At 65.0% G+C, this 56,977-nt stretch carries 48 protein-coding genes, 8 tRNA genes and 1 pseudogene (2 of these 57 cut by a window edge); 44 read left to right on the top strand and 13 right to left on the bottom strand.

All coding sequences use genetic code 11. From position 1 onward, the window contains the following. Both JVX91_RS24600 and JVX91_RS24595 read left to right on the top strand, forming a co-directional pair. A protein-coding gene (locus tag JVX91_RS24600; protein WP_205336685.1) for a nucleoside-diphosphate sugar epimerase/dehydratase crosses the window boundary here: on the top strand, positions 1-1,747 show its 3' portion. Its footprint begins 242 nt before the window's first position; the window shows 1,747 of its 1,989 coding nt (coding positions 243-1,989); the start codon falls outside the window, past its left edge; it ends in the stop codon at positions 1,745-1,747. Positions 1,748-1,937: 190 nt separating this feature from the next. Then, entirely contained in the window at positions 1,938-2,285 is a 348-nt protein-coding gene (locus tag JVX91_RS24595; RefSeq protein ID WP_205336684.1) for a ComEA family DNA-binding protein, read from the top strand. 139 nt (positions 2,286-2,424) lie between these two features. Here JVX91_RS24595 and JVX91_RS24590 read toward each other — a convergent pair. Together JVX91_RS24590 and JVX91_RS24585 are read right to left on the bottom strand one after the other, a co-directional pair. Beyond that, positions 2,425-2,500: transfer RNA gene (locus JVX91_RS24590), tRNA-Asn, on the bottom strand. A 70-nt stretch (positions 2,501-2,570) separates the two neighbouring features. Next, positions 2,571-3,767, bottom strand: coding sequence for an amino acid aminotransferase (locus JVX91_RS24585; protein WP_205336683.1), 1,197 nt, complete (start codon positions 3,765-3,767; stop codon positions 2,571-2,573). A gap of 242 nt (positions 3,768-4,009) precedes the next feature. Between JVX91_RS24585 and uvrB the strand changes: the two are divergent. Beyond that, positions 4,010-5,969 (top strand): annotated as a pseudogene (gene uvrB / locus JVX91_RS24580) (excinuclease ABC subunit UvrB). 187 nt (positions 5,970-6,156) lie between these two features. Here uvrB and JVX91_RS24575 read toward each other — a convergent pair. Both JVX91_RS24575 and JVX91_RS24570 read right to left on the bottom strand, forming a co-directional pair. Next, on the bottom strand, positions 6,157-7,656 hold the full coding sequence (locus JVX91_RS24575) for an MDR family MFS transporter (RefSeq protein WP_205340096.1): 1,500 nt from the start codon (positions 7,654-7,656) through the stop codon (positions 6,157-6,159). 49 nt (positions 7,657-7,705) lie between these two features. Beyond that, positions 7,706-8,740 (bottom strand): HlyD family secretion protein, encoded by a 1,035-nt coding sequence (locus JVX91_RS24570; protein WP_205336682.1) that lies wholly within the window; start codon positions 8,738-8,740, stop codon positions 7,706-7,708. A 110-nt stretch (positions 8,741-8,850) separates the two neighbouring features. Between JVX91_RS24570 and JVX91_RS24565 the strand changes: the two genes are divergently transcribed. The 11 genes from JVX91_RS24565 (at position 8,851) to JVX91_RS24515 (ending at position 15,925) form a co-directional block, all read left to right on the top strand. Continuing rightward, on the top strand, positions 8,851-9,771 hold the full coding sequence (locus JVX91_RS24565; RefSeq protein ID WP_205336681.1) for a LysR family transcriptional regulator: 921 nt from the start codon (positions 8,851-8,853) through the stop codon (positions 9,769-9,771). Between the two features lie 61 nt (positions 9,772-9,832). Then, the gene (gene gltX / locus JVX91_RS24560; protein WP_205336680.1) at positions 9,833-11,317 is read left to right on the top strand and encodes a glutamate--tRNA ligase; all 1,485 of its coding nucleotides are present in this window, start codon (positions 9,833-9,835) and stop codon (positions 11,315-11,317) included. Positions 11,318-11,598: 281 nt separating this feature from the next. Next, a tRNA-Ala gene (locus tag JVX91_RS24555) sits at positions 11,599-11,674 on the top strand. 52 nt (positions 11,675-11,726) lie between these two features. Continuing rightward, positions 11,727-11,802: transfer RNA gene (locus tag JVX91_RS24550), tRNA-Glu, on the top strand. 44 nt (positions 11,803-11,846) lie between these two features. Beyond that, a tRNA-Ala gene (locus JVX91_RS24545) sits at positions 11,847-11,922 on the top strand. 58 nt (positions 11,923-11,980) lie between these two features. After that, positions 11,981-12,056 (top strand) — tRNA-Glu (locus JVX91_RS24540). Between the two features lie 167 nt (positions 12,057-12,223). Beyond that, a complete protein-coding gene (locus tag JVX91_RS24535) occupies positions 12,224-12,763 on the top strand; it encodes a TetR/AcrR family transcriptional regulator (RefSeq protein WP_205336679.1) in 540 nt (179 codons plus the stop codon). A gap of 14 nt (positions 12,764-12,777) precedes the next feature. After that, a complete protein-coding gene (locus tag JVX91_RS24530) occupies positions 12,778-13,617 on the top strand; it encodes an alpha/beta fold hydrolase (RefSeq protein ID WP_205336678.1) in 840 nt (279 codons plus the stop codon). 167 nt (positions 13,618-13,784) lie between these two features. Then, the gene (locus JVX91_RS24525; RefSeq protein ID WP_205336677.1) at positions 13,785-14,435 is read left to right on the top strand and encodes a bifunctional 4-hydroxy-2-oxoglutarate aldolase/2-dehydro-3-deoxy-phosphogluconate aldolase; all 651 of its coding nucleotides are present in this window, start codon (positions 13,785-13,787) and stop codon (positions 14,433-14,435) included. Continuing rightward, positions 14,432-14,887, top strand: coding sequence for a thioesterase family protein (locus JVX91_RS24520; RefSeq protein WP_205336676.1), 456 nt, complete (start codon positions 14,432-14,434; stop codon positions 14,885-14,887). Before JVX91_RS24525 ends, JVX91_RS24520 begins: the two co-directional genes overlap by 4 nt. A gap of 78 nt (positions 14,888-14,965) precedes the next feature. Continuing rightward, positions 14,966-15,925 (top strand): tRNA-dihydrouridine synthase, encoded by a 960-nt coding sequence (locus JVX91_RS24515; RefSeq protein ID WP_205336675.1) that lies wholly within the window; start codon positions 14,966-14,968, stop codon positions 15,923-15,925. Positions 15,926-16,047: 122 nt separating this feature from the next. On the opposite strand, the gene JVX91_RS24510 is transcribed toward JVX91_RS24515, so the two are convergent. Then, on the bottom strand, positions 16,048-16,794 hold the full coding sequence (locus tag JVX91_RS24510) for an SDR family oxidoreductase (RefSeq protein ID WP_205336674.1): 747 nt from the start codon (positions 16,792-16,794) through the stop codon (positions 16,048-16,050). Positions 16,795-16,942: 148 nt separating this feature from the next. Between JVX91_RS24510 and JVX91_RS24505 the strand changes: the two genes are divergently transcribed. Further along, positions 16,943-17,389: an Hsp20 family protein gene (locus tag JVX91_RS24505; protein ID WP_152224675.1), complete on the top strand. Its 447-nt coding sequence runs from the start codon at positions 16,943-16,945 to the stop codon at positions 17,387-17,389. 84 nt (positions 17,390-17,473) lie between these two features. On the opposite strand, the gene JVX91_RS24500 is transcribed toward JVX91_RS24505, so the two are convergent. The 3 genes from JVX91_RS24500 to JVX91_RS24490 form a co-directional block, all read right to left on the bottom strand. Continuing rightward, positions 17,474-18,541 carry a hypothetical protein gene (locus JVX91_RS24500; protein WP_205336673.1) on the bottom strand — a complete coding sequence of 356 codons (1,068 nt, stop codon included), beginning with the start codon at positions 18,539-18,541 and terminating at the stop codon, positions 17,474-17,476. Between the two features lie 61 nt (positions 18,542-18,602). Beyond that, the gene (locus tag JVX91_RS24495; RefSeq protein WP_205336672.1) at positions 18,603-18,977 is read right to left on the bottom strand and encodes a RidA family protein; all 375 of its coding nucleotides are present in this window, start codon (positions 18,975-18,977) and stop codon (positions 18,603-18,605) included. A gap of 20 nt (positions 18,978-18,997) precedes the next feature. Beyond that, a complete protein-coding gene (locus tag JVX91_RS24490) occupies positions 18,998-20,110 on the bottom strand; it encodes an FAD-binding oxidoreductase (protein ID WP_205336671.1) in 1,113 nt (370 codons plus the stop codon). 111 nt (positions 20,111-20,221) lie between these two features. Here JVX91_RS24490 and JVX91_RS24485 point away from each other — a divergent pair, with 111 nt between their 5' ends. Further along, positions 20,222-20,845, top strand: a complete 624-nt coding sequence (locus JVX91_RS24485) for an XRE family transcriptional regulator (protein ID WP_205336670.1) — start codon at positions 20,222-20,224, stop codon at positions 20,843-20,845. 6 nt (positions 20,846-20,851) lie between these two features. Here the strand turns inward: JVX91_RS24485 and JVX91_RS24480 are convergent, their stop codons facing one another. Then, a complete protein-coding gene (locus JVX91_RS24480) occupies positions 20,852-23,728 on the bottom strand; it encodes a GGDEF domain-containing phosphodiesterase (RefSeq protein WP_205336669.1) in 2,877 nt (958 codons plus the stop codon). A 112-nt stretch (positions 23,729-23,840) separates the two neighbouring features. Next, positions 23,841-24,734: a LysR family transcriptional regulator gene (locus tag JVX91_RS24475; RefSeq protein WP_205336668.1), complete on the bottom strand. Its 894-nt coding sequence runs from the start codon at positions 24,732-24,734 to the stop codon at positions 23,841-23,843. Between the two features lie 166 nt (positions 24,735-24,900). Between JVX91_RS24475 and leuC the strand changes: the two genes are divergently transcribed. The 20 genes from leuC (at position 24,901) to JVX91_RS24375 (ending at position 45,263) form a co-directional block, all read left to right on the top strand. Next, on the top strand, positions 24,901-26,328 hold the full coding sequence (leuC, locus tag JVX91_RS24470) for a 3-isopropylmalate dehydratase large subunit (protein WP_205336667.1): 1,428 nt from the start codon (positions 24,901-24,903) through the stop codon (positions 26,326-26,328). Positions 26,329-26,340: 12 nt separating this feature from the next. After that, complete coding sequence (gene leuD, locus JVX91_RS24465; RefSeq protein ID WP_205336666.1) at positions 26,341-26,985, top strand: 3-isopropylmalate dehydratase small subunit; 645 nt, start codon at positions 26,341-26,343, stop codon at positions 26,983-26,985. Between the two features lie 34 nt (positions 26,986-27,019). Beyond that, entirely contained in the window at positions 27,020-27,784 is a 765-nt protein-coding gene (locus tag JVX91_RS24460; RefSeq protein ID WP_205336665.1) for a class I SAM-dependent methyltransferase, read from the top strand. A gap of 86 nt (positions 27,785-27,870) precedes the next feature. After that, entirely contained in the window at positions 27,871-28,953 is a 1,083-nt protein-coding gene (gene leuB, locus JVX91_RS24455) for a 3-isopropylmalate dehydrogenase (protein WP_024766915.1), read from the top strand. Positions 28,954-29,033: 80 nt separating this feature from the next. Continuing rightward, complete coding sequence (gene asd, locus JVX91_RS24450; RefSeq protein ID WP_205336664.1) at positions 29,034-30,146, top strand: aspartate-semialdehyde dehydrogenase; 1,113 nt, start codon at positions 29,034-29,036, stop codon at positions 30,144-30,146. A 312-nt stretch (positions 30,147-30,458) separates the two neighbouring features. Continuing rightward, complete coding sequence (locus tag JVX91_RS24445) at positions 30,459-31,583, top strand: FimV/HubP family polar landmark protein (RefSeq protein ID WP_240201661.1); 1,125 nt, start codon at positions 30,459-30,461, stop codon at positions 31,581-31,583. A gap of 95 nt (positions 31,584-31,678) precedes the next feature. Continuing rightward, entirely contained in the window at positions 31,679-32,689 is a 1,011-nt protein-coding gene (locus JVX91_RS24440; RefSeq protein WP_205336663.1) for an aspartate-semialdehyde dehydrogenase, read from the top strand. Positions 32,690-32,857: 168 nt separating this feature from the next. Beyond that, the gene (locus tag JVX91_RS24435) at positions 32,858-35,752 is read left to right on the top strand and encodes a FimV family protein (RefSeq protein WP_205336662.1); all 2,895 of its coding nucleotides are present in this window, start codon (positions 32,858-32,860) and stop codon (positions 35,750-35,752) included. Positions 35,753-35,771: 19 nt separating this feature from the next. Beyond that, on the top strand, positions 35,772-36,629 hold the full coding sequence (gene truA, locus JVX91_RS24430; RefSeq protein ID WP_205336661.1) for a tRNA pseudouridine(38-40) synthase TruA: 858 nt from the start codon (positions 35,772-35,774) through the stop codon (positions 36,627-36,629). A 57-nt stretch (positions 36,630-36,686) separates the two neighbouring features. Next, the gene (locus tag JVX91_RS24425) at positions 36,687-37,310 is read left to right on the top strand and encodes a phosphoribosylanthranilate isomerase (protein ID WP_205336660.1); all 624 of its coding nucleotides are present in this window, start codon (positions 36,687-36,689) and stop codon (positions 37,308-37,310) included. Between the two features lie 245 nt (positions 37,311-37,555). Further along, positions 37,556-38,431, top strand: coding sequence for an acetyl-CoA carboxylase, carboxyltransferase subunit beta (gene accD, locus JVX91_RS24420; RefSeq protein ID WP_205336659.1), 876 nt, complete (start codon positions 37,556-37,558; stop codon positions 38,429-38,431). Beyond that, positions 38,428-39,708 carry a bifunctional tetrahydrofolate synthase/dihydrofolate synthase gene (gene folC, locus JVX91_RS24415; protein ID WP_205336658.1) on the top strand — a complete coding sequence of 427 codons (1,281 nt, stop codon included), beginning with the start codon at positions 38,428-38,430 and terminating at the stop codon, positions 39,706-39,708. The genes accD and folC overlap by 4 nt, the downstream gene beginning before the upstream one ends. A gap of 22 nt (positions 39,709-39,730) precedes the next feature. Then, positions 39,731-40,387, top strand: a complete 657-nt coding sequence (locus tag JVX91_RS24410; RefSeq protein WP_205336657.1) for an SPOR domain-containing protein — start codon at positions 39,731-39,733, stop codon at positions 40,385-40,387. A gap of 104 nt (positions 40,388-40,491) precedes the next feature. Further along, positions 40,492-41,034 carry a CvpA family protein gene (locus JVX91_RS24405; RefSeq protein WP_205336656.1) on the top strand — a complete coding sequence of 181 codons (543 nt, stop codon included), beginning with the start codon at positions 40,492-40,494 and terminating at the stop codon, positions 41,032-41,034. 106 nt (positions 41,035-41,140) lie between these two features. Further along, a complete protein-coding gene (gene purF / locus JVX91_RS24400) occupies positions 41,141-42,646 on the top strand; it encodes an amidophosphoribosyltransferase (protein WP_205336655.1) in 1,506 nt (501 codons plus the stop codon). A 27-nt stretch (positions 42,647-42,673) separates the two neighbouring features. Further along, entirely contained in the window at positions 42,674-43,885 is a 1,212-nt protein-coding gene (locus JVX91_RS24395; RefSeq protein WP_205336654.1) for an O-succinylhomoserine sulfhydrylase, read from the top strand. Positions 43,886-43,887: 2 nt separating this feature from the next. Next, positions 43,888-44,649, top strand: coding sequence for an SDR family oxidoreductase (locus JVX91_RS24390; protein WP_205336653.1), 762 nt, complete (start codon positions 43,888-43,890; stop codon positions 44,647-44,649). Positions 44,650-44,921: 272 nt separating this feature from the next. After that, positions 44,922-44,997: transfer RNA gene (locus JVX91_RS24385), tRNA-Val, on the top strand. Between the two features lie 15 nt (positions 44,998-45,012). Beyond that, positions 45,013-45,089, top strand: a tRNA-Asp gene (locus JVX91_RS24380). A 97-nt stretch (positions 45,090-45,186) separates the two neighbouring features. Beyond that, positions 45,187-45,263: transfer RNA gene (locus tag JVX91_RS24375), tRNA-Asp, on the top strand. Positions 45,264-45,514: 251 nt separating this feature from the next. Here the strand turns inward: JVX91_RS24375 and JVX91_RS24370 are convergent. Next, entirely contained in the window at positions 45,515-46,552 is a 1,038-nt protein-coding gene (locus tag JVX91_RS24370; protein WP_205336652.1) for an AraC family transcriptional regulator, read from the bottom strand. Then, positions 46,549-47,667, bottom strand: coding sequence for a carbon-nitrogen hydrolase family protein (locus tag JVX91_RS24365; protein ID WP_205336651.1), 1,119 nt, complete (start codon positions 47,665-47,667; stop codon positions 46,549-46,551). The genes JVX91_RS24370 and JVX91_RS24365 overlap by 4 nt, the downstream gene beginning before the upstream one ends. A 216-nt stretch (positions 47,668-47,883) precedes the next feature. Here JVX91_RS24365 and JVX91_RS24360 point away from each other — a divergent pair, with 216 nt between their 5' ends. The 3 genes from JVX91_RS24360 (at position 47,884) to JVX91_RS24350 (ending at position 52,581) form a co-directional block, all read left to right on the top strand. Then, positions 47,884-49,917 (top strand): NADPH-dependent 2,4-dienoyl-CoA reductase, encoded by a 2,034-nt coding sequence (locus tag JVX91_RS24360; RefSeq protein ID WP_205336650.1) that lies wholly within the window; start codon positions 47,884-47,886, stop codon positions 49,915-49,917. Between the two features lie 249 nt (positions 49,918-50,166). Next, entirely contained in the window at positions 50,167-51,627 is a 1,461-nt protein-coding gene (locus JVX91_RS24355; RefSeq protein ID WP_205336649.1) for a chromosome partitioning protein ParA, read from the top strand. A 9-nt stretch (positions 51,628-51,636) separates the two neighbouring features. Beyond that, positions 51,637-52,581 carry a pyridoxal-phosphate dependent enzyme gene (locus tag JVX91_RS24350; protein ID WP_205336648.1) on the top strand — a complete coding sequence of 315 codons (945 nt, stop codon included), beginning with the start codon at positions 51,637-51,639 and terminating at the stop codon, positions 52,579-52,581. Here the strand turns inward: JVX91_RS24350 and JVX91_RS24345 are convergent. After that, positions 52,569-53,513 (bottom strand): DUF1853 family protein, encoded by a 945-nt coding sequence (locus tag JVX91_RS24345; protein ID WP_205336647.1) that lies wholly within the window; start codon positions 53,511-53,513, stop codon positions 52,569-52,571. The two genes, JVX91_RS24350 and JVX91_RS24345, sit on opposite strands and share 13 nt — an antisense overlap. A 112-nt stretch (positions 53,514-53,625) precedes the next feature. On the opposite strand from JVX91_RS24345, the gene JVX91_RS24340 reads away from it, so the two are divergent. From JVX91_RS24340 to JVX91_RS24320, 5 genes are all read left to right on the top strand, one after another. After that, positions 53,626-54,513: an NAD(+) kinase gene (locus JVX91_RS24340; RefSeq protein ID WP_205336646.1), complete on the top strand. Its 888-nt coding sequence runs from the start codon at positions 53,626-53,628 to the stop codon at positions 54,511-54,513. Further along, positions 54,513-55,493, top strand: coding sequence for a metallophosphoesterase (locus JVX91_RS24335; RefSeq protein WP_205340094.1), 981 nt, complete (start codon positions 54,513-54,515; stop codon positions 55,491-55,493). Before JVX91_RS24340 ends, JVX91_RS24335 begins: the two co-directional genes overlap by 1 nt. Next, entirely contained in the window at positions 55,490-56,356 is an 867-nt protein-coding gene (locus tag JVX91_RS24330) for a rhomboid family intramembrane serine protease (RefSeq protein WP_205336645.1), read from the top strand. Before JVX91_RS24335 ends, JVX91_RS24330 begins: the two co-directional genes overlap by 4 nt. Positions 56,357-56,655: 299 nt before the next feature. Beyond that, entirely contained in the window at positions 56,656-56,916 is a 261-nt protein-coding gene (locus tag JVX91_RS24325) for a DUF1315 family protein (RefSeq protein ID WP_205336644.1), read from the top strand. Continuing rightward, positions 56,916-56,977: the beginning of a DUF2797 domain-containing protein gene (locus JVX91_RS24320; protein ID WP_205336643.1), read on the top strand. It continues 766 nt past the right edge of the window; the window shows 62 of its 828 coding nt (coding positions 1-62); it begins with the start codon at positions 56,916-56,918; its stop codon lies beyond the right edge, outside the window. Before JVX91_RS24325 ends, JVX91_RS24320 begins: the two co-directional genes overlap by 1 nt.

Below are 56,977 nucleotides of genomic sequence, written 5' to 3'. Positions count from 1 at the left end.
CGCGCTGATCGCGATCTGGAAGGCCGTCACGGTCTCGGCGTTGCTGCTGTCGCTGGTGGTCTACTGGAATCGCTCGGTCACCGAGGCGGTTCCCCGTTCGCTGGTGCTGAACTACTGGTGGCTCAGCCTGCTGATGATCGGTGGGCTGCGTCTGGCCATGCGGCAATATTTCATGGGCGGCTGGTACAGCGCCGTCCAGGCGATGCCTTTCCTCAAGCAGCAGGACGGCCTGCCGAAGGTGGCTGTCTACGGCGCCGGCTCCGCCGGTAACCAGCTGGTCGCCGCGCTGCGCCTGGGGCGGGCGATGCGTCCGGTCGCATTCATCGATGACGATGACGAGATCGCCAACCGGGTGATCGCCGGCCTGCGAGTGTTCAAGCCCAAGCACCTGCAGCAGATGATCGACGAAACCGGTGCGCAGGAAGTGCTGCTGGCGGTTCCGTCCGCCACCCGCTCGCGCCGTCGCGAGATTCTCGGTCTGCTCGAACCCTATCCGGTCCATGTGCGAAGCGTTCCGGGCTTCATCGACCTAGCCAACGGCCGGGTGCGCGTGGATGACATCCAGGAAGTCGACATCGCCGACCTGCTCGGCCGCGACCCTGTGGAGCCGCGCAAGGAACTGATCGAGCACTGCATCCGCGGTGAAGTGGTGATGGTGACGGGAGCGGGCGGTTCCATTGGCTCGGAGCTCTGTCGCCAGATCCTCGGCTCGACGCCGACCGTCGTGGTCCTGTTCGAACACAGCGAATACAACCTGTACCGCGTGCATCAGGAGCTGGAGAACCGCATCAAGCGTGAATCCCTGCCGGTGCAACTGGTGCCCATCCTCGGGTCGGTGCGCGATCCGGAGCGCCTGCTGGATGTCATGCGTACCTGGAAGGTTGCCACCGTCTACCACGCGGCCGCCTACAAGCATGTGCCCATCGTCGAGCACAACATCTCCGAAGGCGTCCTGAACAACGTCATCGGCACCCTGCACACCGCGCAGGTAGCGGTACAGGCTGGTGTGCAGCATTTCGTGCTGATTTCCACTGACAAGGCGGTGCGTCCGACCAATGTGATGGGCAGCACCAAGCGGCTGGCGGAGATGATCCTGCAAGCGCTGAGCCAGGAGTCCGCGCCGGTGCTGTTTGGCGACAAGTCGGGAGTCCATCAGGTCAACAAGACCCGCTTCACCATGGTGCGCTTCGGCAATGTGCTTGGTTCTTCCGGCTCGGTGATCCCGTTGTTCCGCGAGCAGATCAAGCGCGGCGGACCGGTGACAGTGACCCATCCGGGCATCACTCGTTACTTCATGACCATTCCCGAGGCGGCCCAACTGGTTATCCAGGCGGGCTCCATGGGGCGCGGCGGCGATGTGTTCGTGCTGGACATGGGGCAGCCGGTGAAGATTCTCGAACTGGCCGAGCGGATGATCCACCTCTCGGGCCTGAGCGTTCGCTCCGACCGCACGCCGCATGGCGATATTTCCATCGAGTTCAGTGGCCTGCGTCCGGGCGAGAAGCTGTACGAAGAGCTGCTCATCGGCGACAACGTCAGTGCCACCGAGCACCCGATGATCATGAAGGCCAATGAAGAGCTGATGCCCTGGGAGGGGTTCAAGCTGGTACTGGCCGACCTGCTGAAGGCGGTGGACCAGGGCAATTACGCACGGGTGCGCCAGCTGCTGCGCGAAACGGTCAGTGGCTATTGCCCGGAAGGCGAAATCGTCGACCTGATACACCAGCAGCGGCGGATGGAGCCCTGACGGCCGGCTCCTAGCAGGCGCCGCAATTGCTGCATCTGCAAGCGTTGTAAGTCCTTTCCGGGCACTTTGTCGGCGGCAGCGGAAATTGCCGCCGACTCGTTAAACTCCCATTTTCATGGACTCTCCTGACGATATGTTTCCCAGGCGGCGCAATCGCGACCGCCCAGAAACCCAAATCAAGGACTGATTCATGAAAAAAAGCCTGCTTTCCATTGCAAGCATGATCCTGCTGGCGAGCCTCTCGTTCGGAGGTATCGCTCAGGCGGCTACCAACACCGAGCCGGCTGTGAAGCCTGCAGCCGAGGCGTCCGCTCCGACCGCGAAAGCGTCTTCCTCGCAGGAGGAGGCGGTGAACATCAACACTGCGTCCGTCGAAGAGTTGCAGAAATCGTTGAAGGGGATCGGCAAGGTCAAGGCCCAGGCGATCGTCGATTACCGCGCGGCCAATGGCCCCTTCGCCACGATCGATCAACTGCTGGAAGTGAAGGGCATCGGCAAGGCCACCCTGGAGAAGAACCGCGACCGGATTACGCTCTAAGGGTGCTTCTGGTAATCAGAGAAGCCGGTCATTGACCGGCTTTTTCTTTTGCGCTGGATGGCGCGCCTGGCCTTTGCGGCCTGTGGGATTTCGGCGGCGCAAAGAAAAAGCCCCCGGCATATGCCGAGGGCTTTGAATTTGGCTCCGCGACCTGGACTCGAACCAGGGACCCAATGATTAACAGTCATTTGCTCTACCGACTGAGCTATCGCGGAACAACGGTGCGTATCTTACTGATTAAAAAGGGGAAGTCAACATTCTGAAATGCGACCTCCCGCTTATTTTTTACAACACCTGGACGATGGCGCGAGTGACGGTGTCCAGGTTGCCGTTGTTCAGCGCGGCGACGCAGATACGGCCGGTGCCTACAGCATAGATACCGAACTCGTTCTTCAGGCGCTCAACCTGCTCGGCGGTCAGGCCGGAGTAGGAGAACATGCCGCGCTGCTGGGCTACGAAGCCGAAATCGCGCTTGGCGCCCTGGGCAGCCAGTTGTTCGACCATGGCCACGCGCATGGCGCGGATGCGGGTGCGCATTTCGCCCAGTTCTTCTTCCCAGACCGAGCGCAGTTCCGGGCTGTTCAGCACGGATGCAACGACGCTGGCGCCGTGGGTCGGCGGGTTGGAGTAGTTGGTGCGGATCACGCGCTTGACCTGGGACAGGACGCGGGCCGACTCTTCGCGGCTGTCGGTCACGACCGACAGGGCGCCAACGCGCTCGCCGTACAGCGAGAACGACTTGGAGAAGGAGCTGGAGACGAAGAAGTTCAGGCCGGACTGGGCGAACAGGCGCACAGCGGAGGCGTCTTCGTCGATGCCGTCGCCGAAGCCCTGGTAGGCGATGTCCAGGAACGGCACGTGGCCCTTGGCTTTCAGCACGTCCAGAACCTGTTTCCAGTCGTCCATGGTCAGGTCGACGCCGGTCGGGTTGTGGCAGCAGGCGTGCAGCACCACGATGGACTGCGAGGGCAGGGCGTTGAGGTCTTCCAGCAGGCCGGCACGGTTCACGCCGTGGGTGGCGGCGTCGTAGTAGCGGTAGTTCTGCACCGGGAAGCCGGCAGCTTCGAACAGCGCGCGGTGGTTTTCCCAGCTCGGGTCGCTGATGGCGACGGTGGCGTTGGGCAGCAGGCGCTTGAGGAAGTCGGCGCCGGTTTTCAGCGCGCCGGTGCCGCCGACGGCCTGGGTGGTCACGACGCGGCCTTCGGCCAGCAGCTCGGAATCAGCACCGAACAGCAGTTTCTGTACGCCCGAATCGTAGGCGGCGATGCCTTCGATCGGCAGGTAGCCGCGCGGGGCGTGAGCCTCGATGCGGGCCTTCTCCGCGGCCTGTACGGCGCGCAGCAACGGGAGGCGACCTTCCTCGTTGTAGTACACGCCCACGCCCAGGTTGATCTTGCCCGGACGGGTATCGGCGTTGAAAGCTTCGTTCAGGCCCAGGATCGGGTCGCGAGGGGCCATTTCGACAGCGGAGAACAGACTCATTTTGGCAGCAGCTCTAAGGCGGGAGTGAAGTGCAATTGCATACCCCCCCGCACACGGCGCTGGGGGATGCGTCGACGGGCCGGTATTATATAGGCCTCTATGGCAGGCGGCGAGTTGATCGCGCATGCTTTCGACTGGTAAGACGCTTTAGCGACCGAAGCGTCACACGCCAACGCGAGGTTCCCATGTCGTTATTCCAGCTGGATTCGCGCTTCAAGCCCGCCGGTGATCAGCCAGAAGCCATCCGACAGATGGTTGAAGGGCTGGAAGCGGGCCTGTCGCATCAGACGCTGTTGGGGGGTGACCGGCTCCGGCAAGACCTTCAGCATCGCCAACGTCATTTCCCAGGTGCAGCGCCCGACCATGGTGCTGGCGCCGAACAAGACGCTGGCCGCGCAGCTTTATGGCGAGTTCAAGACGTTCTTCCCGAACAACGCTGTGGAGTATTTCGTTTCCTACTACGACTACTACCAGCCCGAGGCCTATGTGCCGTCCTCGGACACCTACATCGAGAAAGATTCCTCGATCAACGACCACATCGAGCAGATGCGGCTGTCTGCGACCAAGGCGTTGCTGGAGCGCGAGGACGCGATCATCGTCTGCACCGTGTCGTCGATCTACGGCCTGGGCGACCCGGCGTCCTACCTGAAGATGGTTCTGCACCTGGACCGCGGCGACAAGATGGACCAGCGCGAACTGCTGCGCCGGCTGACCAGCCTGCAGTACACCCGCAATGACATGGACTTCGCCCGCGCCACCTTCCGCGTGCGCGGCGACGTGATCGATATCTTCCCGGCGGAATCGGACCTTGAGGCCATCCGCGTCGAGCTGTTCGACGACGAGGTGGAGAACATCGCCGCCTTCGATCCGCTGACCGGCGAGGTGCTCACCAAGCTGCCGCGCTTCACCTTCTATCCCAAGAGCCACTACGTGACCCCGCGTGAAACGCTGCTCGAAGCGGTGGAGCACATCAAGGCGGAGCTGAAGGTGCGCCTGGAGTACCTGCGCAACAACAACAAGCTGGTGGAAGCCCAGCGCCTGGAGCAGCGCACCCGCTTCGACCTGGAGATGATCCTCGAACTGGGTTACTGCAACGGCATCGAGAACTACTCGCGCTACCTCTCCGGGCGTGGCCCCGGCGAGCCGCCGCCGACGCTCTACGACTACCTGCCGGCCAACTCGCTGCTGGTGATCGACGAGTCCCACGTCAGCGTTCCCCAGGTCGGCGCCATGTACAAGGGCGACCGTTCGCGCAAGGAAACCCTCGTGGAATACGGCTTCCGTCTGCCCTCGGCGCTGGACAACCGCCCGCTGCGCTTCGAGGAATGGGAGGCGATCAGTCCGCAGACCATCTTCGTTTCCGCGACTCCCGGCCCTTATGAGGACCAGCATGCCGGCCGAGTGATCGAGCAGGTGGTGCGTCCCACCGGCCTGGTCGACCCGGAAGTGGAAATCCGCCCGGCGACCACCCAGGTGGATGACCTGCTCTCGGAAATCCGCAAGCGCGTGGCGGTCGATCAGCGCGTGCTGGTCACCACCCTGACCAAGCGCATGGCCGAGGACCTCACCGACTATCTGGGTGACCACGACGTGCGCGTGCGCTACCTGCACTCGGACATCGACACCGTGGAGCGGGTGGAAATCATCCGCGACCTGCGCCTGGGCAAGTTCGATGTGCTGGTGGGGATCAACCTGCTGCGCGAAGGCCTGGACATGCCCGAAGTGGCGCTGGTGGCGATCCTCGATGCGGACAAGGAAGGCTTCCTGCGCTCCGAGCGCTCGTTGATCCAGACCATCGGCCGCGCCGCGCGGAACCTGCACGGCAAGGCGATCCTCTACGCCGACAACATGACCGGCTCGATGCAGCGGGCGATCAACGAGACCGAGCGCCGCCGCACCAAGCAGATGGCCTTCAACGAAGCGAACGGCATCGTGCCCAAGGGCGTTACCAAGGACATCAAGGACATCCTTGAAGGCGCCGTGGTGCCGGGCGCCAAGGGCAAGCGCCGCAGCCTGGCGAAAGTGGCGGAGGAGAGCGGCCGCTACGACAACGAGCCGCGTACGCCGGACGAGATCGGCAAGCGCATCAAGCAGCTGGAGGAGCGCATGTACCAGTTGGCCCGCGACCTGGAGTTCGAGGCCGCAGCGGGTGTGCGCGACGAGATCGGCAAGTTGCGCGACCGCATCGTATCGATGGGCTGATCGGTCAAGGAGCGCCCTCTCCCTTCAGGGAGAGGGGACTGTCTCGAGTGCTCTTGGATTTCGGTGCTCGCCGGCTTGGTTTGCATTAACCGAAACGCCGAGCAGCTCCCTCTCCCTTCGGAGCGGGGCTCGCAGCCAGGGCGGGGGAGAGGTGCTTTGAGATGGCAGGGGACTTGTGCTCCTGCTCTTAGTGCGCCCCGGCTCCCGCGCCAGCCCCCATGCCCGCCGGCAGCGGGCGCGTCAGCAGTACCGCCACCATGCTGACTGCCAGCACGATGCCGATGGCATGGAAGGCGTCGTTGTAGGCCATGATTGCCGCCTGCTGGTGGACGATCTCGCTGATCTTGCCCAGCGCGGCCTGCTGCGTTCCCAGCTGCGAAGTCAGCTGTGCCAGGCGCTCATCCACGGCGCCGTTCACCGGCACCACCGCTTCGCGCAGGTAGTCGTAGTAGACCTTGGCGCGGCTATCCAGCAACGTCGCCAGCAGCGCAATGCCAATGGCGCCGCCCAGGTTGCGCAGGATGTTGAACAGGCTGGAAGCCGAGCCCGCATCCTGCGGCTGCAGGTAGACCGTGGCGATGAGAGAGATGGTGACCATCACCATCGGCTGGCCGAGGGCGCGCAGCAGCTGGATCTGGTTGAACTGCGGTCCGGCGAAGTCCGGGTTGAGCACGCCGGAGAAGAAGCTCGCCATGCCGAACAGGCCGAAGCCCACGGCGCAGAGGAGGCGCGGCTCGATGATCTTCATCAACTTGGGAATCAGCGGAATGAGGAACAGCTGCGGCACGCCCATCCACATGATCACTTCGCCGATCTGCATGGCGTTGTAGCCCTGGATCTGCGCGAGATAGAGCGGCAGCACGTAGATCGAACCGTACAGTCCCATCCCCAGGCCGATGCTGGAAATGCTCGACAGCCCGAAGTTGCGGTTGCGCAGGATGCCCAGGTTGATCAGCGGATTCGGCCGTGACGTCTGCAGGATCACGAAGAGGATCAGGCTGACTAGAGCAATGCTGCCCAGGCTGACGATCAGGTTCGATTCCAGCCAGTCCTTGCGGTGGCCCTCTTCCAGGAATACCTGCAGGCAGCCCAGGCCGATGGCCATGGTGACGATGCCGGCGTAGTCGGTGCTTTTCAGCAGTTCCCAGTGCGGCGGCTTCTTCTCCAGGCCGTAGAGCAGCCCGGCGATCATCAACAGGCCTGGTGGGATGTTGATGTAGAAGATGTATTCCCAGCCGAAGTTCTCGGTCAGCCAGCCGCCCAGCGTCGGGCCGATGGAGGGCGCGAAGGTGGCGGTGATGGCGAACAGCGCCATGCCCTTGGGGCGGTGGTGTTCCGGCAGCTTGATCAGCGCCAGGGTGAAGGCCAGCGGAATCAGCGCACCGCCGGTGAAGCCCTGCATGGCGCGGAACACGATCATGCTCTCCAGGTTCCAGGCGAACGAGCAGAGCAGCGAGGAAAACAGAAACCCGACCGAGATCATCCACGCCAGCCGGCGTGCCGAGAGCAGCTGCACCAGCCAGGCGGTGAGCGGGATCATGATGATTTCTGCCACCAGGTAGGAGGTGGAGATCCACGAGCCTTCCTCCAGAGTCGCGGCCAGTGCGCCCTGGATGTCCTTCAGCGAGGAGTTGGTGATCTGGATGTCGAGGACCGCCATGAAGGCGCCGAGCATGGCGCTGAACACGGCGATCCAGTCGCGGCGGGTCGGTTCCCCGACCGGCCGCACCAGGGCATCAGCGGACACGCAGCTCGACCTCGGCCTCGACGGACATGCCCGGGCGGATCAGGCCCTTGAGCGGGTTGTCGTCGGCGAAGGTGATCTTGACCGGAATACGCTGCACGACCTTGGTGAAGTTGCCGGTGGCGTTGTCTGGCGGCAACAGGCTGAACTGTGCGCCGGAGGCGGCGAACAAGCTCTGTAGCTGGCCCTCGATGGGCTGGTCGGGGAAGGAGTCGAACACTAGCTTGGCGGTCTGGCCGGGGCGCATCTTGCCGATCTGGGTTTCCTTGAAGTTGGCCTGGACCCAGATGCCGTCGTCCGGCACCAGCGACAGCAATGGGCTGCCGACCTGCACGTATTGGCCGACGCGGGCGCCGCGCTGGCCGACCAGGCCGCTGACCGGCGCGTGAATCTCGGTGCGGGCGAGATTGATCTCGGCCTGGGCGATATCGGCGCGGGCGCTCTCGATCTGTGCTTGCAGGCGCTGGACGTCGGTGCCCAGGGTTTCGCGCTGTACGCGCTGGGCCTGCAGATCAGCCTGGGCCTTGGCGACCTGGGAGCGCGCGACGTTGGAGTCGGCGGCCAGGGTGGTGACGCGTTCTTCCGACACATAGCCGGGCTTGCGCAGTGCCTGGGCGCGACCGAGATCGACTTCGGTGCGGCCAAGGGTGGCCTGGCTGGCATTCACGTCGGCCGCGCTGGCCGCGATCATGCTGGTCTGGCCCTTGAGCTTGCTGCGCGCCTGCTCCAATTCCGCCTCGCGGGTGGCCAGGGTGGCCTTGGCGCGGTCCAGGGCGAGCTGGAAGTCAGCGGCTTCCAGTTTCACCAGCAACTGGCCTTTCTCCACGTGCTGGTTGTCCTGCACCAGAACCTCGTCGACGCGGGCGCCGAGCTGGCTGGCGATGCGGGTGATCTCGCCCTGCACGTAGGCATTGTCGGTGGTCTCGACGAAGCGGCCGATGAAGTACCAGCGCGCCAGGAAGGCGAGGGCGACCACGGCGAGGATGACGAAGAACACGGTCAGGCGGCGTTGTAATTGTGCGGGCATAGGTAAACGAGCGTTTGGTTGGCCAAAAAAATGTTTGCCAATGTAACAGTGTTCCGTGGCGGCACGTAGCCGCTACACTTCGGAAACTTTGTTGCTTATAGGGAACAATCATGGGGCTGGATGATGCGCTGATCTTCACTCGCGTCGTGGAGCTGCACAGTTTTACCCAGGCGGCGCAAAGCCTGGGCATGCAGAAATCGACGGTGAGCCGGCGTATCGCCCTGCTGGAAGAGCGCCTGGGCGTGCGGCTGATCAACCGCACGACGCGCAAGCTGCGCCTGACCGAGGTGGGCCAGGCGTATTACGACCGCTGCCGGCAGATCATGCATGACTTCGCCGAGGCCGAGCAGGCGGTGATGCAGCTGCAGCAGGCGCCGTCGGGATTGTTGCGGATCACCGCGCCCATCGAGTTCGGCCAGATGTACCTGGCCAAGGTGCTGGGCGACTTCATGAACCTTTATCCGCAGATCACTGCCGAGGTTGAACTCACTTCGCGCAACGTCGATCCGCTGGAGGAAGGCGTGGATATCGTCATCATGGTCGGCCAGCCGGAGGACTCGACCCTGATCGCCCGACGCATGCTGACCACCAATCGCTGCCTGTGCGCCAGCCCGGACTACCTGGCGCTGCATGGCCGCCCGGAAACCGTCGAGGAACTGACCGGTCACCGTGCCGTGCTGTTACAGGCCGATTCCCAACGCTACTGGCCGCTGCGTGGGGAAACCGTGCCATGCCACCGGGTGCTGTCGTGCAATAACATCACCTTCGCCCGTGAAGCCGTGCTGGCAGGGGCGGGGATCGCCTCACTGCCGGAGCTGATCGTTGACGAGCAATTGGCCAGCGGCCGACTGGTGCGGGTGCTGCCGGAGACCCAGTTGCCGGTCGGCGAACTCTACGCGGTCTATCCGTCGCGGCGCTTCCAGGCGATGAAGGTGAAGGCTTTCCTCGATTTCCTGATCAACAACCTGCCCATCGATCCCGGTCGTTGGCTGGAGCCGAAGGCGGCCCGCCTGATACCATCGCATCCATGAGCGCGCGCGCCGTCGCGCGCTGTCCGCTTCACACGAAGAATTGCTGCACACGAGAGCCTTCATGACCACAGTCCGCACCCGTATCGCGCCGTCTCCCACCGGCGACCCGCACGTCGGCACCGCGTATATCGCGCTGTTCAACCTCTGCTTCGCCCGCCAGCATGGCGGTCAGTTCATTCTGCGCATCGAGGACACCGACCAGGTGCGTTCGACCCGCGAATCGGAACAGCAGATCTTCGACGCGCTGCGCTGGTTGGGCATCGAGTGGGACGAAGGCCCGGACGTCGGCGGCCCGCATGGCCCGTATCGCCAAAGCGAGCGTGGTGCCATCTATAAGCAGTACAGCGAAGAGTTGGTCGAGAAAGGCCACGCCTTCCCCTGCTTCTGCTCCTCCGAGCGCCTCGACGCGCTGCGTGCCGAGCAACAGGCGCGCAAGGAAACCCCGCGCTACGACGGCCATTGCATGCACCTCCCGAAGGAAGAGTCGGCCAAGCGCATCGCCGCCGGCGAATCCCACGTGGTGCGTATGAAGGTGCCGACCGAGGGTGTCTGCGTGGTGCCGGACATGCTCCGTGGTGACGTCGAAATCCCGTGGGACCGCATGGACATGCAGGTGCTGATGAAGGCTGACGGCCTGCCCACCTACTTCCTCGCCAACGTGGTCGACGACCACCTGATGGGCATCACCCACGTCCTGCGTGGCGAAGAGTGGCTGCCCTCGGCGCCCAAGCTGATCAAGCTGTACGAGTACTTCGGCTGGGAACAGCCGGTGCTCTGCTACATGCCGCTGCTGCGTAACCCGGACAAGAGCAAGCTGTCCAAGCGCAAGAACCCCACCTCCATCACCTTCTACGAGCGCATGGGCCTGCTGCCCCAGGCGCTGCTGAACTACCTCGGCCGCATGGGCTGGTCCATGCCCGACGAGCGCGAGAAGTTCAGCCTGGCGGAGATGATCGAGCACTTCGACCTGTCCCGCGTGTCCCTGGGCGGGCCGATCTTCGACATCGAGAAGCTCTCCTGGCTGAACGGCCAGTGGATTCGCGAGCTGTCCGTCGAGGACTTCGCGAAGGAAGTGCAGAAGTGGGCGCTCAACCCCGAGTACCTGATGAAGATCGCCCCGCACGTGCAAGGCCGCGTGGAAAACTTCAGCCAGATCGCTCCGCTGGCCGGCTTCTTCTTCAGCGGCGGCGTGCAGCTGGACGCCAAGCTGTTCGAACACAAGAAGCTCGATGCCACCCAGGTTCGCCAGGTGCTGCAACTGGTGCTGTGGAAGCTCGAAGCGCTGCGCCAGTGGGAAAAGGACCGCATCACCGCGACCATCCAGGCGGTGGCTGAGCATCTGGGTCTCAAGCTGCGTGACGTGATGCCGCTGATGTTCCCGGCCATCACCGGGCAGGCCAGCTCGGTATCGGTGCTCGACGCCATGGAAATCCTCGGCGCCGACCTGTCGCGCTATCGCCTGCGCCAGGCCCTGGAGCTGCTGGGCGGCGCGTCGAAGAAAGAAGCCAAGGAGTGGGAAAAGATCCGCGACGCCATTGGCTCGTGAGTTCTTTCCTACACTGAAAAAGGCCGGCCGCTGTGAAGCGTCCGGCCTTTTGCATGCCGGTGCCGGCCGCGCGGCGTGTGCCGGAGGAGGGCGGGGACGCTGCGGATTTTGCCGGGCGGAAACCAGGCCGGTCACATAAGTGATTGTTCTGTGGGAGAAAAAAATAATAAATCTGAAAAAATGTTGTTGACAGGGGTTCGCCTCACCCCTAAGATGCGCCCCGTTCCAGCGACGAACTGAATTGACAGAGCGAAGCGGAACGATAGATCCAGCGGTACTTTGGGGCTATAGCTCAGCTGGGAGAGCGCTTGCATGGCATGCAAGAGGTCGACGGTTCGATCCCGTCTAGCTCCACCAAATTACCAGTAAGACTTGCCTGTCCTGGCAAGTCCGAAATCGAAGGTTTTGCGTCCCCTTCGTCTAGTGGCCTAGGACACCGCCCTTTCACGGCGGTAACAGGGGTTCGAGTCCCCTAGGGGACGCCACTATTCCAGCGACGATGCGTTCGCGTCGTCAGCCAGAGTCATCTGGGGCTATAGCTCAGCTGGGAGAGCGCTTGCATGGCATGCAAGAGGTCGACGGTTCGATCCCGTCTAGCTCCACCAAATTCCCAATCGGGATGAAGCCAGAATCCACCGACCGGTGGGTTTCTTCGAAGGATATGTCCCCTTCGTCTAGTGGCCTAGGACACCGCCCTTTCACGGCGGTAACAGGGGTTCGAGTCCCCTAGGGGACGCCATTTTTATCGCTCTGCGATGCCTATAGGGCCACTGAGTTTTTCAGTGGCCCTTTTGTTTTTCTCCCTCCGAATAAATTCCCACCCGATCAACGGTCGCGCTTTTCGCTTGCTGATTTTTATTATGAGAATAATATTCTCTCCATAATATTTTTAGCGAGAGGCCCGTCATGAGCGACAAGAAAGCCCAGACCCGTGAACGCATCCTGTCTGCCGCCACCAGCGCATTGCTCCAGCGCGGGCCGGTGGGGCCCAGCGTGGGCGAGGTGATGTCGGCCGCAGGGCTGACTGTCGGTGGTTTCTACGCGCACTTCGAGAGCAAGGACGCGCTGATGCTGGAGGCGTTCCGCCAGTTGCTCGCCAAGCGCCGGGAAGGACTCAAGCGCTTCGATCCGCAATTGAGCTTCGCCGAGCGCCGTGCGCTCACCGCGCAGTTCTACCTGTCGCGCAAGCACCGCGACAGCGAGGACGAAGGCTGCCCGATCCCCAGCTCGCTGAACGAGGTGGCTAACCTGCCGGAGGCCTTCCGGCAGACCCTGGAAGAACATGTGGAGTTGATGGTCGCGGCATTGGCCGGGCGCCCGGAGGAGATCGACACGGTGCTCAGCGACATGGCCCTGATGATTGGTGGATTGGCGCTGGCCCGGGCTCTGGGTGATGGCGACCTGTCCGATCGTGTCTTGCGTGCCGCGAAGAAAGCGGTGATCTGAGGAGGGTGCGGAAAATGGGCAGTCTGAGCTGGATTCGTGGAATCAATGCCACCCTGGGGCGCGTTGCGCCGAAGTGGGCGGCGGAGCGCATGCGTCAGCTGTTCGTGACGCCGAATGAGTACGCGCCGCGCGATTGGGAACTGCCGTTGCTGGCCAGTTCCGAGCGTGTCACCTTGCGTTTCGGCCTTTCCGCGCTGCGCTGGGGGGAAGGTCCGGCGGTGCTGCTGATGCACGGCTGGGAAGGGCGGCCGACTCAGTTCGCCACCTTGATCGAGAAACTGGTGGGCGCCGGTTACGGCGTGATTGCCCTCGACGGACCCGGGCACGGTCGGTCGCCCGGCCAGGAGGCAGACATCGTGCTGTTCGCTCGCGCGCTGCTGGAGGCCGCTGGCGAGCTGCCGCCGCTGCGCGCAGTGATTGGCCATTCCATGGGCGGGGCCAGTGCGCTGTTGGCCACACAGATGGGCTTGCGCACCGAGACGTTGGTGACTGTCGGCGCCCCGAGCAACGTGCTCGGCGTCCTGCGAGGCTTCTCCAGGATGGTCGGGTTGCCGCCGGTGGCGCGCTCGCGGTTCATCCGCATGATCGAAAGGCGTGCGGGCATAGCGGCCAAGCAGTTGGACGTCGCGCACTACCAACTGGACTTTCCCGGCCTGGTGGTCCACGCCGAGGACGACAGGTACGTGCGGGTGAGCGAGTCCGCCGCCATTCACGAGGCCTGGCCGCGTAGTCGCCTTCTGCGCCTGCCTGCGGGCGGACATCATCGCGTGCTGGCGGACGCAGCGGTTACCGACGCAATCCTGCAACTGCTGGAAGAGGTCGAGGGGCCGTTCCCCCTGGCGCTGGCCTCCTGAGCCATTCACCAACCTGATAACGGCGGCTAAAAGCCGCCGTTATCGTTCCATGATGGCCCGTTGCGGGTCGTCAGGCCTGGCGGCCTGGCGTAGACTTTTGAGCATTTCCGGCCGCCCCGGCCTGGGCGCGAGGTCTTGCGCACGCGGGTGGCCGTTTGGGGGAACGCATGAGTCTGTCGATGGATTGGGTGTTGCAGCAGGCGCGCCCGGTCATGCCTGTGCTGGTGATCGATGATGTGGCGCTGGCGGGCGACCTTGCCCGCGCGCTCTACGATGGCGGCGTGAGGGTGCTGGAAGTCACGCTGCGCACGCCCCAGGCCCTGGATGCCGTCGCGGCGATCCGTCGCGAGCTGCCGGAGATGATCCTCGGCGCCGGCACCTTGATTCACACCGAGCAATTCCAGGAAGCCCGCGATGCCGGCGCGCAGTTCGCCGTCAGTCCCGGTTGCACACCGCGCCTGGTGGCTGCCGCGGAAGATGCGAAGATGCCCTTCCTGCCGGGCGTGATGACGCCTTCCGAAGTGCTGGTCGCGCTGGAGTATGGCTACCGCTCGCTGAAGCTCTTCCCTGCCGACGGCAACGCCGCGATCAAGATGCTCAAGAGCCTGAAGGCGCCGTTCGCCGGCATCCGCTTCTGCCCAACCGGCGGCATTACCCAGGAAAACCTGCTCAACGTCCTGCGCTTGCCCAATGTCGCCTGCGTTGGCGGCACCTGGATCGCACCGCCCAGCCTGGTACGCGCCCGCGCCTGGGATCAGATCACTCAACTGGCCAGCGAAGCACGCACGCTGGCCGCAAGCCTGGAGCATGCTTCATGAGTTGGCAGTTGCCCGACCCGTTCGTCATCGACATCGAGGTCAAGCCCGACGACATCGATGGCCTCGGCCACGCCAATAACGCGGTCTACGTCAGCTGGCTGGAGCGTTGCGCCTGGCGGCATTCGCAGAAACTCGGGCTGGACCTGGCCGAGTACCGCCGGCTGGACCGCGCCATGGCCGTGGTTCGTCACGAAGTGGACTACCTCGCCGCCGCCTACGAGGGCGACCAGTTGCAGCTGGCGACCTGGATCGTCGAGTCCGATCAGCGCCTGAAAATGACCCGTCACTTCCAGTTGGTGCGCCCCGCCGACGCCCTGACGCTGCTGCGCGCACAGACCACTTTCGTCTGCATCGAGCTTTCCACGGGCAAGCCCAAGCGCATGCCGGTGGAGTTCATCGAAGGCTATGGTCGTGCGCTGCTGCCCCCGGGCACCGTGGCCGCCGGCGCGTGATCCGTCGCGCCGCGCTTTTCCCGGCGCGGCGCATTCCCTACAATCCGCGGCCCCGCAATTGCCCGAGGCTCACTCGTCGTGCAGATCGCCCTGGCCCCGATGGAGGGGCTGGTAGATGACATCCTCCGCGATGTGCTGACCCGCGTCGGCGGCATCGACTGGTGCGTCACCGAATTCATCCGCATCAATGACCGGCTGCTGCCGCCATCGTCTTTCCTGGCGCTCGCCCCGGAACTGGCCCATGGCAGTCGCACCCGCGCCGGCGTGCCGATGCGCGTCCAACTGCTGGGCTCCGATCCGCAACTGCTGGCCGAGAACGCCGTGCAGGCCTGCGAGCTGGGCGCGCCGGTGATCGACCTCAACTTCGGTTGCCCGGCCAAGACGGTGAACCGGTCCCGTGGCGGCGCCGTGCTGCTGAAAGAGCCCGAGCTGATGTTCAGCATCATTGAAGCTGTGCGCCGCGCCGTTCCTGCGCACATCCCGGTGACCTCGAAGATGCGCCTGGGCTACGACAGCCCGGATGGTGCCATCGATTGCGCCCGCGCCCTGGCCGACGCCGGCTCTGCCCACGTGGTGGTGCACGCGCGGACCAAGGCGGACGGCTATAAGCCGCCGGCACATTGGGAGTGGGTGGCGAAAGTCGCCGAGGCAGTGAAGGTGCCGGTATTCGCCAATGGCGAAGTCTGGACTCTGGAGGATTACCATCGCTGCCGTTCCATCAGCGGCGTGGCGGACATCATGCTCGGTCGCGGGCTGGTTTCACGCCCCGATCTCGCCCGGCAGATCGCCGCTTGGCGCGACGGTCGCGAAGTGGTGCCGATGCCCTGGTCGGAAGTGCGCGTGCTGCTCGATGACTTCTGGCGCCAGGCCCGGCGCAAGCTGGCGCCGCGTTATGCGCCGGGCCGCCTGAAACAGTGGCTGGGTATGCTCACCCGCAGTTATCCCGAGGCCGTGGAGCTGTTCGCCCAGGTGCGCCGTGAGCATGACTGCGAAGTGCTGGATCGGATGCTGCAGGTCGAGATCAACGAAGCTGCTTGAGTCGAGACTGCTGATCTTTGTAGGAGCGGAGCTTCTCCGCGAAATCCCGGCGCAGCCGGGACGGATCATCAGCCGGCCTGGCGGCCGGATCGCGGATAAGATCCGCTCCTACAAAAATGCGGCTAGCGGCCGCCGCTGACGTCGACGAAACTGCCGGTGGAATAACTGGACTCGTCCGAGGCGAGGAACAGGATCGCCCGCGCCACTTCCTCCGCCTCGCCGCCCCGGCCCATCGGAATCGCCGATTGCAGGCGTTCCACGCGGCCTGGCTCGCCGCCGCTGGCGTGGATCTCGGTGTTGATCAGACCGGGGCGCACGGCGTTGACGCGGATACCTTCGCTCGCCACTTCCTTGGCCAGGCCGATGGTCAGGCTATCCACGGCGCCCTTGGCTGCTGCGTAGTCGATGTACTCGTTGGGCGAACCCAGGCGCGAGGCCATGGACGAGACGTTGACGATGCTCCCACCGTTGCCACCGTGCTTGCGCGCCATGCGTTTGATCGCCGCGCGGCAGCAGAGGAAGGTGCCGGTGACGTTCACCGCGAACACCCGCTGCAGGCGCCCCACGTCCATGTCTTCCAGGCGCATCTGGCGCTCGAGGATGCCGGCGTTGTTCACCAGCACGTCGAGTCGGCCGAAGGCATTGTCTACTTCACGGAAAAGTCGAAGCACATCTTCCTCGTCCGCCACATCGGCGGCGAAGGCGCGTGCCTTGCCGCCGGCCGCTGTAATTTGTGCGGCAAGCGATTGGGCGGCCTCGCGCTCGCGGCGGTAGTTGATCGCCACGGCGAAACCGCGCTCGGCGGCGAGCAGTGCGGTGGCGGCGCCGATGCCGCGACTCGCACCGGTGATCAGCATGACCTTGTCCATGGAAAATCGTCCTGTGGCGAACGGGGGCTTGAAATGGATTCGGGCAGCCCAATCTATGTCCCTGCGGGAGGCCGAAGACGGGTCCCGCACCGGAGTTCTGAAGTCAGGCTCCAGATCATACCTTGCTGAAAATATTCAGGAGATTCGCATGAGCAACGTCCTTTCCCTCGCCCCGCTGTTCCGCCAGTCCATCGGTTTCGATCGTTTCAACGATCTGTTCGAATCCGCCCTGCGCAGTGAAAGCGGCAGCTCCTATCCGCCCTACAACGTCGAGAAGCATGGTGACGACCAGTACCGCATCGTCATCGCCGCCGCCGGCCTGCAGGAGGAAGACCTGGAGCTGCAAGTGGAGCGCGGCGTGCTGACCGTCAATGGCGGCAAGCGCGAGAAGGCTTCCGAGAGCGTCACCTACCTGCACCAGGGCATCGCCCAGCGCGCCTTCAAGCTGTCGTTCCGCCTCGCCGATCACATCGAGGTCCAGGGTGCATCGCTGAAGAACGGCCTGTTGAGCGTCGAGCTGGTGCGTATCGTTCCGGAAGAAGCCAAGCCCAAGCGGATCGCCATCAACGGCCAGCGTCCGGCCATCGAAGGCTGAGCAGCCCCCCGGCGCTAGCCGGGTCGTAGCGGCAAAGCAAAACGCCCGTCTCGAAAGAGACGGGCGTTTTCGTTTATGCCTCGATCAGACCTTCTGCTGGTCCGGCAGCGGCGCGGAGCGGTTGCGCCACCAGGCGATGACGATGGCCGCCATCAGCACGAAGCCCAGGTAACCCATGGCCGGGTAGACCAGGCCCACCAGTTTGACGAAGCCCACCTGGCTGGCGATGAAGGCGAGCACCACCGCGACGACGGTGGCCACGCGGAAGGGCGCGCCGTAGGCGGCGCAGCGCGCGGCCAGGGTGTAGGCGAAACCGCTGGTGGTGCAGTACAGCTTCACCAGCAGCAGGGCGAGCATCACGTCGCCGAACCAGGGAGCGATGTTGTTGCTCAGCAGCAGGGTGGGGATGGCGCTGCCGCCGATCACGTCGATCTGCACCAGCATCACCAGGGCCATGGCGAGGATCAGCACGCCGACGCCGATACCACCGAACACCCCGCCCATCGCGGCGGTGCGCAGGTTCTTCACGCTGCCGCCCATCACCACCACGGCAGCCGCGGTGGCGGCGACGTTATAGGAAACATAGAGCAGCGCGCCGAGCAGCCAGTTGGGCGCCGGGTGCGGCACGGCCAGGGCGATCTGCTCCAGCTCCGCCAGCGGCTTCTGGATATGCGTCAGCGCGTAGACGGCGATGATCGCCACGATGATCATCAGCACCGGGGTGATCAGGCTCATCAGGGTGATGACGCGCTTCAGTCCCAGGCACACGGTGATGATGGTCATCACGCCAAGCACGATGCCGCCGATGGAGTGGCCGATGCCCAGTTGCTGCTCGAAGGACGAGTTGGCGCCGGCGAACATGACCACCATGGTGCCGAACAGGAAGAAGGTCAGCATCAGGTCGACGACTCGGCCCAGCGGCTTGCCACAGATGTACTCCATGGCTTCCTTGTGCGACTGGGTCTGCAGGCGGCTGCCGATCTGGTACAGGTTCATCAGCAGGAAGGCGAACAGCGCCAGCGCCACCAGGCCTCCGGCAAGACCCATGATGCCGAAGCCGCCGAAGAACTGGAGGATCTCCTGGCCCGAGGCAAAGCCGACGCCCACCACCAGGCCGATGTACGCGCCGCCGAGCTTGAGACTGGTTTTCATGATCGAGACTCTAGTTGTTGTTATGAGAGCGGCCCCGCTCAGGGCAAGACCGCAAAAGGGATCACGCCTGGCCGATGTAGGCCTGGACTTCTACCTCGACGTCCACGCCCAGCGCCAGGGCCGAAGCCACGCAGGAACGCACCGGCAGGCCCTGGTCGAAATAGCGCTTGTACACTTCGTTGAAGCCGGCGAAGTGGGACATGTCGGACAGCCATACAGTGGCCTTCACCACCTGGGAGTAGTCGGCGCCACAGGCTTCCAGGCTCTCGGCGATGCGGGTCATCACCGCCTCGGTCTGGGTCTGGATGTCGCCTTTCACGACTTGGCCGTCGGCGGTCATCGGGATCTGTCCGGAGAGGAACAGGAAGCCGCCGGCCTTCACCGCACGGGAGAAGGGGAAGGGCAGGGTGCTGGGGTAACGCTGGATATCGCTCATGGGTAGGTCTCCGGGGGAATTCAACGCAGGCGCGCCGGGTCCAGGCGCTGGGGATCGACGCCTTCCTGGCGCAGGGATTCGGGGAGCGGCTGGCCGAGCAGTAGCGACTGGGCCAGGCGTGACACGCCGTCGGCGGACTGGATGCCGTATCCACCCTGGGCGGCCAGCCAGAAGAACGCCGGGTTCTGCGCGTCGGCGCCGATGACCAGGTCGCCGTCACTGACGAATGAGCGCAGACCGGCCCAGCTGTGGTTCGGCCGGCGGATCGCCAGGGTGGTGTGCTCTTCGATGTGGTGCACGCCGATGGCGATGTCCAATTCTTCGGGTTGCACGTCCTGGGCTTCCACCGGGTCGGCGTTGGCGGGCGAGCCGAGCAGTTGGCCGGCGTCCGGCTTGAAGTAGAAGCTTTCGTCGATGCCGATCACCGTCGGCCACTGGCTGATGTCCACGCCATCGGGCGCGGGGAAGGTAAAGGCGGTACGGCGGCAGGGTTGCAGGCCGATCGGGCGGATGCCGCAGCGCTTGGCCAGGTGATCGGCCCAGGCACCGGCGGCGTTGACCAGTTGCGCGGCCTGTATGACTTCGCCATGGCTGAGTTCCAGCGTCCAGCGGCCATTGGCGTATCGAGCCGAGAGTAGCTCGCGGTTGCAGCGCAGCTCGCCGCCGCGCTGGCGCAGCGCACGCAGGTAGCCCTGGTGCAGGGCATGTACGTCGAGGTCGCGGGCGTCGGGTTCGTAGAGCGCGCCGATGATGGCGTCGGCGCGCAGGCTAGGGAGGAGCTCCAGCGCCTGTTCGGTGCTGATGCGCTCCACACCCGGCGTGGCTTCGGCCTCTTTCAGCAACGCGATGTGTTCCGGGCCGCCAACATACAGGCAACCGCGCGGAGTAAGGATCGGGTGCTCGCTGAATCCGGCCGGCGGGTTTTCGTAGAAGGTGCGGCTGGCGCGGGTCAGTGCCTGGATCTGCGGGGTGCCGTAGGCCTCCATGAACATGGCGGCCGAACGCCCGGTGGAGTGGTAGCCGGGCTGCTCTTCGCGTTCCAGTACCAGCACCTTGTGCGTCTCGCTCAGGCGGTAGGCGAGGGAGGCGCCGGCAATGCCGGCGCCGATGATGACGAAATCGAAATGGCTCACTGCAAGGGCCTTCTGGAGAATTTCTCTTATGTGAGAAATCTAAGATATGAGAATTTTTGCGACAAAGGCAAGGCCCGGTAAACTTTCGTCGGCCCCCTCACGAGAAGTCCCATGAGCGAAACCGCCCAAGCACTACCCAAGCCCCAGCAGCTGGATCGAGACGAAGTCGGAGCGCGCCTGCGGGCGGTTCGCAAGCAGCAGAAGCTGACCCTGAAACAGCTCTCCGACCTGTCTGGCGTGGCGGTTTCCACGTTGTCGAAGATGGAGCTGGCGCAGGTCGCAGTGAGCTACGACAAGCTGGCCGCCGCCGCCCGTGCTCTGCAGGTGGATATCGCCCAGTTGTTCCGCCCGCTGCCGCCCGTCGGCGTCCTGGCGGGTCTTAAGACTTTCGTGAAGACTCGCGTCGACGATGCTGCCGGCTACGACACTGGGGGTTACGAGTACTACCCGATTGCCGGTGATTTCCCGCAACGCAATATGACGCCGCTGTACGCGCGCATCTTTGCCCGCGAGGTCGGCGAGTTCGACGACTACGTTCGCCACCCCGGTCAGGAGTTCGCCATGGTGGTGGCCGGTCGCGTGCGCATCCAGTTCGAGACGGGGGAGTCAGTGAGCATCGGGCCGCGCGAGACGGCGTATTTCGACAGTAGCGTCGGCCACCTCTACCTCAATGATGGTGATGCCGACGAGGCGCAGGTGATGGTGGTGATGTCGGAGCTGCGGCCCGCGCAGTAGCGGGCCTCAGGTTGCCTGCTGCGTGTCGCGGCAGGGCAGCAGGGCGATGAAGTCGTCCAGTGGTACCGGCCGGCTGAACAGGTAGCCCTGGTACAGGTGGCAGCCCTGTTCGGCCAGCAGCGCCAGCTGTTCCGGGGTTTCCACGCCTTCGGCCACCAGTTCCAGCCCGAGGCTGTGCCCCATGGCGACGATGGCGCGGACGATTTCCGCGTCGTTGCTGTCGTTGGGTGCATCGCGCACGAAGCTCTGGTCGATCTTCAGGCTGTCCACCGGCAGGCGCTTGAGGTAGGTCAGCGATGAATAGCCGGTACCGAAGTCATCCATGGCGAAGCGCACACCGGCTTCGCGCAGGCGCTCCATGCGCGCGATAGTGTCGTCCAGTTGCTGGATCACGATGCCTTCGGTGATCTCCAGCTTGAGCAGGCTGGGTGGCAGCTTGGCCTTGTGCAGCACGGCAAGCAGGCGCTCGACGAAATCGCTCTGGCGGAACTGCCGCGGGCTGATGTTCACGCTCAGGCTGAAGTTCTCGGCGTCGATGCGGCCCTCGGCCAGCAGTCGCGCGCCGGTGTGGCAGGCCTCCTCGATGACCCACTGGCCGACCTCGACGATCAGCCCGCTGTCTTCCAGCACACGGATGAAACTGGCCGGTGACTGCGCGCCGCGCGTTGGGTGGTACCAGCGCAGCAGCGCTTCGGCGCCGACGATGAGCGAGCCGCGGGCATCCACCTGCGGTTGATAGTGCAGGGTGAATTCACGCCGGCTGAGCGCCATGCGCAGGCCGTTCTCCAGGCGCAGGCGCTCACTGGCGGCTTGCTGCATGGATTCGTGGAACAGTTGCACGGTATTGCGCCCTGCATCCTTGGCGCGGTACATGGCGATGTCGGCGCGCTTGAGCAGGTCGTCCGGGGTAGCCCCGTCGTCGGGGATCAGCGCGATGCCGATGCTCGGTGTGATCTGCAGGCGGTGGCCATCCAGCAGCATCGGCTCGGCCAGCAGGTCGCGCAGTTTTTCCGCCAGTTGGCGCACCTGCTGGGCGGTGTCCAGGCGACTGCCTTCGATGCCGGTGATCAGCACCACGAACTCGTCGCCGCCCAGGCGCGCCACGGTGTCTTCCTGGCGCACGCTGGCCTCCAGGCGCGCGGTGACCATCTGCAGGATCGAATCGCCGACGGAGTGGCCGAGGGAATCGTTGATGTGCTTGAAGTGGTCGAGGTCGAGGAACAGCAGCGCGCCGCGCAGGCTGTGGCGTTGCAGCAGGGAAATCTGCTGCTTGAGACGGTCCATCAGCAGCGCGCGGTTGGGCAGGTCGGTCAGCGCATCGTGGTAAGCCAGGTGCTGGATGCGCGCCTCGGCTTCACGCAGCTCGCTGGTGTCGCGCGCGGTGAGCAACAGGCAGTTTACGCCGCCCAATTCGATGGGCTCGACGGAGACATCCACCGTCTTGATCGTCCCGTCGCGGTGGCGACCGCGCATTTCCAGGTGATGGACGAAGCCGTCGCGGTTCAGCGCGGCGATCATGTTCAGTCGTTCGTCCGGATCGGCCCAGATATTGATGCTCAGGGCGGTCTGGCCGAGCACTTCGTCGGTGCGGTAGCCGGTGAGGCGGTGGAAGCCTTCGTTGACCTCGATGTAGCGGCCTGTTTCGCGCTCGGTGATGGTGATCGCATCGGGACTCGAGTGGAACGCCTTGGCGAATTTCTCCTGGCTGGCCTTCAGCGCCGCCTCGGCCTGCAGGCGCCGAGTGACGTCACGGAAGGTGGACAGGATGCACAGCTGGCGGTCGACCCAGATCAGTCGGCTGGCCACCATGCAGGTGATCGTCTGGCCGCCCTGCGTGAGGAACTGCACCTCCACGTTCTGTAGCGAATGGTCGCGCATCAGTTGTTCGAACAGGCGCGAGCGCTGGTGATGATCGGCCCAGAAGGTCACCTGGTGCGAGGAGCGGCCGATGATGTCCTCGGCGGTCCAGCCGAAGGTGCTGCAGAAGCTTGGGTTGACCTCGATGAATTCGCCGTCGCGCACCCTTGAGACGCAGATCGGGTCGGGACTGCCCTGGAACAGGCTGGCGAATTTCTCTTCCGAGGCCTGCAGGCTGCGCTCGCGCAGTACACGCTCGGTGATGTCGAGCAGGGTGCCGGCCATGCGTAGCGGCTTGCCCTCGGCATTGCGGTAAAGCCGGGCGCGGCTCTCCAGGTAGCGTACTTCGCCGGAGTCGAGCTGGGCGCGGTAGGTGAACTGGTAGTCGTTCTCCGGCCCGCGGGCCAGCCTGGCGTAGGCCTGGCGCATGCGCTGGCGGTCGGTTTTGTCGACGCAGGCGAAGAACTCGCCGAAGGGTCCGTGGAAATCCCGGTCCGGCAATTCGTGCAGAACGGCGGCGCGCGCCGAGCCGTAGAGCAGGCCGCTGGGAATGTGCCAGTCCCAGATGCCCAGTTGCGCGGAATCCAGAGCCAGGTCGAGGCGCTCCTGGCTGTCGCGCAGGGCCTGTTCCTGAGCGCGCACATGGGTGATGTCGCGGACCGTCAGGACGAGGCACGGGTGGTCGTCCAGTTCGATCTGGCAGCCGTAGACGCGAGCGCTGCGGATTTCGCCGGTGCGGGTCAGCAGGGTGACTTCGAAGCCGTCGATCTGCCGCTCGGTGGTGATCTTGTCGAGCATCCGCTGGCGTTCGTCGAGGCTGCGCCAGAGTCCGAGTTGCACGGAGGTGCGGCCGAGGGCCTCTTCGCGGCTCCAGCCGAAGCGGTCGACGAAACTGGCATTGAGTTCGAGGAATTTTCCGCTGTCCCGGTCGGTGATGACCATCGCATCGGGAGCGGTGTGGAAGGCTTTGGCGAACTGATCCTGGCCGTCGGGGGCGGATGGGGGCGAGTGCGGATCGCGGCTCATGCGTCGCTCCCACTGTGTCTGTCGGCGTCGGCCAAGCAGGGCCGGCTATCGCGATGTGACGTGCGGACGGGCATTCGGGCCCCTTCTTCTAGTTCTGTCAGAACAATAGAGGTTAGGCCGCGACAGGCGCAAGTTCGGCCGCCTGGGCATCGAGCAGGCGCATGAAGGCCCGTGCGGCGTTGGACAGGGTGCGCTCGGTGTGCAGGATGTAGCCCAGCTGGCGGCTGAGCTGGATGTCCTGTAGCGGCAGGCGTACGACGCTGTCATCCAGCATGGTGCGAGGCAGTACGCTCCAGGCCAGGCCGATGGAGACCATCATCTTGATGGTTTCCATGTAGTTGGTGCTCATGCCGATGTTCGGCGTCAGGCCCTCGGCCTCGAACATGCGCCGCACGATGTGGTGGGTGAAGGTGTTGCCACCGGGGAACACCGCCGGGTGCCGCGCCACGTCGGCGAGGAACACCGGGCCCTGCACCGACAGCGGATGCTCGGGGGCGGCGACGAAGTCCAGCGGGTCATCCCACACCGGCACGGCGCGTACGGGCTCGGCGGTTTCCGGGGCGAGGGTGATCACGGCCAGCTCGGCACGGCCGTGGAGAATCTCCTCGTAGGCCACTTCCGAGTCGCAGAACTGGATATCCAGCGCCACCTGCGGGTGGGCCTTGGTGAAGGCGCGCAGCAGCGGCGGCAGACGATGCAGGCCGATGTGGTGGCTGGTGGCCAGGACCAGTCGGCCGCTCACCTCGCCGTTCAAGTTGGTCAGGGCGCGGCGGGTGTCGTCCAGCACGTTGAGGATCTGGTAGGCGCGCGGCAGCAGGGCACGGCCGGATTCAGTCAGGGTCACTTCGCGGCCGACGCGGTCGAACAGGCGCACCCCCAGCTGGTTCTCCAGGGCGGCGATGCGCTTGCTGATGGCCGGTTGCGTCAGGTGCAGACGCTCGCCGGCTTCGGAGAAGCTGCCCGACTCGGCGATGGCGAGGAAGGTGTTGAGGCTGGTCAGGTCCATGTCGACTCCCTGCGCTCTGAAGGCGGCGCCAGACTTTTATAACGCACCGTATTCCTCGTGGGAATCCTTTGGATAAAAAATATGAATTTGAGTTATTCGATGACAACCCATAGCATCATCCCCACAAGCCCTAGGGGCATAGAAAGACGCTGATGAGGACTCTCTGATGGCCGGCAAGACGCTCTACGACAAACTCTGGGAAATGCACGAGGTGAAGCGCCGTGACGATGGTTCGTCGCTCATCTACATCGACCGCCACATCCTTCACGAAGTGACTTCCCCGCAGGCCTTCGAAGGCCTGCGCCTGGCCGGCCGCAAGCCGTGGCGCATCGATGCGAACATCGCGACCCCGGACCACAACGTGCCGACCACCCAGGCCGAGCGCAAGGGTGGCCTCCAGGCCATCGCCGACGAAGTGTCGCGCATCCAGGTCCAGACCCTGGACGAGAACTGCGATGACTTCGGCATCCTCGAGTTCAAGATGAACGACGTCCGCCAGGGCATCGTCCACGTGGTCGGCCCGGAGCAGGGCGCGACCCTGCCGGGCATGACCGTGGTTTGCGGCGACTCGCACACCTCGACCCACGGCGCCTTCGGTGCGCTGGCCCACGGCATCGGCACCTCCGAGGTGGAGCACGTGCTCGCCACCCAGTGCCTGGTCGCCAAGAAGATGAAGAACATGCAGGTCCGCGTGGAAGGCAAATTGCCCTTCGGCGTGACTGCCAAGGACATCGTCCTCGCGGTGATCGGCAAGATCGGCACCGCGGGCGGCAACGGCCATGCCCTGGAATTCGCCGGCAGCGCCATCCGCGACCTGTCCATGGAAGGCCGCATGACCATCTGCAACATGTCCATCGAAGCGGGTGCCCGCGTCGGCATGGTGGCGTGCGACGAGAAGACCATCGAGTACGTGAAGGGTCGTCCGTTCTCGCCCCAGGGCGGTGACTGGGCCAAGGCCGTGGAAGCCTGGAGCGACCTGGTGTCCGACGCCGATGCGCACTTCGACACCATCGTCGAGCTGCGTGCCGAGGACATCAAACCGCAGGTCAGCTGGGGTACTTCCCCGGAGATGGTCCTCGCGGTGGACCAGAACGTGCCGGACCCGGCCGCCGAAGCTGATGCGGTCAAGCGCGACTCCATCGTCCGTGCACTCAAGTACATGGGCCTGAACGCCAACCAGGCGATCACCGATATCCAGCTGGACCGCGTGTTCATCGGCTCCTGCACCAACTCGCGCATCGAAGACCTGCGCGCCGCCGCCGCCGTGGCCAAGGGTCGCAAGGTCGCTGCCACTGTGAAACAGGCGCTGGTCGTGCCGGGCTCGGGCCTGGTCAAGGCGCAAGCCGAACAGGAAGGCCTGGACAAGATCTTCATCGAAGCCGGCTTCGAATGGCGTGAACCGGGCTGCTCCATGTGCCTGGCGATGAACCCGGACCGCCTGGAAAGTGGCGAGCATTGCGCTTCCACCTCCAACCGCAACTTCGAAGGCCGCCAGGGCGCCGGTGGTCGTACTCACCTGGTGAGCCCGGCGATGGCCGCCGCCGCCGCGGTGACCGGTCGTTTCATCGACGTACGTGAATTGATGCAGGCCTGAGGAGACCCATAGATGAAAGCCTTTACCCAGCACACCGGTCTCGTCGCGCCGCTCGACCGCGCCAACGTCGACACCGACCAGATCATCCCCAAGCAATTCCTCAAGTCGATCAAGCGCACCGGCTTTGGCCCGAACCTGTTCGACGAGTGGCGTTACCTGGACGTTGGCCAGCCGAACCAGGACAACTCCAAGCGCCCGATCAACAAGGACTTCGTCCTCAACTTCCCGCGCTTCCAGGGCGCCAGTGTGCTGCTCGCCCGTGAGAACTTCGGTTGCGGCTCCTCCCGCGAGCACGCGCCGTGGGCGCTGGACGAGTACGGCTTCCGCACCGTGATCGCGCCGAGCTTCGCCGACATCTTCTTCAACAACAGCTTCAAGAACGGCCTGCTGCCGATCATTTTGAAGGACGAAGAAGTGGACGAGCTGTTCGCCCAGTGCGAAGCCACCGAGGGCTACCAACTGACCGTCGACCTGGCCGCGCAGACCGTGACCCGTCCGGACGGCAAGCAGTACAGCTTCGAAGTGGACGCGTTCCGCAAGCACTGCCTGCTCAACGGCCTGGACGACATCGGCCTGACCCTGCAGGACGCCGACGCCATTCGCAACTTCGAAACCGGTTACAAACAGCAGCAACCCTGGTTGTTCCGCGACGCCTGAGGGCGCCGCAGCAGCCAACACCAAGGAGAAAGCCATGACCCAGAGTCGCCATGAGCAAGTGGTACAGCGCCAGTTCGGTGCCCAGGCCAACGCTTACCTGACCAGCGCTGTCCACGCCCAGGGTGAGGAATTCGCCCAGCTGCGCGAGCGACTGTCGGCGACCACTGGCGCGCGTGTGCTGGACCTCGGCTGCGGGGCGGGGCATGTGAGTTTCAACGTCGCGCCGCTGGCCGGCGAGGTGGTGGCCTACGATCTGTCGCAACAGATGCTCGATGTGGTGGCTTCGGCAGCCGCGGAGCGCGGGCTGGGCAACATCTCCACCCGCTGCGGCGCCGCCGAGCAGCTGCCGTTCGAGGATGGCGAGTTCGACTTCGTCTTCAGCCGCTATTCCGCGCACCACTGGCGGGATGTCGGCCAGGCGCTGCGCGACGTGCGCCGGGTGCTCAAGCCGGGCGGCGTGGCCTGCTTCATCGACGTGACGGCACCTGGCCTGCCGCTGCTGGATACGCATTTACAGGCAGTCGAAGTGCTGCGCGACACCAGCCATGTGCGCGATTATTCGCCGTCCGAGTGGGCGCGCCTGGTGGGTGAGGCGGGGCTTGCCGTCACGGGCTGCAGCCGCCAACGCCTGCGCCTGGAGTTCACCTCCTGGGTCGAGCGGATGCGCACTCCGGAAGTGATGCGCCAGGCCATTCGTGCCCTGCAGCTTTCGGTGGGCGACGAGGTGCGCGAGTATTTCGAGATCGACGCCGAGGGTTCCTTCAGCACCGACGTGCTGGTGCTCTGGGCCGAGCGCTGATTTCAGCTTTTGACCGCTCCGGGTGGCGTGGGCCGCCCGGGGCGTTACGTTTTTTGCCAAGCGACTTTTAAAAAGTGAGCAGAGAGATGAGCAAACAGATTCTGGTTCTCCCCGGCGACGGTATCGGTCCGGAAATCATGGCCGAAGCGGTCAAGGTGCTGGAGCTGGCCAACGACAAGTTCGCCCTGGGCTTCGAACTGACCGAAGACGTGATCGGTGGCGCCGCCATCGACAAGCATGGCGTACCGCTGGCCGACGAGACCCTGGAGCGCGCGCGCAACTCCGACGCCGTCCTGCTGGGCGCCGTGGGCGGCCCGAAATGGGACAAGATCGAGCGTGACATCCGCCCTGAGCGCGGCCTGCTGAAGATCCGCTCGCAACTGGGCCTGTTCGGCAACCTGCGTCCGGCCATCCTCTACCCGCAACTGGCCGATGCCTCCAGCCTGAAGCCCGAAGTGGTCGCCGGCCTCGACATCCTCATCGTCCGTGAGCTGACCGGTGGCATCTACTTCGGCCAACCGCGCGAGCAGCGCGTACTGGAGAACGGCGAGCGCCAGGCGTACGACACCCTGCCGTACAGCGAAAGCGAAATCCGCCGCATCGCCCGTGTCGGCTTCGACATGGCCCGTGTGCGCAACAAGAAGCTGTGCTCGGTGGACAAGGCCAACGTCCTGGCTTCCAGCCAGCTGTGGCGCGAAGTGGTCGAGGAAGTCGCCAAGGACTATCCGGACATCGAGCTGTCGCACATGTACGTCGACAACGCCGCCATGCAACTGGTCCGCGCGCCGAAGCAGTTCGACGTGATGGTGACCGACAACATGTTCGGCGACATCCTGTCGGATGAGGCTTCCATGCTCACCGGCTCCATCGGCATGCTGCCTTCTGCCTCGCTGGACTCGAACAACAAGGGCATGTACGAGCCTTGCCACGGTTCCGCGCCGGACATCGCCGGCAAGGGCATCGCCAACCCGCTGGCGACCATCCTCTCGGTCTCGATGATGCTGCGTTACACCTTCAACGAAGGCGCCGCCGCCGACGCCATCGAGAAGGCCGTCAGCCTGGTGCTCGACCAGGGCCTGCGCACCGGTGACATCTGGTCCGAAGGCTGCACCAAGGTCGGTACCCGCGAAATGGGCGATGCGGTAGTCGCGGCTCTGCGGAATCTGTAATCTCTCCGGTTCGTTCGCTCCCGGCACTCTGTAGGAAGGCGGGAGCGACGGCCCTCTAAATACTTGAAGGTGTAGTAGCGATGAAGCGTGTAGGTCTGATCGGTTGGCGTGGCATGGTGGGTTCGGTGCTCATGCAGCGGATGCTGGAAGAGCGGGACTTCGACCTGATCGAGCCGGTGTTCTTCACCACCTCCAATGTGGGTGGCGAAGGCCCGTCCATTGGCAAGGACATTGCCCCCCTCAAGGACGCCTACAGCATCGAGGAACTGAAAACCCTCGACGTCATCCTGACCTGCCAGGGTGGCGACTACACCAGCGAAGTCTTCCCCAAGCTGCGCGAAGCCGGCTGGCAGGGCTACTGGATCGACGCCGCCTCCAGCCTGCGCATGCAGGATGACGCGGTCATCGTCCTCGACCCGGTCAACCGCAAGGTCATCGACAATTCGCTGGACGCTGGCACCAAGAACTACATCGGCGGCAACTGCACCGTCAGCCTGATGCTGATGGCCCTGGGCGGCCTGTTCGAAGCCGGCCTGGTCGAGTGGATGTCCGCCATGACCTACCAGGCGGCCTCCGGCGCCGGCGCGCAGAACATGCGCGAGCTGATCAAGCAGATGGGCGCCATCAATGCCTCCGTCGCCGATGACCTGGCCAACCCGTCCAGCGCCATCCTCGACATCGACCGCAAGGTCGCCGAGGCCATCCGCAGCGATGCCATGCCGACCGAGAACTTCGGCGCTCCGCTGGCCGGCAGCCTGATCCCGTGGATCGACAAGGAACTGCCGAACGGCCAGAGCCGCGAAGAGTGGAAAGGCCAGGCGGAGACCAACAAGATCCTCGGTCGCTTCAAGAACCCGATCCCGGTCGACGGCATCTGCGTGCGCATCGGCGCCATGCGCTGCCACAGCCAGGCGCTGACCATCAAGCTGAACAAGGATGTGCCCATCGCGGACATCGAAGGCCTGATCAGCCAGCACAACCCCTGGGTCAAGCTGATCCCGAACCAGCGCGAGATCAGCATGCGCGAACTGACTCCGGCAGCCGTCACCGGCACCCTGAGCGTTCCGGTCGGCCGTCTGCGCAAGCTCAACATGGGCTCGCAGTACATCGGTGCCTTCACCGTCGGCGACCAACTGCTGTGGGGCGCCGCCGAGCCGCTGCGCCGCATGCTGCGCATCCTGCTCGAGCGTTGATCCGCTCTGCGTGATCCCACGACGCCGGCCCAGTGCCGGCGTCGTGCTTTCTGATGCACGAGAAGTTCCCTTTGTGTAGGTGAACCACTGCACAAATACGCCAGTCCGCGTGACCGTCGGCCTGTTGACGCCAGTTTCTGTGACGTAGCCGGAAAAGCAGCCGGGAACCAGTCGCTATCCTCGCAGCCCGTCCATGGGGACAGGTTTCGGTGCGTCCTTTCGCGCCGGCCATAGCAAGCAGCGGGGGAGAGGATGGCTCGGTTACACAGATTGTTGTTGGCGACGGCGGTGGCCGCGGCTTGCGTGCCGGGTATGGCAGGCGCCCTGGAGCTGGGCGAGATTTCCTCGCGGGCGGTGCTGGGGCAGACCCTCTCGGCCAATATCGAATTGCGCGGCGTGGCCGACCTGACCTCCGAAGAGGTGAAGGTCAGCCTGGCGTCGGCGCAGGATTTCGAGCGGCTGGGCGTGGACCGCAGTGTCGTGACCAGCGGCCTGAGCTTTATCCCGGACGTCGGCCGCAATGGCCGCGGCGTCATCCGTATCAATTCATCGCGTCCTATCCGCGAGCCGTACCTCAACTTCGTGCTGCAGGTCGTCTGGCCGCAAGGCCGTCTGGTGCGCGAATTCACCATACTGCTGGACCCGCCCAGCTATGTGGCAAGCCCGGTAACGCCGCCCGCCATCGCGGCAACGCCGATCACTCCGGTCCGCGCGGCGCAGGTGCAGCCTGCGCAGGCCACCCAGGCTGCCGACAGCTACCGCATCCAGCGCAACGATGCTCTCTGGGATATCGCATCGCGCAATCGTCCGTCCACGGGCGTATCGGTCATGCAGACCATGGCTGCGATCCAGCGAATGAATCCGGATGCGTTCGTCGATGGCAACATCAACCGACTGAAGGTCGGCCAGGTGCTGCGGCTGCCGAGCGCGCAGCAGATTGGCGAGCAAAGCCATGCCCAGGCGACGGCCTTTGTCGAATCGCAAAGCGCCCAGTGGAAAGCCCGCAGCAATCCGCAGGTAGCCCAGCAGGGACGGCAACTGGACGCTACGCATAAGGCCGAGGCAGGCGCCGCGCCCGCGAAGGCCGAGGCGCGCGACAACCTGCGCCTGCTCTCCGGACGTCCGGGCAAGAACAGCGAGAAGGTCGAGGCCGAGCAATTGGCGGTCGCCCAGGAAGGCCTGGACAGCGCTCGTCGTGAAGGCGATGAGCTGCGCAGCCGGATTTCCGACCTGGAAAGCCAGACGCAGAAACTGAACAAGCTGATCGAGTTGAAGGATGCGCAGATCGCCGGCCTGATCGCGCGTCTGGCCGAGCAGGATCGCGCCAAAGCGCAGCCGGCGTCGGCTGCCGTCAATCCGCAAGCGGCGGCCGGGGAGGTCGCCCAGACCGCCGCGGCGTTGACCGCCCAGGCCGCGGGTGACGGCTCGCGTCCCTGAGATGCGGCGATAGGCGGCGGGGCACTCGATTGCTTCGCCGCCGGTGGGGGCAGTAAAGTGCTGCGCTACTTTTCCCACCGAATGCGAGACCCCGGATGCCTGAAACCATCGACATTGCCGTAGTTGGCGCCACTGGACTCGTGGGCGAGGCTCTGGTCGAACTCCTGGAAGAACGTGACGCTCCCGTCACCAACCTGTATCTGCTGGCCAGCGGCGAGTCCGCCGGCAAGTCGATGGGCTTCCGCGGGCGCAATATCCGGGTCGGCAATCTCGCCGACTTCGATTTCGCCAAGGTACGCCTGGTCTTCCTTTCGATCGGTGCCGAGGCGGCCAGCGACTGCGCCGTTCGCGCGCGGGCGGCGGGCTGCAGCGTGATCGACCTCAGTGGCGCTTCCCTCGGCAAGGCCGGGGCGCAACTGGCGCTGGCCAGCGTAAACGCCGAAGTGCTGGATACGCTTGACCTCCCCGCCGTGATCGCGGCGCCCGCCGCGCCTGCTGCCGAGGTCGCTGAAGTCCTTGTCGCATTGCGCGGCGTAGTGGAGCTCCGCCAGGTCAACGTGGCCGCCTGCCTGTCCGCCTCGGCGCTGGGGCGCGAAGGTGTGCAGGAACTGGCACGGCAAACCGCCGAATTGCTCAATGCCCGCCCGCTGGAGCCGCGCCTGCTGGACCGTCAGTTCGCCTTCAACATGCTCGCGCAAGTGGGCGGCGTCGATGAGCAGGGTTATTCCGTAGTGGAGCGGCGTATGGCTGCGGAGCTCGCCACGTTATTCCCCGAAGTGAAGGATGGCCTGAGCGTTACCTGCAGTCTCGCCCCGGTGTTCTTCGGTGACGTGCTCATGCTGTCGATCAAGACGGCGGCGCCGGTGTCCCTGGCGTCGGTCAGCGCCGCTCTGGAGGCGGCCGAGGGAGTCGAGCTGGTGGAAGACGATTATCCGACTGTCATCGGCGATGCGCAGGGGCAGGATAGTGTCTATGTCGGTCGCCTACGGACCGGTCTGTCAGATTCGTGCGAACTGAATTTGTGGATTGCGTCAGATAATGTGAGAAAAGGCGCGGCGCTGAATGCTGTGAACTTGGCCGAATTGTTGATAAAACACTATCTGTAAAAGATACTTACCGAATATTTGAAGAAGTATTCTAGCTTGGCAATACTGGCCGGGAACGTCGCTGATGGGGGAAAGCACTGCCGAGGAGATCGGCGGTGTGATGGGCAGCGGCGCCCGATAGACGTTGTTCTAATCCAGAAAAAAGCTATTAAAACAAGGGATTAAATTATGGTCCGGCTTCGTAAACTGGTGCAGGCAATCGCAGCTGCTACGGCATTGACCTCCGGCATGGCGCATGCACTGGGGTTGGGAGACATCCACCTGCGTTCGTCACTGAACCAGCCGCTGGATGCCGAGATCGACCTGGTCGAAGTGCGTGATCTGTCCTCGGCCGAGGTGATTCCGAAGCTGGCATCGCCGGAAGACTTCAACAAGGCCGGCGTCGACCGTCAGTATTTCCTGACCGGTCTGAAGTTCACTCCCATCGTCAAGCCGAACGGCAAGAGCGTCATCCGCGTGACCTCCGATCGTCCGGTGCAGGAGCCCTACCTGAACTTCCTCGTGGAAGTGCTCTGGCCCAATGGCCGGTTGCTCCGCGAGTACACCGTCCTGCTCGATCCGCCACTGTATTCCCCGCAGACCGCCGCTGCCGTGCCGCGCGCGCCGATGGCCGCGCCTGCACCGGTGGTGCGCCCGGCCGCCACTGCCGCACCGCGCCCGACTGCCACCGCTGCGCCCCGCCCGGTTGCCGCCGCTCCCGCGCCGTCGCGTCGCCTGGAAGGCAACGAGTACCGTACCGGCCGCAATGACACCCTCTGGGAAATCGCCGCGCGCGCCCGCCCGGACGGCAGCGTTTCCGTCCAGCAGACCATGCTGGCGATCCAGGACCTGAATCCCGACGCTTTCCTCGGCGGCAACATCAACCGCCTGAAGAGCGGCCAGGTGCTGCGCCTGCCCGATGCCGAGCAGATCAAGGCGCGTACCCAGCCCGAAGCCGTCTCCCAGGTGAATCAGCAGTACAGCGCCTGGCGTGAAGGCCGTAGTCTACCGACCGGCGGCGCGCGCCAGCTCGACGCTACGCCGCGCGCCAACGCGGGCGCCGCTCCGGCCCAGGCCGAAACCAAGGACAGCCTGCGCCTGCTTTCCGGCGAGAACGGCAAGGCCAAGGGTGGCGACAAGGGCAGCAAGGACGGCCAGGCCGTGGCCGACAAGCTTGCCGTCACCAAGGAAAGCCTCGACAGTACTCGTCGCGAAAATGACGAGCTGCAGGGTCGCATGACCGACCTGCAGAGTCAGATGGACAAGCTGCAGAAGCTCATTGCGCTGAAAGATGCGCAACTGGCAAAGCTGCAGAATGAGCTGGGCAGCGGCAAACCCGCCGATGCTGCTGCGTCGGTTCCGGTCCCCGCTCCGGGCGCGGACTCCGCCGCTCAGCCGGTCGCCCCCGTAACCCCGGCAGAGCCTTCGGCTCCTTCCGGCGATAGCGGAACGCCGCCCGCGCCGGCCGCCGAAGCGCCCGTTCAGCCGGCGCCTGCACCCGCGCCAGCTCCCGCTCCGGTTGCGCCTGCTCCTGCTCCCGAGGCGCAGAAGCCCGCGCCCGCTCCGGCGCCCGCGGCGGCTCCGGTCGAGCAGGCCGAAACCAGCATTCTCGACGAAATCCTCGCCAACCCACTGTGGCTGGGCATCATCGCAGGCAGTGCGCTATTGGCGCTGCTGGTTCTGCTGATGATCATTTCGCGCCGTCGCGCCGCCAAGGAACAGGAAGATCTGGCCGCTCGCTCCGTCGAGGACGAGCCGGTGCTGGATGATGACCTGAGCCTCGCCGGCAGCGATCTGGATGACCTGGACGTGGCCCAGGCCGCCGAAGTGGCCGTTCCCAGCCAGCAGGCGCCCGAACGTGTTGCCGCGCAGACCAGCGATGCGCTGGGCGAGGCGGACATCTATATCGCCTATGGCCGCTTCAACCAGGCCGCCGAACTGCTGCAGGGTGCCATCTACGACGAGCCGCAGCGCGCCGACCTGCGTCTGAAGCTGATGGAGGTCTACGCCGAGATCGGTGATCGCGAAGGCTTCGCCCGCCAGGAGAACGAGCTGCGTGAAATCGGCGGTGCCGACCCGCAGGTCGAACAGCTGAAATCCCGCTATCCCGGCATGGTCGCCCTGGCTGCGGTCGGCGGTGGTCTTGCTGCCGTCGCGGCGAGCGATGATCTCGATGGCTTCAGCCTGGATGACTTCGAGGTAGAAGCGCCGGCTGTCGAAGCGCAAGCCGCCACCCAGCCGCACAACGATCTGGATGATGCCTTCGACCTGGCGCTGGACGATCTGGAGTTGGGTGAAGACAAGCCTGCCGCGCCGGCTGCCGAACGCAGCGACGATCTTGCACTCTCGAGTTTCGATCTGGATGACGACCTGGCTTTCAGCGCTCCGGAGCCGGTGGCGAGCAACAAGGCGGACGATGAGTTCGCTTTCGATCTGGATCTTCCGGAAGAGCGGCCCGCAACGTCGCCGTCGAGCCCGTCGCTGGTCGATGACCTGTCGGACTTCTCCCTGGATCTGGAGAAGGACACCCATATCTCCGCCACCTCCGCCGAAGATGACTTCCTGCTGGGCCTGGACGACGACACCGCGTCGCTGTCCGGCGTGAGCCCCGAGGAGTTCAGTCTCGACACCGAGACCAAATCGCCGTTGGCGGAAGATCTCCCCGATGACTTCGACCTGTCCCTGGCTGACGATGAGCCTGCTCCGGCCAAGGCCGACGACAGCTTCGCGGCGCAGCTGGACGAAGTGAGCGCCGAACTGGATCGCCTGTCGGCCGAGAATGACGTTGCGGAAACTCCGGCTCCGGCCTTCGACGGTGGCTTTGCCGCTGACGAAGGCGTTGGCGCTGAAGACGGTTTCGTCGCCGCAGATGACCTGGCGCTGCCAGGCGACGGTGCCGACGACGAGGATGAGTTCGACTTCCTCTCCGGCGCCGACGAGGCCGCCACCAAGCTCGACCTGGCGCGTGCCTATATCGACATGGGCGACACTGAAGGCGCCCGCGACATCCTCGATGAAGTGCTCACCGAGGGTAACGACAACCAGCAGCAGGAAGCGCGTGAATTGCTCGGGCGTATCGCCTGAGCCGGAAGGCTCTCTTTAAATGATTGAAGCAGTACCCTCAGCGGCGGCCGAATCGGCCGCCGTTGGCGTTTCCAGGATTGCCCTGGGCGTCGAATTCAAAGGCTCGCGTTATCGCGGTTGGCAGCGCCAGGAAAATGGTGTGCCGACCGTGCAGGGCGCGCTGGAAAAAGCCCTGTCCCGGGTGGCCGATCATCCGGTCTCGCTGATGTGCGCGGGCCGCACCGATGCACTGGTGCACGCGAGTGGGCAGGTGGTGCATTTCGATACCACGGCCGAGCGCTCGCTTATCGCCTGGGTCATGGGCACCAATGCCAACCTGCCCAACGATATCAGCGTGACCTGGGCCAAGGTGATGCCGGCGCACTTCCATGCCCGCTTCACCGCCATGGCGCGGCGCTATCGCTATGTGATCTACAACGATCAGATCCGCCCGGCGCATATGGCCGAAGAGGTCACCTGGAACCACCGTCCGCTGGATGTCTCGCGCATGCGCGAAGCGGCCCGCGCGCTGGTTGGTACTCATGACTTCACTTCGTTCCGTGCGGTGCAGTGCCAGGCCAAGTCGGCAGTGAAGACCGTGCATCACCTGGAAGTGATCGAGCATGGGCGCTTCATCGTGCTGGATGTCCGCGCCAACGCCTTCCTCCACCATATGGTGCGCAACTTCGCCGGAATGCTGATGACCATCGGTGCCGGTGAGCGCCCGGTGGAATGGGCGGCCGAGGCGCTGGCCGCCCGCGACCGGCGTGCCAGCGGGATCACGGCGCACCCTTACGGGCTGTACCTGGTGGGCGTGGAATACCCGGAGGAGTTCGTGCTGCCCCAGCGTTATGTCGGGCCACATTTCCTTTCAAGTTTGCCGGATGTCGTTGGCTGACGATGCCAGGGTCATTTGCTACCATCGATCGATCACTTGCCTGAAGGTTGCTGCATCTTGTCAGCCGTTCGCATCAAAATCTGCGGTATTACCCGAGTCGAGGATGCCCTGGTCGCCGCTGCCGCAGGGGCCGACGCCATCGGCCTGGTGTTCTACGCCCGGAGTCCGCGCGCGGTCAGCATCCAGCAGGCGAGGGCGATCATTGCCGCGCTGCCGCCCTTCGTCAGCACCGTGGGCCTGTTCGTCGATGCCAGCCGCTGCGAACTCGGCGAGATTCTCGATGCGGTGCCGCTGGATATCCTGCAGTTCCATGGCGACGAAACGCCGGAAGACTGTTCAGGCTGGCACAAGCCTTATCTCAAGGCGTTGCGGGTGAAGGCCGGTGACGATGTGGTGGCGCAGATCGCGAACTACCCGCAGGCCAGCGGCTTCCTCCTGGATACCTACGTCGAAGGCGTGCCGGGTGGAACCGGTCTGGCTTTCGATTGGTCCCTGGTGCCGAAGAATGTCTCGCGCCCGCTGATCCTGGCTGGCGGCCTGACGGTCGCCAACGTGGCCGAGGCCATCGCCCAGGTGCGCCCATACGCCGTGGACGTGAGCGGTGGAGTAGAGGCGAGCAAGGGGATCAAGGACGCGCAGAAGATCCGTGATTTCATCGCCCAGTGCCGGTCGGTGGTGTGACGCGGAATCTTCATGTGACGACGAGCGGCCAGCCGCCGTCCACTACCCAATCGCTGCACGGCAGCGTTGGGAGTCGTCGATGCCTGTCGCCGATGACCCGCATCGAGTGGTGTATTCGTGGCGACGCCCCAGGCGGCGCCTTTGTTTGCGAGGGGTTTCGGCCTTGAGGTCGGAGCCGCGACGATGAATTTGCTCAGAGGCACGCGCAGCGCTTCACGCCGTGCCCCTGCACTGGAGACGAGAGCATGAGCAACTGGCTGGTAGACAAGCTGATCCCTTCCATCATGCGTTCCGAGGCGAAGAAGAGCTCGGTTCCGGAAGGCCTGTGGCACAAGTGCCCGTCCTGCGAGGCGGTGCTGTACCGTCCGGAGCTGGAAAAGACCCTCGACGTCTGCCCCAAGTGCGATCACCACATGCGCATCGGCGCGCGCGCGCGCATCGACATCTTCCTCGATGAGGAAGGCCGCGAGGAGCTGGGCGCCGAGCTGGAGCCGGTGGATCGCCTGAAGTTCCGCGACAGCAAGAAGTACAAGGACCGACTGACCGCCGCGCAGAAAGACACCGGCGAGAAGGACGCGCTGATCTCCATGAGCGGCAAGCTGATGGGCATGCCGGTCGTGGTCAGCGCCTTCGAGTTCTCCTTCATGGGTGGCTCGATGGGTTCCATCGTCGGCGAGCGCTTCGTGCGCGCCGCCAACTACGCCCTGGAAAACCGTTGCCCGATGATCTGCTTCTCCGCCTCGGGCGGCGCGCGCATGCAGGAAGCGCTGATCTCCCTGATGCAGATGGCCAAAACCTCCGCTGCGCTGGCCCGCCTGCGCGAAGAAGGCATTCCGTTCATTTCCGTGCTGACCGATCCGGTCTACGGCGGTGTTTCCGCGAGCCTTGCCATGCTCGGTGATGTGATCGTCGGCGAGCCGCGCGCCCTGATCGGCTTCGCCGGTCCACGCGTGATCGAGCAGACCGTGCGCGAGAAACTGCCGGAAGGTTTCCAGCGCAGCGAGTTCCTGCTGGAGCACGGCGCCATCGACATGATCGTTCACCGTGCCGAGCTGCGTCCGCGCCTGGCCAAGGTGCTCGCCAAGTTCACCCACACTCCCAATACCGCGCTCGCAGGATGACCCAACGTACCCTTGCCGACTGGCTCAGCTACCTCGAACAACTCCACCCCACGGCAATCGACATGGGGCTGGACCGCTCCCGTGAGGTAGCTGGCCGGCTAGGCCTGGGGCGTCCCGCGCCCCGCGTGGTGACCGTCACCGGTACCAACGGCAAGGGTTCCACCTGCGCCTTCCTGGCCGCCATGCTCGGCGAGCAGGGGCAGCGTGTCGGCGTCTACAGCTCGCCGCACCTGCTGCGCTACAACGAGCGCGTGCTCATCGATGGCGTCGAAGCCAGCGATGAGGCGCTCTGCGAAGCCTTCGCCGCCGTTGAGGCGGCCCGTGGCGAAATCTCCCTGACCTACTTCGAGATGGGTACGCTCGCGGCCTTCTGGCTGTTCGAGCACGCCAGTCTCGATGCGGTGGTGCTGGAAGTCGGCCTGGGTGGACGTCTGGATGCGGTCAATCTGATCGACTCCGATATCGCCGTGGTCACCAGCATCGGCATCGATCATGCCGACTGGCTGGGGGATACCCGCGAAAGCGTGGCCTTCGAGAAGGCCGGCATCTTCCGCGCTGGCAAGCCCGCCGTGTGCGGCGACCTGGAGCCGCCGGCACCGATCCTGGAGCAGGCGCGCCAGTTGGGTTCGCCGCTGATCCTTCGGGGTCGCGATTTCGACCTGGCGATGGGCGAGAGCGACTGGCACTGGCGGGGCCGCTCCGCGTCGGGCGAAGCGCTGAGCCTGCACAATCTTCCACTGCTCGATTTGCCGATGGAGAACGCGGCGCTGGCCTTGCAGGTCTATGCCTTGCTGGACTTGCCCTGGCAGCCCGATGCGCTGACCGCGGCGTTGCTGCGTACCCGTGTCACCGGCCGCCTGGATCGCCGCACCGTGCAATGGCACGGCGAAGAGCGCCACTTGCTGCTCGACGTCGGGCATAATCCGCACGCATCGCAATACCTGGCCAGCCGCTTGCGCGCGGCGCCGCCCAAGGGCGTGCGCCATGCAGTGTTCGGCCTGCTGGCGGACAAGGATCTCGACGGCGTACTGGAACCCGTGCTCGGCTTGGTGCAGGATTGGGCCGTTGCACCGCTGCCCACCGGCCGCAGTCGTCCGGCCCAGGAGCTGGAAGCCGCGCTTCAGGCGCGTGGTGCGCAGGTCAGTTGCCATGGCGACATCGCCGCGGCGCTGGTAGCGCAGTGCGATGCAGCAAGCACCGACGACGAGATTCTGGTGTTCGGATCGTTCTACAGCGTGGCGGATGCCCTGGAGTGGCTCGCCAAGGCTGCTCAATAAGAGACCAAAGGGGAGTTGTTGCATGGCGTTGCTCGATAAGGGGCTCAAGCAGCGGGTAGTCGGAGCGCTGGTGCTGCTGGCACTGGCAGTCATCTTCCTGCCGATGCTGTTCTCCCGCGAGGACGATGTACGCCAGGTCGTGGTCGATGCCCCGGTGATGCCCAAGCCGCCGGCGATGCCGACGGTCGAGGTCCAGCCCACTGAAGTGCCCGAGCCGCAGGTCGATGACGCGGACAACGCCGTGCCGCCGTCGGAGACGGCGTCCGCGCAGGCGCCCTCCGAGCCCATCGCCAGTCTGCCTGCCCAGCCGGTGCAACCCAAGGCGCCGGCGCCGCAACCGACCACTCCCAAACCGGCCGCGCCCGCGCCGCAGCCCCAGGCCAGCGCCACACCGGCGGCTCCTGCGAATCCGCCGGCCCAGCGCCTGGACAGCAACAACCTGCCGGTGAGCTGGTCGGTGCAACTGGCCAGCCTGTCCAACCGTGCCCGCGCCGACGAATTGCAGAAGTCCCTGCGCAGCCAGGGCTACAACGCCTATGTGCGCAGCTTCGATGGTATGAACCGGGTGTTCGTCGGTCCGGTGGTGGAGCGCGCCGAAGCGGATCGCCTGCGTGATCAGCTGGGCAAACAGCAAAAGCTCAATGGCTTTGTGGTGCGCTTCCAGCCTGAACGGGGCTGAGCCGGCTCGTTAGCTTTATTCAATCAGCCCCATCGCAAACTGGGGCTCTTCTAAATCAAAGGCCTCTGCTAAAATGCGGGGCCTTTCCGTTTCTGGGCCGCAACGTGGCATTTACCTGGGTCGATTGGACGATGATCGGCATCATCGTCATTTCCAGCCTGATCAGCTTGAGTCGTGGTTTCGTCAAGGAAGCCCTGTCGCTGGTCACCTGGATCGTAGCCGGTGCGGTCGCCTGGATGTTCGGCGGCGCGCTGGCCGAGCATCTCGCACCCTATATCCAGTTGCCGTCCGGGCGTGTCATCGCTGCTTGCGCCCTTCTTTTCGTCGTCACGCTGTTGCTGGGCGCACTCGTCAATTTCCTGATCAGCGAGCTGGTGCGTGTGACCGGTATGTCCGGCACCGACCGTGTGCTCGGCATGGTTTTCGGCGGCGCCCGTGGCGTGCTGCTGGTGGTGCTGGTGGTTGGACTGCTCAGCCTCGCGCCGGTACAGCAGGACCCGTGGTGGCAGCAATCGGTGCTGATGCCGCATTTCCTGATGGTCGCCGATTGGTCGAAGAACATCATTCTGACGTTTGCCGGGCAGTGGATGTCCGGCGTTACCATCGCTCCGCCATCCGGAGCAGGTAGTTTGCTGCCGGCCCAGTGACGGGCAGGCACAGGCGACGGGTAGCCGTCGCCGCTATGGCAGGTCCGGTGGATACTGCCAAATACGGAATTGTTTTAGCCTGAACACCAACTAGGGGTTGCGTCGCATGTGTGGCATCGTCGGTATCGTGGGCAAGTCGAACGTCAATCAGGCGCTGTATGACGCCCTCACCGTTCTCCAGCATCGTGGCCAGGACGCTGCGGGGATCGTCACCTGTCAGGACGACCGTCTGTACCTGCGCAAGGACAACGGCCTGGTCCGTGACGTCTTCCAGCAGCGCCACATGCAGCGCCTGGTCGGCAAGATCGGCATCGGCCACGTGCGCTACCCCACCGCGGGCAGCTCCAGCTCCGCCGAGGCGCAGCCGTTCTACGTCAACTCGCCTTACGGCATCACCCTGGCGCACAACGGCAACCTGACCAACGTCGAGCAGCTGGCCAAGGAAATCTACGAGTCCGACCTGCGCCACGTGAACACCAACTCCGATTCGGAAGTGCTGCTCAACGTGTTCGCCCACGAGCTGGCAGTGCGCAACAAACTGCAGCCGACCGAGGAAGACGTCTTCGCCGCCGTCGCCGGCGTGCATGCCCGTTGCGTGGGCGGCTATGCCGTGGTGGCGATGATCACCGGTCACGGTGTCGTCGGTTTCCGCGATCCGAACGCGATCCGTCCGATCGTCTTCGGGCAGCGCCACACTGAGAACGGCGTGGAGTACATGATCGCGTCCGAAAGCGTGGCGCTGGACGTACTCGGCTTCACCCTGATCCGCGACCTCGCGCCGGGCGAAGCGGTCTACATCACCGAGGAAGGCAAGCTCTACACCCGCCAGTGCGCGGCCAACCCGCAGTACTCGCCGTGCATCTTCGAGCACGTCTACCTGGCGCGTCCGGACTCCATCATGGACGGCATCTCGGTCTACAAGGCGCGCCTGCGCATGGGCGAGAAGCTGGCCGACAAGATCCTGCGCGAGCGCCCTGAGCACGACATCGACGTGGTCATCCCGATCCCGGACACCAGCCGCACCGCCGCGCTGGAATTGGCCAACCGCCTGGGCGTGAAGTTCCGCGAAGGCTTCGTCAAGAACCGCTACATCGGCCGTACCTTCATCATGCCCGGCCAGGCCGCGCGCAAGAAGTCGGTGCGCCAGAAGCTCAACGCCATCGAGCTGGAATTCCGCGGCAAGAACGTGATGCTGGTGGACGACTCCATCGTGCGCGGCACCACCTGCAAGCAGATCATCCAGATGGCCCGCGAGGCCGGTGCGAAGAACGTCTACTTCTGTTCCGCCGCTCCGGCGGTGCGCTACCCCAACGTCTACGGCATCGACATGCCGAGCGCCCACGAGCTGATCGCCCACAACCGCAGCACCGAAGAAGTCTGCGAGCTGATCGGCGCCGACTGGCTGATCTATCAGGACCTGCCGGACCTGATCGAATCCACCGAGGGCGGCAAGATCAAGATCGAGCACTTCGATTGCGCCGTGTTCAACGGTGAATACATCACCGGCGACGTCGACGAAGCCTATCTGAACAAGATCGAGCAGGCGCGCAACGACGCGACCAAGACCAAGGTCGCCGGGGTCAGCGCCATCATCGATCTGTACAACGACTGACTTAGAAAACGATAGGGAGAACAGGGCATGGCTCAGGATTGGGAAGCCGGCCGGCTGGACAGCGACCTCGAGGGCGTCAGCTTCGACACCCTGGCGGTACGCGCCGGTCAACGCCGCACCCCGGAAGGTGAGCACGGCGAAGGCCTGTTCACCACCTCCAGCTACGTGTTCCGCAGCGCGGCCGACGCGGCCGCGCGTTTCGCCGGTGAAGTGCCGGGCAACGTCTATTCGCGCTACACCAACCCGACAGTGCGCACCTTCGAGGAGCGTATTGCCGCGCTCGAAGGCGCCGAGCAGGCGGTGGCCACGTCCACCGGCATGTCGGCGATTCTTTCCCTGGTGATGAGCCTGTGCAGCGCCGGCGACCACGTGCTGGTCTCGCGCAGCGTGTTCGGCTCGACCATCAGCCTGTTCGAGAAGTACTTCAAGCGTTTCGGCATCGAGGTGGACTACCCGCCGCTGAGCGACCTGAAAGCCTGGGAAGCGGCGTGCAAGCCCAACACCAAGCTGTTCTTCGTCGAGTCGCCGTCCAACCCGCTGGCCGAGTTGGTGGACATCGCCGCGCTGGCCGAGATCGCCCATGCCAAGGGCGCTCTGCTGGCGGTGGACAACTGCTTCTGCACCCCGGCGCTGCAACAGCCGCTGAAACTGGGCGCGGACGTGGTGATCCACTCGGCGACCAAGTACATCGATGGCCAGGGCCGCACCATGGGTGGCGTGGTTGCTGGTCGCCGCGCACAGATGGAGCCCGTCGTCGGCTTCCTGCGTACCGCCGGGCCGACCCTCAGCCCGTTCAACGCCTGGATATTCATCAAGGGCCTGGAAACCCTGCGCGTGCGCATGCAGGCCCACAGCGCATCGGCCCAGCAGGTGGCGCAGTGGCTGGAGCAGCAGCCGGGGATCGAGCGCGTCTACTACTCCGGTCTGCCCAGTCATCCGCAGCACGAGCTGGCCAAGCGTCAGCAGAAAGGCTTCGGCGCTGTGGTGAGCTTCGAGGTGAAGGGCGACAAGGCTGCGGCCTGGCGCTTCATCGACGCGACCCGGATGATCTCCATCACCACCAACCTGGGCGATACCAAGACCACCATCGCCCATCCGGCCACCACCTCGCACGGGCGCCTGTCGCCGCAGGAACGCGAGAACGCCGGCATCCGTGACAACCTGATCCGCGTCGCCGTGGGCCTGGAAGATATCGACGATATCAAGGTCGACCTGGCGCGAGGCCTGGCCGCGCTGTGAGCATGACGGAAGCGCTCGGCAATGGTCGCGTCGTCCTGGTCACTGGGGCGGCGCACGGTATCGGCCTGGGTGTCAGCGCCTGGCTAATTGCCGAGGGTTGGCAGGTGGTGCTGGCGGATATCGATCGGGAGCGCGGACCGAAAGTGGCTGCGGCGCTGGGCGAGCGCGCCAGCTTCATCGCGCTCGACGTGGCCAGCGAGGGGCAGGTGGCGGCGGCGGTAACCGAGCTGATCGGCCAATTCGGCCGCCTGGATGCGTTGGTGAACAATGCCGCCATCGCGCGGCCGCACAACACGGCTCTGGAAGGCCTCGGCCTGAACGAGTGGAACCGCACCCTGGCGGTGAATCTCACCGGTCCGATGCTACTGGCCAAGCATTGCGCGCCGTACCTGCGTGCGCACGATGGCGCCATCGTCAATATCGCCTCCACCCGCGCACACCAGTCGGAACCGAACTCCGAAGCCTACGCCGCGAGCAAGGGCGGGCTGTTGTCGCTGACCCACGCCCTGGCCTGCAGCCTGGGCCCGGAGATTCGCGTCAATGCCATTTCCCCCGGCTGGATCGATGCCCGCGACCTGCGCCAGCGCGAGGCCGAGCCGCTGACCGAGCTGGACCATGACCAGCACCTGGTCGGTCGTGTCGGCACTGTGGAGGACATTGCCTCGGCGGTGTCCTGGCTGATCGGCGAGAGTGCCGGTTTCGTCACTGGCCAGGAGCTGGTGATCGACGGCGGCATGACGCGCAAGATGATCTACCTCGACTGAAGGTCGGGCGTGGAAGAGGAGGGCGGCCCGAGGGTCGCCCTTTTTCTTTTGTGGCTCTCCGACTCTGAGCGTGGGCTGTTCGCGAGCAAGCCCGCTCCTACAAGAGCGCTCGCGAGGTTGACTCTGTAGGAGCGAGCTTGCTCGCGAACCTGGAGCCGCACCGAGGTCGCTAACCACACGCTGAACTTTTTTCGCGGGAAATGAAAAAAAGTTCAATCAGGGCATTGACTTAGGATCTGCCGACTGTAGAATGCGCCCCACTTCGAGACGAAGGGTGATTAGCTCAGCCGGGAGAGCATCTGCCTTACAAGCAGAGGGTCGGCGGTTCGATCCCGTCATCACCCACCACTCTCGCAGTTACGCGCAGCGGTAGTTCAGTCGGTTAGAATACCGGCCTGTCACGCCGGGGGTCGCGGGTTCGAGTCCCGTCCGCTGCGCCATTTTCCCCCTCCTTGGTTCCTACCCCGAACCAGCTTGTCGAGTGATTCACTCCAGGCGCAAGGAGGTTGCTGTACCGGACGCAAGTCCAACCGACACGCAGCGGTAGTTCAGTCGGTTAGAATACCGGCCTGTCACGCCGGGGGTCGCGGGTTCGAGTCCCGTCCGCTGCGCCATATTCGAAAGCCCTCAGGTAGCAATACCTGAGGGCTTTTTCGTTTCCGTCCGAAAAGTCCTGTGGCTGCACTGTAAGACGCTGTCACAGGTCGGTCACTTTCTGCGTCTAGCTTTTTTCCCATGGTCTTTGCTAAAACCGGATCGAACGGTCAGGAGAAAGCCAATGGACGACTATCAGGAAGAACTGCTGGAACTGCATGCCGTGGAACAGGATCTGCCGGAGCCGGCCGACGACGCCACGGAGATGTGATCAGGCGCTCTGACGCTGGGCGCGGCGGAATTCGCCCGGTGTCTGCCCGCTCCAGCGCTTGAAGGCGCGCTGGAAGGCTTCTGCCGAAGCGAACCCGAGCAGGTAGGCGATCTCGCCGAAGGCAAGGTCCGTATCGCGGATGTAGATCATTGCAAGGTCGCGGCGGGTGTCGTTGAGGATGCTGCGGAACTGCGTGCCTTCCTCGGCCAATTTGCGGCGCAGCGTCCAGGTCGGCAGCTTGAGGCGTGCGGCGACTTCCTCCAGGTCCGGCTCGCGACCGTTGAGCATCGGTCCCAGCAGCTGTGCTACGCGCTCGCGCAGGCTGCGCGTGCGGGTCAGTTGCTCCAGTTCCTTCTCGCAGATATCCAGCAATTGCCGCCAGGTGCTCGGGCAGTGGTCCGGATTGCCGCGTGCCAGCGCCGACTGATCCAGGCGCAGTTGGTTGTGTGGCGCGCCGAACTCCACCGGGCAGCCGAACATCTCCTCGAAGCGCGCCGCCCAGGCGGGCGCCGGATATTCGATCTCGATCTTCTCCGGACGCAGCGCCTGCGCCCCGATGCTGCCCAACATGCTCACCCAGCCGGCCAGCACCGAATCCACCACGAAGCGGTTGTAGGCGTTGTACGGGCTGATGGAATAGAAACGCAGGCAGGCGCCACTGGCGTCCTCGATGAAGCTGCTCTGGCCGCGATAGTTCTGCGCGTAGAGGGGTTCGAAGCGGATCAGCGCGCGAGCGGCGGCGCGCAGGTTGGGCGCCTGTGCGGCCGTGACGCCGGCGAGGCCGCTCTGGCTTGGGCGGCTCAACTGGCCCATGCGTAGCCCGAGCGCCGGATCGCCACTCTGCTGGATCGCCGCATGGCCCAGGCGCATGTAGCGGGGAATCGACAGGCGCGCGCCGGGCTCGCCCAGGCGCGCCGCGTCCAGTCCGTACTGTTGCAGCAGCGGCTGCGGATCAACGCCGCTTTCCGCCAGGGCGTCGGTGAGGCTGTGGACGAAGCCCACGGACAGGTCGCCCAGACGCATGGTCGGGCGGGTCATAGCCAGAGGTTGATCAGGCGCGCACCGGGGCCGTCGGGCGCCAGGGTGTGGTTGCTGCCGCTGACGACCAGGCTGCGGCCGTCGCTGCCCAGGTCCCACAGGTGGCCGCGCATGAACACGGTGATGCCGGCATGGGCGCCGCTTTCGCCGAGGCGGCCGGCCAGAGCCAGGCGTTCCCAGGCTTCGCCTTCGGTCAGCTCGCCAGGCTTGAGCGTTACGTCAGAAGGCGTGGCTGCGCCGTTATAGCCCTTCCAGGGTTTGCTCCAGTTGCCGTTGCCGGTGAGGAAGGCGGGCACCGCGACGATGTCGGGTTTGTTCGCCGCCAGCGCCGCGTAGCTCGCCGGATACCAACTGTCGGCGCAGATCAGTACGCCCAGGCGTCCGGCCGGAGTCTGCAGGACCTGCAGGTCGTCGGGGTCGCCGCCACGGGTGAAGCCTTTCTCGTCGTCGATGGGGAACAGCTTGCGCTGCGGTTTGCCCAGCGGCAGGCCGTCGCTGCCGAACACCTGGGTGACGTTGTAGAGACGGCCATTGCCGGTGCGGATCTGGCCTTCGACGATGCGTGGATTGGGTAGCACGATAGAGCCGGCGACGATGGTCACGCCGAATTCCTTCGCCAGGCCGCCGAACAGCGTCTGGTAGTCGTGGGCCATGTCCACCGCCTTCATGCGGAACAGCGCGTCGGCCATGCGATCTTCGCTCTTCGCGCCGAGCCAGCCGCGCGCGAGTTTCAGCGGGTTGCTGGCGACCATCCATTCCATGGCCTCGGTCAGGTGCTCGGTCTGGTAAACCTCGGGCTTTTCGCCAGCGGCCACCAGCCAGGTGCCGATGTGTTCGGGGAAGACCACGATGGTGCGCGGGTTGATCAGGCCCTCGTCACGGGCCTTGGCCAGGTAGGCGTGGAACTTCAGGCGCAGGCGCTCGACGCTCTGGTAGTCCTGGGTGAACAGCTCCGGCTGTACGCCCAGCAGGTTGCCGCGCTCGGACGGCTGGCCCTGGTTGAGCGCGACCTGGCTGCGCAGGTCGGACAGGTAATGGCCGACCGGGCGACGCTCCGCCCAACCGGCGTAGCCGGCGAAGAGGACGACCAGGACGAGGAAGATCAGCTTGCGCATAAAGAAAGGGTACTCATGGGGTGCACCACAGGGTAGGGGTTGGGCCGGGCGTTGCCAAGTCGGGGTGTCATCTTTGGTCAGTAACTTGTCATTTTCGATCATTGAGCGCGGCGGGTGCGCTCCTTAGAGTCTGCCCCATACCGACCGCGCCCCATGCCTTGCCGTTCCGATACTGCAGGCTGAGGGCGCGGCATCATCGTGAATGCCGGAGGAATCATGACCGCCACTTATCCGCACCTGCTCGCGCCGCTGGACCTGGGTTTCACCACCCTGCGCAACCGCACCCTGATGGGCTCCATGCACACCGGCCTGGAAGAGAAGCCCCAGGGCTTCGAGCGCATGGCGGCGTACTTCGCCGAGCGCGCCCGTGGTGGCGTCGGCCTGATGGTCACCGGTGGTATCGGCCCGAACGATGAGGGCGGCGTGTATTCCGGCGCGGCCAAGCTGACCACCCCGGAAGAAGCCGAGAAGCACAAGATCGTCACCCAGGCGGTGCACGAGGCGGGCGGCAAGATCTGCATGCAGATCCTGCATGCCGGTCGTTACGCCTACAGCCCCAAGTCGGTCGCGCCCAGTGCCATCCAGGCGCCGATCAACCCGTTCAAGCCGCGCGAGCTGGATGAAGAGGGCATCGAGAAGCAGATCGCCGACTTCGTCAATTGCTCGAGCCTGGCACAGGTGGCCGGCTACGACGGCGTCGAGATCATGGGTTCGGAAGGCTACTTCATCAACCAGTTCCTCGCCGCCCACACCAACCACCGCACCGACCGCTGGGGTGGCAGCTACGAGAACCGCATGCGCCTGCCGGTGGAAATCGTCCGCCGCGTGCGCGAGGCCGTGGGCCCGAACTTCATCATCATCTATCGCCTGTCGATGCTCGACCTGGTGGAAGGCGGCAGCACCTGGGACGAAATCGTCCTGCTCGCCAAGGCCATCGAGAAGGCCGGCGCCACCATCATCAACACCGGTATCGGCTGGCACGAAGCGCGTATCCCGACCATCGCCACCAAGGTGCCGCGCGCGGCCTTCACCAAGGTCACCGCCAAGCTGCGTGGCGAGATCGGCATCCCGCTGGTCACCACCAACCGTATCAACACCCCGGAAGTCGCCGAGCAAGTGCTGGCCGAGGGCGATGCCGACATGGTCTCCATGGCCCGTCCGTTCCTCGCCGACCCGGACTTCGTCAACAAGGCCGCCGAAGGCCGCGCCGACGAGATCAACACCTGCATCGGTTGCAACCAGGCCTGCCTGGACCACACCTTCGGCGGCAAGCTGACCAGTTGCCTGGTGAACCCGCGCGCCTGCCACGAGACCGAGCTGAACTACATCCCGACCACCCACGTGAAGAAGATCGCCGTGGTCGGCGCCGGCCCGGCGGGCCTGTCCGCTGCCACCGTGGCGGCCGAGCGTGGTCATGAGGTGACGCTGTTCGATTCGGCCAGTGAGATCGGTGGCCAGTTCAACGTTGCCAAGCGCGTGCCGGGCAAGGAAGAGTTCTACGAGACCCTGCGCTACTTCAAGCGCAAGGTGGAAACCACCGGTGTCGACCTGCGCCTGAATACTCGCGTCAGTGTCGACGACCTGGTGAAGGGCGGCTTCGACGAGATCATCCTCGCCACCGGTATCGTGCCGCGCACCCCGGCCATCCCGGGTATCGAGAACGCCAAGGTGATCAGCTACCTGGACGCCATTCTCGAGCGCAAGCCGGTCGGCCACAGCGCGGCGGTGATCGGCGCCGGCGGCATCGGCTTCGACGTCTCCGAGTACATCACCCACGCTGGCGAATCCACCAGCCTGGACCGCCATGCCTTCTGGCAGGAGTGGGGCATCGACGAAAACCTGGAAGCTCGTGGCGGTATCGCCGGCATCCAGGCGCATCCGCACGCCGCGGCGCGCCAGGTGTTCCTGCTGCAGCGCAAGAAGTCCAAGGTTGGCGATGGCCTGGGCAAGACCACCGGCTGGATCCACCGCGCAGGCCTGAAGAACAAGCAGGTGCAGATGCTCAACAGCGTCGAGTACCTCAAGGTCGACAATGACGGCCTGCACATCAGCATCGCTGGCGGTGAGCCGCAAGTGCTGCCGGTGGACACCGTGGTCGTCTGCGCCGGCCAGGACCCGCTGCGCGAATTGCATGAGAGTCTGGTCGCTGCCGGCCAGAGCGTGCACCTGATCGGCGGCGCCGATGTAGCCGCCGAACTGGATGCCAAGCGCGCCATCAACCAGGGCTCGCGCCTCGCTGCCGAGATCTGAGTCGCAAATCCGGGCCCCGGAAAGTTCCCGGTGGGGCCCGGAATTCTCACCAAATATTTAACCGCGTCACAAAACTCCCCAGCCGGTTAACCACCGGACCTGACCAGCCGGTCCGGTGCCAACCCAGTCACATTGCCTGCGACATTAATTCCCCTAGACTTGCCCGGATGTCGGAAATTTCCTGCACTCAGAGTGCTGCGTTTCCGGTAGGTCCTCGACTTCATCCCGCACCGGCCCAGAGGTCAATCGATGAGCATGCAGAAGAAGCCTCAAATGGTGGAAGCCGTTGTCTTCTTCAACGACCGTGGTGTCTGCAAGGAAATGCTCTACCCCGAATTCGAAGCGCTGCTCGACAACGTCGTGCAGATGCCCGAGTACGCGGACCGGCAGATGCAGCTCGCCTACGTGCTGATCAACCCGCGCCTGCTGGTCAAGGCGGTGGTGTTCTTCTACCTGGACTTCGACGAGAAGGGCGAGGCCGACCGCGGCTGGAACTTGCCGCTGCGCAATCTCGCCGACCGCGCCGGGCGTGGTCCCGACATGGGCGCAGGCCCTATTCGCCTGGCCTGCCGCAGCCAATGCCCGGTGTCCTGGCACCAGATGCACCTGTGGGACCCCACCCTGGACGCCAGCAGGAATCATTTGGTCGAGCTGCGCGAATCGATCAAGCGCAATAGCCTCGGCGTGCTGGTCGAGGAAGAGCCGGTGGCGGTGGAACTCGAACGCCTGCAGATGGCCGACGAGCACCAGTGGTATGCGCCCGCCGAAGAGTCGCGCGAGGAGGCCGAAAAGCTCGCCCGCGCCATGCTCCAGGAGCACCAGCAGAAGACCGCCGAACTGCTTGGCCAGCATGAAACCCGCCTGTCGCAGATCAGCCAGCAGCACGAGCAGGAGCTCGGCCGCCTGAAGCTCGGCGCGCAGGAGCAGGTCAAGGTGCTGCAGGCCGAGCTCTCGGCGCTGCGCGACGGCCTCAAGCGCGAGGAAGAGATCAACGCCGGCCTGCGCCGCGAACTGGATGGCCAGGCCAATGGTTTCCAGCGCGGGCGCGAGGAACTGACCGCGCAACTGCGGCATATCGAGCAGAGCGGCCGGGACGAGCTGGAGCAATTGCGCCAGCAGATCGAGGAAGAGGCCCGTACCCGGATGGCGTCCCTCGAAGCGCGCTACAAGGAACAGATTTCCGTTCGTGACGTCGAGCTCGGCTACCGCAATGAGCTGGACCAGCAACTGCAAGAGGAAAACCAGACGTTGCGCCGTGAGGCCGAACAGCTGCGCGATGAAACTACCCAGCTGCGCGAGCTCGCCAGCCAGTTGCAGCAGGGTGCGCAAAGCCTGCGCCAGGAACTGGACGCGCTGGCGGCCAAGGCGGCCGACGGCTCGGTGCTGGAGCGGCTATCCGGCATGGGGGTGATCTTCGTGGTGTACCATCCCGGCGCCGGGCATCTGACCCTGTCGCTGCAGGATGTCGCCCGCTACCAGGAAAACCCCATGGCCTTTGCCGCCGCCAAGTGCTTTGTCTCCGAAGACCAATACCGTCAATGGCTCGCCCATTACCAACAGCCGGCCTGCGAGGGGCGGCTGTCCAACGGCGAGCGTTGCGCCATGCCCATCGATCGCGTGGAAACGCCCGGCCGCTTCGTCGATGGCGACAGCAACTGTTGCACTCGCCACAAGAGCGCCGGCCGGCTGCGCAGCGTCACCACCGGTTAAGCGGGCGCGTTGCTGTATCCCGATTGGCGCCCCGTCGCGCCGCTGCAATCCGTACGCCTGGAATGGCTCGAACGCGCCGGCATCGAGCTGGCGTTGTTGCGCCTGGACCTCGTCGATGAGCGGGTTTCCGGCAACAAGTGGTTCAAGCTGGCACCCTATCTGAAGCAGGCCGCCGATCATGGCCTCGAAGGCGTGATGACGCTGGGCGGCGCGCATTCCAATCACCTGCATGCGGTGGCGGCGGCCGGGGCGCTGTTCGGCTTCGAGACCGTCGGCCTGCTGCGTGGCGACCCGCAGGACAACCCCACGGTCGCCGATCTGCGCGAGCTGGGCATGCAGTTGCACTGGCTGGGTTATGCCGGCTATCGGCGACGCAACGATGCGGATTTCTGGACGCCCTGGCAGGCGCGCTATCCGCATCTGCTGGCGGTCGGCGAGGGCGGCGGCGGGCTGCCCGGAGCGCTGGGGTGCGTGGCGCTGACCGAGCAGATTCGCCAGCAACTGGGCAGCATCGGCTGGGATGACTACGACCAGCTGTGGGTCGCTTGCGGCACCGGCACCACGCTGGCCGGGCTGGTGCTGGGCGAGGGAGGACGGCATCCGGTGACGGGGACCACGGCGGTGCCGCCGGGCCATGGCGTCGAGGTGCAGGTCCCGGCGTTGCTGCTGGAGGCGGGTGTAGAGGATGCCGGCTATCGGCTGATCGATGCCAGCCGTGGTGGTTTCGCCCGCATCGATCCCGTGTTGGCGCGCTTCCTCCTGGATACCGAAGCCGAATGCGGCGTGCCCCTCGAACCGTTGTATGCCGGCAAGCTGCTACGGGCGTTGCACGATGAGATGGCGGCTGGGCGCATCGCGCGCGGCAGCCGCATCGTCGCTATTCACAGCGGTGGTTTGCAGGGACGCCGGGCGCTGGACGAGCGCCTGCGGGGTCTGGCCGCTCAGCGCGTATAGCCGCCGTGCACGCGGGGCCAACGGTCGCCGACCAGGAACAGCCGTTCCTGCTCCCGCCAGCGGCCCTCGCGGTAGTCGAGGCGCACCAGCATCTGCGGGAAACCGTCCTCCGGCAATTCGGCGAGCCAGTTGGTGAATCGCTCCGCGCTCCAGCAGTCCTCCTCGTCGCAGGCTGCCGGCGATAGCCAGTGTTTGCGCGACAGCGCCTGCCAGCCGTGGGGGTGCTGCGCCTGATAGACCGGCCAATGGCGCCGGTGCAGCCAGCGGCCGCGGCGGTGGTTGTCGCTGGCGCCCGCCGGGGGCGGGCAGGGCGTGGGCCAGGAATAGAACAGATAGCCGCCCAGCCAGAGGCTGGGCGCAGGGGTTGCCTGGCTGAACTCGCGTACCACGGCCAGCCCCTCGGGCGTGGCGGAGAGGGGCAACTGATGCTGGTAGAAGTGCTCGATCTTGCGCAGCAGGTGGTCCTCGGCGCCAGGGCCGAGCCAGGCGTTGGGCCCGTCGTCACTGGGGCCGAGGTAGAGCTTGATGGCCAGTTCCAGGTGATGCAGCCCGTCGTCGTCCTCCAGCAGCAGGTCCAGCTCGCCCAGCGTATGGCCGTTGTTGCGCACCGGCAGGTTGGCGGCGATCAGGTGCAGGTCCGGCGCCTGTTCCAGGGCGTATTGCCACAGGCGCTCGTAGTAGCGACCGAGCCGTTGGTGCGGCGCGGCCGCAAGCGCCGCCAGCAGGTTCGCGGGGGCGTGTTCCTGGGCCAGCAGCCAGTCCGCGAGTGTCGTCGGGTTCGAATGCCAGCGGCTGGCCGCCAACGGGTGGCGCAGGGCAGGGCTGCCAGGCTGCAGCAGCGGCGGGGAGAGTAGCGTCCAGGCAAGGTCGCGGACCTGCGGCTGGCGCAGTTCGATCAGCAGTGCGTCGAGCAGGGGAAGAAAGTCGGTCATCCCTCTAGCCTAGCCGGTGCACCCAGGTGCGGGATGCGCTGCGGTTTGCCGCTGCTTCCGCCTTTCGCCCATAATTCCGACATTCCCGCACCGCAACGCCGTCCGGAGTCCCATGGAACCCTTTCGCAATATCGGCATCATTGGCCGCCTGGGCAGCACCCAGGTCCTGGAAACCATCCGTCGGCTGAAGAAATTCCTCACCGAGCGCCACCTGCACGTGATCCTCGAGGACACCATCGCCGAGGTCCTGCCGGGCCACGGCCTGCAGACCTGCTCACGGAAGATCATGGGCGAGATCTGCGACCTGGTGATCGTGGTCGGCGGCGACGGCAGCATGCTCGGCGCCGCACGCGCCCTGGCGCGGCACAAGGTGCCGGTGCTGGGGATCAACCGGGGCAGCCTGGGATTCCTCACCGACATCCGCCCCGACGAGCTGGAAACCAAGGTCGCCGAAGTGCTCGGCGGCCAGTACATCGTCGAGAGCCGCTTCCTGCTCGATGCCCAGGTGCGCCGCCACGGCGAATCCATCGGCCAGGGTGACGCGCTGAACGATGTGGTGCTGCACCCCGGCAAGTCGACGCGGATGATCGAATTCGAGCTGTACATCGACGGCCAGTTCGTCTGCAGCCAGAAGGCCGACGGCCTGATCGTCGCCACGCCGACCGGTTCCACCGCCTACGCGCTGTCCGCTGGCGGCCCGATCATGCATCCCAAGCTGGATGCCATCGTCGTGGTGCCGATGTACCCGCACATGCTGTCCAGCCGACCCATCGTGGTGGACGGCAACAGTGAGCTGAAGATCGTCGTCTCGCCGAACATGCAGATCTACCCGCAGGTGTCCTGCGACGGCCAGAACCACTTCACCTGCGCGCCGGGCGACACCGTCACGGTGAGCAAGAAGCCGCAGAAGCTGCGCCTGATCCATCCCATCGACCACAACTACTACGAGGTCTGCCGGACCAAGCTGGGCTGGGGCAGCCGCCTCGGGAGCAGTGAGTGATGGAACTCGACCCGTCACGCGGCTACGACCTGATCGGCGATATCCACGGCTGCGCGCACACCCTCGATCACCTTCTGGAGCGCCTCGGCTATCGCCTGCAGGGTGGCGTGTGGCGCCATGCGCGGCGCCAGGCGCTGTTCCTGGGTGACATCATCGATCGCGGCCCGCGCATCCGCGAAGCCCTGCACCGGGTGCACGACATGGTCGCCGCTGGCGAGGCGCTGTGCATCATGGGCAACCACGAATTCAACGCGCTCGGCTGGTCCACCCCGGCGGCGCCCGGCAGCGGCCGGCAGTATGTGCGTGATCACACGCCGCGCCATGCCCGGCTGATCAAGGAAACCCTGGATCAGTTCGAAGGCCATCCCGCGGACTGGCGCGACTTCCTTGGCTGGTTCCAGAAGATGCCGCTGTTCCTCGATGCCGCGCGTTTCCGCATGGTCCACGCCTGCTGGGATCACGACGTGATCGAGGCGTTGCGCCGGCAGTTCTCCGACGGGCGCATCGACGAAGCCTTCCTCAAGGCCTCCGCCGAGCCCGGCAGTTTTGCCCAGCAGGCCTGTGATCGGCTGCTGCGCGGTACCGACATGCGCCTGCCCAACGGCATGACCCTGACCGGCAGCGACGGCTTCACCCGCTCGGCTTTCCGCACCAAGTTCTGGGAAGAGGACCGTGCGCCGGAGACCTACGGCGACATCGTCTTCCAGCCCGACGCGCTGCCCGACGAGGTGGCCAGCGAACGCCTGAGCGAAGAGCAGAAGTCCCGCTTGCTGACCTATGGCGCCGATGAACCGCTGCTGTTCGTCGGGCACTACTGGCGGCGGGGTACGCCGGCGCCGATCCGTCCGAACCTCGCCTGCCTGGACTACAGCGCGGTGATGTACGGCAAGCTGGCGGCCTATCGGCTGGACGATGAAACGCGGCTGGACCGCAACAAGTTCGTGTGGGTGGATGTAAAGCGTCCGGGGGGCGAAGAGTGAGCGCTATCGAAGCGATGCGGCTGCCGTCGGCGGTCGACCTGGGTGCGTTCGTCGGCCTGCTGCGCCGGTTGAACGTGCCGTTCCGGGTCAGCGAGGAGTCCGGCGAGCAGGTGCTCTGGGTGCCCAATGCGCAATTGGCCGAGCAGGTGCGCCATCTCTATGAACGGTATCCGCAGGGCGATCCCGAGTTCACCGTGCAGGCCGAGCCGCAGCGCCGTGGGCCGAGTTTCGTGCAGCAACTGAAGCTGAGCCGGATGACCGCGGCCGTGCTGCTGGTGACCTTCGTGGTGGCCGCCGTGACGCTGTTGGGGACGTCGCCGGAAACGCTGCGCTGGTTCACCTTCCAGGACTTCCGCCTGGTCGGTGCGGACCGCGTGGCGTTCTATCCGCTGTCCTCTGCCTTGGCAGAGGGGCAGTGGTGGCGGCTGTTCAGCCCCATGCTGATCCATTTCGGCTGGCTGCACCTGGCGATGAACGCCATGTGGTACTGGGAACTGGGTCGGCGCATCGAGTACCGCCAGGGGCCCTGGATGCTGCTGGGCCTGAGCCTGGGCTTCGGCTTGGTCTCCAACGTCGTGCAGTACGGCGTCAGCGGGCCGAGCCTGTTCGGCGGGTTGTCCGGCGTGCTTTACGGGTTGCTCGGCCATTGCTGGATCTTCCAGCGCATGGCGCCGACGCCGGCCTATCAGCTGCCCAAAGGCGTGGTGGCGATGATGCTGATCTGGCTGCTGGTGTGCCTCTCGGGCGTGATCGACCTGCTCGGCTTCGGCTCCATCGCCAACGGCGCGCATGTGGGCGGGCTGGTGGCGGGTTGCCTGAGTGGCCTGATCGTCGGGTTGCTGGCACGGCGAACTGCGCGCTAGCCGATTCGCCCCGCCGTAGGAGCGGACCTTGTCCGCGAAATCCACTGTGGCGGACTGCGGGGGGCCTGGGAGATTCCCTCCCTTGGTGCCCACGCCACCGCGCGTTGATCCTGCAAGGCCAGAGTGATGGCGGGGATTCGCGGACAAGGTCCGCTCCTACAAATGCACCCCGGCTGCGCTACTGCCGGGATTGCACTGGGCACTGGGGGATCGACGCAACCGATTGACCATCGTTCGTGCGCCGAAGGCTCCGGCCCGGTAGAATGCCCGCTTCGTTTTTCCCCAGCAGGAGCCGGCCCATGTCGTCCTTCGCCGAAATGATCCAGAACATCACCCCCGAAATCTACGAGAGCCTCAAGCTGGCCGTGGAAATCGGCAAGTGGCCGGACGGCCGCAAGCTGTCCCAGGAGCAGAAGGAGCTGTCGCTGCAGGCCATGATCGCCTGGGAGATCGACAACCTCCCCGAGGACCAGCGTACCGGCTACATGGGCCCGCAGGAATGCGCCTCCCACGCCGAGCCGATCCCGAACATGATCTTTTCCTCCAACTCCCTGCACTGATGCAAGAGATTGGACGCGGCGCCCTGGACAAGATGTCGGCGCGCCTGGAAAGCCCCGTGCA

Source organism: Pseudomonas sp. PDNC002 (genome assembly GCF_016919445.1).
Taxonomy (GTDB): Bacteria; Pseudomonadota; Gammaproteobacteria; order Pseudomonadales; family Pseudomonadaceae; genus Pseudomonas.
This window is presented reverse-complemented; position numbering and strand designations above follow the sequence as displayed.

Excerpts from the sequence above, each read along its gene's own strand:
- JVX91_RS24595 (WP_205336684.1), top strand. The coding sequence starts at position 1,938 with ATGAAAAAAAGCCTGCTTTCCATTGCAAGCATGATCCTGCTGGCGAGC.
- JVX91_RS24585 (WP_205336683.1), bottom strand. The coding sequence starts at position 3,767 with ATGAGTCTGTTCTCCGCTGTCGAAATGGCCCCTCGCGACCCGATCCTG.
- JVX91_RS24570 (WP_205336682.1), bottom strand. The coding sequence starts at position 8,740 with ATGCCCGCACAATTACAACGCCGCCTGACCGTGTTCTTCGTCATCCTC.
- JVX91_RS24565 (WP_205336681.1), top strand. The coding sequence starts at position 8,851 with ATGGGGCTGGATGATGCGCTGATCTTCACTCGCGTCGTGGAGCTGCAC.
- gltX (WP_205336680.1), top strand. The coding sequence starts at position 9,833 with ATGACCACAGTCCGCACCCGTATCGCGCCGTCTCCCACCGGCGACCCG.
- JVX91_RS24535 (WP_205336679.1), top strand. The coding sequence starts at position 12,224 with ATGAGCGACAAGAAAGCCCAGACCCGTGAACGCATCCTGTCTGCCGCC.
- JVX91_RS24530 (WP_205336678.1), top strand. The coding sequence starts at position 12,778 with ATGGGCAGTCTGAGCTGGATTCGTGGAATCAATGCCACCCTGGGGCGC.
- JVX91_RS24525 (WP_205336677.1), top strand. The coding sequence starts at position 13,785 with ATGAGTCTGTCGATGGATTGGGTGTTGCAGCAGGCGCGCCCGGTCATG.
- JVX91_RS24520 (WP_205336676.1), top strand. The coding sequence starts at position 14,432 with ATGAGTTGGCAGTTGCCCGACCCGTTCGTCATCGACATCGAGGTCAAG.
- JVX91_RS24510 (WP_205336674.1), bottom strand. The coding sequence starts at position 16,794 with ATGGACAAGGTCATGCTGATCACCGGTGCGAGTCGCGGCATCGGCGCC.
- JVX91_RS24505 (WP_152224675.1), top strand. The coding sequence starts at position 16,943 with ATGAGCAACGTCCTTTCCCTCGCCCCGCTGTTCCGCCAGTCCATCGGT.
- JVX91_RS24500 (WP_205336673.1), bottom strand. The coding sequence starts at position 18,541 with ATGAAAACCAGTCTCAAGCTCGGCGGCGCGTACATCGGCCTGGTGGTG.
- JVX91_RS24495 (WP_205336672.1), bottom strand. The coding sequence starts at position 18,977 with ATGAGCGATATCCAGCGTTACCCCAGCACCCTGCCCTTCCCCTTCTCC.
- JVX91_RS24485 (WP_205336670.1), top strand. The coding sequence starts at position 20,222 with ATGAGCGAAACCGCCCAAGCACTACCCAAGCCCCAGCAGCTGGATCGA.
- JVX91_RS24480 (WP_205336669.1), bottom strand. The coding sequence starts at position 23,728 with ATGAGCCGCGATCCGCACTCGCCCCCATCCGCCCCCGACGGCCAGGAT.
- JVX91_RS24475 (WP_205336668.1), bottom strand. The coding sequence starts at position 24,734 with ATGGACCTGACCAGCCTCAACACCTTCCTCGCCATCGCCGAGTCGGGC.
- leuC (WP_205336667.1), top strand. The coding sequence starts at position 24,901 with ATGGCCGGCAAGACGCTCTACGACAAACTCTGGGAAATGCACGAGGTG.
- leuD (WP_205336666.1), top strand. The coding sequence starts at position 26,341 with ATGAAAGCCTTTACCCAGCACACCGGTCTCGTCGCGCCGCTCGACCGC.
- JVX91_RS24460 (WP_205336665.1), top strand. The coding sequence starts at position 27,020 with ATGACCCAGAGTCGCCATGAGCAAGTGGTACAGCGCCAGTTCGGTGCC.
- leuB (WP_024766915.1), top strand. The coding sequence starts at position 27,871 with ATGAGCAAACAGATTCTGGTTCTCCCCGGCGACGGTATCGGTCCGGAA.
- asd (WP_205336664.1), top strand. The coding sequence starts at position 29,034 with ATGAAGCGTGTAGGTCTGATCGGTTGGCGTGGCATGGTGGGTTCGGTG.
- JVX91_RS24445 (WP_240201661.1), top strand. The coding sequence starts at position 30,459 with ATGGCAGGCGCCCTGGAGCTGGGCGAGATTTCCTCGCGGGCGGTGCTG.
- JVX91_RS24440 (WP_205336663.1), top strand. The coding sequence starts at position 31,679 with ATGCCTGAAACCATCGACATTGCCGTAGTTGGCGCCACTGGACTCGTG.
- JVX91_RS24435 (WP_205336662.1), top strand. The coding sequence starts at position 32,858 with ATGGTCCGGCTTCGTAAACTGGTGCAGGCAATCGCAGCTGCTACGGCA.
- truA (WP_205336661.1), top strand. The coding sequence starts at position 35,772 with ATGATTGAAGCAGTACCCTCAGCGGCGGCCGAATCGGCCGCCGTTGGC.
- accD (WP_205336659.1), top strand. The coding sequence starts at position 37,556 with ATGAGCAACTGGCTGGTAGACAAGCTGATCCCTTCCATCATGCGTTCC.
- folC (WP_205336658.1), top strand. The coding sequence starts at position 38,428 with ATGACCCAACGTACCCTTGCCGACTGGCTCAGCTACCTCGAACAACTC.
- JVX91_RS24410 (WP_205336657.1), top strand. The coding sequence starts at position 39,731 with ATGGCGTTGCTCGATAAGGGGCTCAAGCAGCGGGTAGTCGGAGCGCTG.
- purF (WP_205336655.1), top strand. The coding sequence starts at position 41,141 with ATGTGTGGCATCGTCGGTATCGTGGGCAAGTCGAACGTCAATCAGGCG.
- JVX91_RS24395 (WP_205336654.1), top strand. The coding sequence starts at position 42,674 with ATGGCTCAGGATTGGGAAGCCGGCCGGCTGGACAGCGACCTCGAGGGC.
- JVX91_RS24390 (WP_205336653.1), top strand. The coding sequence starts at position 43,888 with ATGACGGAAGCGCTCGGCAATGGTCGCGTCGTCCTGGTCACTGGGGCG.
- JVX91_RS24370 (WP_205336652.1), bottom strand. The coding sequence starts at position 46,552 with ATGACCCGCCCGACCATGCGTCTGGGCGACCTGTCCGTGGGCTTCGTC.
- JVX91_RS24365 (WP_205336651.1), bottom strand. The coding sequence starts at position 47,667 with ATGCGCAAGCTGATCTTCCTCGTCCTGGTCGTCCTCTTCGCCGGCTAC.
- JVX91_RS24360 (WP_205336650.1), top strand. The coding sequence starts at position 47,884 with ATGACCGCCACTTATCCGCACCTGCTCGCGCCGCTGGACCTGGGTTTC.
- JVX91_RS24355 (WP_205336649.1), top strand. The coding sequence starts at position 50,167 with ATGAGCATGCAGAAGAAGCCTCAAATGGTGGAAGCCGTTGTCTTCTTC.
- JVX91_RS24345 (WP_205336647.1), bottom strand. The coding sequence starts at position 53,513 with ATGACCGACTTTCTTCCCCTGCTCGACGCACTGCTGATCGAACTGCGC.
- JVX91_RS24340 (WP_205336646.1), top strand. The coding sequence starts at position 53,626 with ATGGAACCCTTTCGCAATATCGGCATCATTGGCCGCCTGGGCAGCACC.
- JVX91_RS24335 (WP_205340094.1), top strand. The coding sequence starts at position 54,513 with ATGGAACTCGACCCGTCACGCGGCTACGACCTGATCGGCGATATCCAC.
- JVX91_RS24325 (WP_205336644.1), top strand. The coding sequence starts at position 56,656 with ATGTCGTCCTTCGCCGAAATGATCCAGAACATCACCCCCGAAATCTAC.